The sequence below is a fragment of the Chromobacterium sp. LK1 genome (assembly GCF_001043555.1).
GTDB classification, from domain to species: Bacteria; Pseudomonadota; Gammaproteobacteria; order Burkholderiales; family Chromobacteriaceae; genus Chromobacterium; species Chromobacterium aquaticum.
In genome coordinates this window covers 56,117-103,270 of record NZ_LDUI01000025.1, presented here as the reverse complement: position 1 = coordinate 103,270, position 47,154 = coordinate 56,117, and the positions used below count along the sequence as shown (strand labels likewise).

General features: G+C 58.7%; 40 protein-coding genes, 2 tRNA genes and 1 pseudogene (1 of these 43 running past the window's edge). 22 read left to right on the top strand and 21 right to left on the bottom strand.

The genetic code is table 11. The features are described from left to right. Nucleotides 1-210 precede the first annotated feature (210 nt). Nucleotides 211-1,551, bottom strand: a complete 1,341-nt coding sequence (pssA, locus tag VI26_RS11790; RefSeq protein ID WP_048409939.1) for a CDP-diacylglycerol--serine O-phosphatidyltransferase — start codon at nucleotides 1,549-1,551, stop codon at nucleotides 211-213. 199 nt (nucleotides 1,552-1,750) lie between these two features. Here pssA and VI26_RS11785 point away from each other — a divergent pair, with 199 nt between their 5' ends. Together VI26_RS11785 and parE are read left to right on the top strand one after the other, a co-directional pair. Further along, nucleotides 1,751-2,278, top strand: a complete 528-nt coding sequence (locus tag VI26_RS11785; RefSeq protein ID WP_048409938.1) for an RNA pyrophosphohydrolase — start codon at nucleotides 1,751-1,753, stop codon at nucleotides 2,276-2,278. A 128-nt stretch (nucleotides 2,279-2,406) separates the two neighbouring features. After that, nucleotides 2,407-4,371 (top strand): DNA topoisomerase IV subunit B, encoded by a 1,965-nt coding sequence (gene parE / locus VI26_RS11780; RefSeq protein ID WP_048409937.1) that lies wholly within the window; start codon nucleotides 2,407-2,409, stop codon nucleotides 4,369-4,371. A 96-nt stretch (nucleotides 4,372-4,467) separates the two neighbouring features. On the opposite strand, the gene VI26_RS11775 is transcribed toward parE, so the two are convergent. Continuing rightward, on the bottom strand, nucleotides 4,468-5,067 hold the full coding sequence (locus VI26_RS11775; RefSeq protein WP_048409936.1) for a short chain dehydrogenase: 600 nt from the start codon (nucleotides 5,065-5,067) through the stop codon (nucleotides 4,468-4,470). Nucleotides 5,068-5,191: 124 nt separating this feature from the next. On the opposite strand from VI26_RS11775, the gene VI26_RS11770 reads away from it, so the two are divergent. The 4 genes from VI26_RS11770 (at nucleotide 5,192) to VI26_RS11755 (ending at nucleotide 8,106) form a co-directional block, all read left to right on the top strand. Then, nucleotides 5,192-6,052, top strand: a complete 861-nt coding sequence (locus VI26_RS11770; RefSeq protein ID WP_231581008.1) for a LysR family transcriptional regulator — start codon at nucleotides 5,192-5,194, stop codon at nucleotides 6,050-6,052. Nucleotides 6,053-6,149: 97 nt separating this feature from the next. Beyond that, nucleotides 6,150-6,707: a chromate transporter gene (locus tag VI26_RS11765; protein ID WP_048409935.1), complete on the top strand. Its 558-nt coding sequence runs from the start codon at nucleotides 6,150-6,152 to the stop codon at nucleotides 6,705-6,707. Further along, entirely contained in the window at nucleotides 6,704-7,219 is a 516-nt protein-coding gene (locus VI26_RS11760) for a chromate transporter (RefSeq protein ID WP_048409934.1), read from the top strand. The genes VI26_RS11765 and VI26_RS11760 overlap by 4 nt, the downstream gene beginning before the upstream one ends. Nucleotides 7,220-7,260: 41 nt before the next feature. Continuing rightward, nucleotides 7,261-8,106: a hypothetical protein gene (locus VI26_RS11755; protein ID WP_053074375.1), complete on the top strand. Its 846-nt coding sequence runs from the start codon at nucleotides 7,261-7,263 to the stop codon at nucleotides 8,104-8,106. On the opposite strand, the gene VI26_RS11750 is transcribed toward VI26_RS11755, so the two are convergent. Continuing rightward, nucleotides 8,094-8,774, bottom strand: coding sequence for an ATP-binding domain-containing protein (locus tag VI26_RS11750; protein WP_048409932.1), 681 nt, complete (start codon nucleotides 8,772-8,774; stop codon nucleotides 8,094-8,096). The genes VI26_RS11755 and VI26_RS11750 overlap by 13 nt on opposite strands. A gap of 108 nt (nucleotides 8,775-8,882) precedes the next feature. Here VI26_RS11750 and hemE point away from each other — a divergent pair, with 108 nt between their 5' ends. From hemE to VI26_RS11715, 7 genes are all read left to right on the top strand, one after another. Beyond that, nucleotides 8,883-9,950 (top strand): uroporphyrinogen decarboxylase, encoded by a 1,068-nt coding sequence (gene hemE, locus VI26_RS11745; protein WP_048409931.1) that lies wholly within the window; start codon nucleotides 8,883-8,885, stop codon nucleotides 9,948-9,950. A 562-nt stretch (nucleotides 9,951-10,512) separates the two neighbouring features. Next, the gene (locus tag VI26_RS11740; protein ID WP_048409930.1) at nucleotides 10,513-12,687 is read left to right on the top strand and encodes a primosomal protein N'; all 2,175 of its coding nucleotides are present in this window, start codon (nucleotides 10,513-10,515) and stop codon (nucleotides 12,685-12,687) included. Nucleotides 12,688-12,694: 7 nt separating this feature from the next. Further along, nucleotides 12,695-14,086 carry a D-alanyl-D-alanine carboxypeptidase/D-alanyl-D-alanine-endopeptidase gene (gene dacB, locus VI26_RS11735; protein WP_048409929.1) on the top strand — a complete coding sequence of 464 codons (1,392 nt, stop codon included), beginning with the start codon at nucleotides 12,695-12,697 and terminating at the stop codon, nucleotides 14,084-14,086. Nucleotides 14,087-14,182: 96 nt separating this feature from the next. Beyond that, nucleotides 14,183-14,440 carry a glutaredoxin 3 gene (gene grxC, locus VI26_RS11730; RefSeq protein WP_048409928.1) on the top strand — a complete coding sequence of 86 codons (258 nt, stop codon included), beginning with the start codon at nucleotides 14,183-14,185 and terminating at the stop codon, nucleotides 14,438-14,440. A gap of 130 nt (nucleotides 14,441-14,570) precedes the next feature. Next, on the top strand, nucleotides 14,571-15,023 hold the full coding sequence (gene secB, locus VI26_RS11725; protein ID WP_048409927.1) for a protein-export chaperone SecB: 453 nt from the start codon (nucleotides 14,571-14,573) through the stop codon (nucleotides 15,021-15,023). 13 nt (nucleotides 15,024-15,036) lie between these two features. Continuing rightward, nucleotides 15,037-15,480: an SH3 domain-containing protein gene (locus VI26_RS11720; RefSeq protein ID WP_231581007.1), complete on the top strand. Its 444-nt coding sequence runs from the start codon at nucleotides 15,037-15,039 to the stop codon at nucleotides 15,478-15,480. A 9-nt stretch (nucleotides 15,481-15,489) separates the two neighbouring features. Beyond that, nucleotides 15,490-16,494: an NAD(P)H-dependent glycerol-3-phosphate dehydrogenase gene (locus tag VI26_RS11715; protein WP_048409925.1), complete on the top strand. Its 1,005-nt coding sequence runs from the start codon at nucleotides 15,490-15,492 to the stop codon at nucleotides 16,492-16,494. A gap of 577 nt (nucleotides 16,495-17,071) precedes the next feature. On the opposite strand, the gene VI26_RS11710 is transcribed toward VI26_RS11715, so the two are convergent. From VI26_RS11710 to mobV, 4 genes are all read right to left on the bottom strand, one after another. After that, complete coding sequence (locus tag VI26_RS11710; protein ID WP_048409924.1) at nucleotides 17,072-17,980, bottom strand: DMT family transporter; 909 nt, start codon at nucleotides 17,978-17,980, stop codon at nucleotides 17,072-17,074. 97 nt (nucleotides 17,981-18,077) lie between these two features. Continuing rightward, on the bottom strand, nucleotides 18,078-19,178 hold the full coding sequence (locus VI26_RS11705) for an NAD/NADP-dependent octopine/nopaline dehydrogenase family protein (RefSeq protein ID WP_053074373.1): 1,101 nt from the start codon (nucleotides 19,176-19,178) through the stop codon (nucleotides 18,078-18,080). Nucleotides 19,179-19,669: 491 nt separating this feature from the next. After that, the gene (locus VI26_RS24525; protein WP_156183848.1) at nucleotides 19,670-19,993 is read right to left on the bottom strand and encodes a hypothetical protein; all 324 of its coding nucleotides are present in this window, start codon (nucleotides 19,991-19,993) and stop codon (nucleotides 19,670-19,672) included. Between the two features lie 227 nt (nucleotides 19,994-20,220). Continuing rightward, nucleotides 20,221-20,874 carry a MobV family relaxase gene (mobV, locus tag VI26_RS23885; protein ID WP_082151022.1) on the bottom strand — a complete coding sequence of 218 codons (654 nt, stop codon included), beginning with the start codon at nucleotides 20,872-20,874 and terminating at the stop codon, nucleotides 20,221-20,223. A gap of 1,120 nt (nucleotides 20,875-21,994) precedes the next feature. Between mobV and VI26_RS23880 the strand changes: the two genes are divergently transcribed. Beyond that, nucleotides 21,995-23,002 (top strand): replication initiation protein, encoded by a 1,008-nt coding sequence (locus VI26_RS23880; protein WP_082151021.1) that lies wholly within the window; start codon nucleotides 21,995-21,997, stop codon nucleotides 23,000-23,002. A gap of 626 nt (nucleotides 23,003-23,628) precedes the next feature. Here VI26_RS23880 and VI26_RS11700 read toward each other — a convergent pair. From VI26_RS11700 to VI26_RS11650, 10 genes are all read right to left on the bottom strand, one after another. Beyond that, nucleotides 23,629-24,180, bottom strand: a complete 552-nt coding sequence (locus VI26_RS11700) for a hypothetical protein (protein ID WP_048409923.1) — start codon at nucleotides 24,178-24,180, stop codon at nucleotides 23,629-23,631. Between the two features lie 95 nt (nucleotides 24,181-24,275). Then, a complete protein-coding gene (locus tag VI26_RS23875) occupies nucleotides 24,276-25,613 on the bottom strand; it encodes a phage integrase N-terminal SAM-like domain-containing protein (protein ID WP_082151020.1) in 1,338 nt (445 codons plus the stop codon). An 81-nt stretch (nucleotides 25,614-25,694) separates the two neighbouring features. Then, nucleotides 25,695-25,784, bottom strand: a tRNA-Ser gene (locus tag VI26_RS11685). Nucleotides 25,785-25,897: 113 nt separating this feature from the next. Then, complete coding sequence (locus tag VI26_RS11680; RefSeq protein ID WP_048409920.1) at nucleotides 25,898-27,130, bottom strand: dicarboxylate/amino acid:cation symporter; 1,233 nt, start codon at nucleotides 27,128-27,130, stop codon at nucleotides 25,898-25,900. 353 nt (nucleotides 27,131-27,483) lie between these two features. Beyond that, entirely contained in the window at nucleotides 27,484-27,762 is a 279-nt protein-coding gene (locus VI26_RS11675) for a barstar family protein (RefSeq protein ID WP_048409919.1), read from the bottom strand. Further along, nucleotides 27,753-28,205, bottom strand: coding sequence for a ribonuclease domain-containing protein (locus VI26_RS11670; protein ID WP_048409918.1), 453 nt, complete (start codon nucleotides 28,203-28,205; stop codon nucleotides 27,753-27,755). The genes VI26_RS11675 and VI26_RS11670 overlap by 10 nt, the downstream gene beginning before the upstream one ends. A gap of 6 nt (nucleotides 28,206-28,211) precedes the next feature. Beyond that, complete coding sequence (murI, locus tag VI26_RS11665; protein WP_048409917.1) at nucleotides 28,212-28,985, bottom strand: glutamate racemase; 774 nt, start codon at nucleotides 28,983-28,985, stop codon at nucleotides 28,212-28,214. 10 nt (nucleotides 28,986-28,995) lie between these two features. Continuing rightward, a complete protein-coding gene (gene apbC / locus VI26_RS11660; RefSeq protein ID WP_048409916.1) occupies nucleotides 28,996-30,087 on the bottom strand; it encodes an iron-sulfur cluster carrier protein ApbC in 1,092 nt (363 codons plus the stop codon). A gap of 201 nt (nucleotides 30,088-30,288) precedes the next feature. Next, nucleotides 30,289-31,626, bottom strand: a complete 1,338-nt coding sequence (locus VI26_RS11655; RefSeq protein WP_048409915.1) for a CoA-disulfide reductase — start codon at nucleotides 31,624-31,626, stop codon at nucleotides 30,289-30,291. 179 nt (nucleotides 31,627-31,805) lie between these two features. Next, complete coding sequence (locus tag VI26_RS11650) at nucleotides 31,806-33,200, bottom strand: L-cystine transporter (RefSeq protein ID WP_048409914.1); 1,395 nt, start codon at nucleotides 33,198-33,200, stop codon at nucleotides 31,806-31,808. Nucleotides 33,201-33,785: 585 nt separating this feature from the next. On the opposite strand from VI26_RS11650, the gene VI26_RS11645 reads away from it, so the two are divergent. The 5 genes from VI26_RS11645 to VI26_RS11625 all read left to right on the top strand — a co-directional run bounded on the left by VI26_RS11645 (nucleotide 33,786) and on the right by VI26_RS11625 (nucleotide 39,005). Continuing rightward, nucleotides 33,786-35,048, top strand: coding sequence for an MFS transporter (locus VI26_RS11645; RefSeq protein WP_048409913.1), 1,263 nt, complete (start codon nucleotides 33,786-33,788; stop codon nucleotides 35,046-35,048). A 151-nt stretch (nucleotides 35,049-35,199) separates the two neighbouring features. Beyond that, nucleotides 35,200-37,260 carry a methionine--tRNA ligase gene (metG, locus tag VI26_RS11640; RefSeq protein WP_048409912.1) on the top strand — a complete coding sequence of 687 codons (2,061 nt, stop codon included), beginning with the start codon at nucleotides 35,200-35,202 and terminating at the stop codon, nucleotides 37,258-37,260. A 254-nt stretch (nucleotides 37,261-37,514) separates the two neighbouring features. Beyond that, nucleotides 37,515-37,700, top strand: a complete 186-nt coding sequence (locus VI26_RS11635) for a hypothetical protein (RefSeq protein WP_019103612.1) — start codon at nucleotides 37,515-37,517, stop codon at nucleotides 37,698-37,700. 177 nt (nucleotides 37,701-37,877) lie between these two features. Next, complete coding sequence (locus VI26_RS11630) at nucleotides 37,878-38,504, top strand: VC0807 family protein (protein WP_197081445.1); 627 nt, start codon at nucleotides 37,878-37,880, stop codon at nucleotides 38,502-38,504. Between the two features lie 424 nt (nucleotides 38,505-38,928). Next, a tRNA-Met gene (locus VI26_RS11625) sits at nucleotides 38,929-39,005 on the top strand. A 165-nt stretch (nucleotides 39,006-39,170) separates the two neighbouring features. Here VI26_RS11625 and VI26_RS11620 read toward each other — a convergent pair. Then, nucleotides 39,171-39,810: pseudogene (locus tag VI26_RS11620) on the bottom strand (IS5 family transposase); the annotation flags it as partial. A 1,539-nt stretch (nucleotides 39,811-41,349) separates the two neighbouring features. Between VI26_RS11620 and VI26_RS11615 the strand changes: the two are divergent. Continuing rightward, a complete protein-coding gene (locus tag VI26_RS11615; protein WP_048409910.1) occupies nucleotides 41,350-42,345 on the top strand; it encodes a 2-hydroxyacid dehydrogenase in 996 nt (331 codons plus the stop codon). A gap of 7 nt (nucleotides 42,346-42,352) precedes the next feature. Here the strand turns inward: VI26_RS11615 and yaaA are convergent, their stop codons facing one another. Further along, nucleotides 42,353-43,126: a peroxide stress protein YaaA gene (gene yaaA / locus VI26_RS11610; RefSeq protein ID WP_048409909.1), complete on the bottom strand. Its 774-nt coding sequence runs from the start codon at nucleotides 43,124-43,126 to the stop codon at nucleotides 42,353-42,355. A gap of 132 nt (nucleotides 43,127-43,258) precedes the next feature. Here yaaA and dtd point away from each other — a divergent pair, with 132 nt between their 5' ends. Beyond that, nucleotides 43,259-43,711 (top strand): D-aminoacyl-tRNA deacylase, encoded by a 453-nt coding sequence (dtd, locus tag VI26_RS11605; protein ID WP_048409908.1) that lies wholly within the window; start codon nucleotides 43,259-43,261, stop codon nucleotides 43,709-43,711. 6 nt (nucleotides 43,712-43,717) lie between these two features. Further along, nucleotides 43,718-44,797 carry an FUSC family protein gene (locus VI26_RS11600; protein ID WP_082151019.1) on the top strand — a complete coding sequence of 360 codons (1,080 nt, stop codon included), beginning with the start codon at nucleotides 43,718-43,720 and terminating at the stop codon, nucleotides 44,795-44,797. 56 nt (nucleotides 44,798-44,853) lie between these two features. Here VI26_RS11600 and VI26_RS11595 read toward each other — a convergent pair whose 3' ends face one another. Both VI26_RS11595 and gloB read right to left on the bottom strand, forming a co-directional pair. Further along, nucleotides 44,854-46,533, bottom strand: coding sequence for a LysM peptidoglycan-binding domain-containing protein (locus VI26_RS11595; protein ID WP_231581006.1), 1,680 nt, complete (start codon nucleotides 46,531-46,533; stop codon nucleotides 44,854-44,856). 268 nt (nucleotides 46,534-46,801) lie between these two features. Beyond that, nucleotides 46,802-47,154: the final stretch of a hydroxyacylglutathione hydrolase gene (gene gloB / locus VI26_RS11590; RefSeq protein WP_048409906.1), read on the bottom strand. Its footprint extends 412 nt past the window's final position; only the last 353 of its 765 coding nucleotides appear in the window; the start codon falls outside the window, past its right edge; the stop codon is at nucleotides 46,802-46,804.

Sequence of the window (47,154 nt, the reverse complement as noted above, 5' to 3'; positions counted from 1 at the left end):
GGGGAGGCTTTGTTGCGTTTAAACCTGTTCAATGCCTGCCGTGACGCCGTTGCCCCCTTCCAATGCCATTCCACTTTCTCCGTGGCTCTCGCTTTAAAGCCGGTGCGGAGAATGGCTTGAAGCCGCGCAGAAGTGAGGAAGTGACGGGCGAGGAAGTGATGGGCAATAAAAAAGCGCCGCGAGCGGCGCTTGGTCTTGGAACGCTGGAACTTACAACATCAGGTTCAACATGCGATCGATGCGCACGCGGCTCAAGCGCGTCAGCAGCTTCTTGATCTGATCCGGATAGGTGCGCACGTCTTCCAGCTCACGGTAATGCAGCAGTTGCCGGCTGTGGCGCAGGATATTGTCCTGTTCCTGTTGGTTCTGGTGCTTGAGTTCGGCGTGAGGGTCGTTGATCAGCAGCGCGTTTTCCATGTCCAGCCGGAAAGCTCGCGGGTTGAGGTTATTGCCGGTCAACAGCATGTGGCGCTGGTCGCTGAACATGCCTTTCAGGTGGTAAGTGTTGTCGCCGTCTTTCCACAAATGAACGCGCAGCTGATTGGTGCCGATGTAATGGCGCTGGCGCTTGGCGAAGCGGCGCAGATTCATTTCGTAGAGATAGGGCAAGGCACCGATGACCCGAAAGGGCTCGCTGGGCGGGATATAGAAGTCGTTGGCGGTTTTGTCGCCGACGACGATGTCGATCTGCACGCCGCGTCGCAAGGCCTTGTTGATGGCAAGCACCACCGAACGCGGGAAATTGAAATAGGGGGTGCAGATGAACAGCGTGCTCTGGGTGTTGGCGATCAGATCCAGGATCACCCGGTTGAGCGCGTTGCCTTTGCCGATGCCGACAATGGGACTGATGGACAGGCCATCATGCGCGTCGGCATCATGCGGGAAGCGGTACTGGCTATGACTCAGCTTGTCGCGGAAGACGCGGATTTCCTTGCGGATGCTGCGGGTGGCCGGCGCCGGCTTGTCGAGCCGGAACACCGCGGGGTCATTGAAGAACTGCTCGTGCATATAGCCGGCCATCGTATCCGCCAGTGCCTGGCTGCGGATCAGGTGGTAACGGTCGAAGCGGTATTTGTCCAGCTTGTGCAGGTAGACATTGTTGATGCTGGCGCCGCTGTACAGCACCTGCTCGTCAATAATCAGGCCTTTCAGGTGCAGCACGCCGAATAACTCGCGGGTTTGCACCGGGATGCCGTAGATCGGAACATCGACGTTGTGCAACAAAGCTTGGGCGCGGTACCAGGCGGCATTGCAGCTGTCCTGACTTTCGCCGATGCGCCCGCGCTGGGCGCGATGCCAATCCACCATGACTCGGATATCCAGCTGCGGTTGCCGCTGCTTGGCGGCAAACAGCGCATCCAGCACTTCCTGCCCCGCCTCGTCGTGCTCCAGATAGAGCGCGGCGATGTAGATGCGGTGCTGGGCCTGAGCGATGGCGGCCAGCAGGCTAAGGCGGAAGTCTGCGGTCTGATGCAGGGTGGTGATGGCGTCGGCTTGCAGACGCAGCTTGGGCAGCTGAGCGAGCAACGATCTTTTTAGCAGAAATGCCATGTAAGCGTTGGAGTTTGACGTTTAATCGTGGAATCGTAGCATCGTTTTCGCTTCTTGGGGGAGTTGGCGCCCTGGCAATCCTTGCGCCAGCGCAGTTCCGCGCCAAATCGGGTTGGAAAGCGGGATACGACAGAGTCCATGGCAAGGCGGGGAGAAATGTGCAAAAATTCGTTCAACTAGATGAATTGCAGGTTTTCCAATGCTGGACCGGGACGGATACCGCCCCAATGTCGGAATCATCCTCATCAATGGCAAGAATGAGGTGTTCTGGGGCAAGCGAGTGCGTGAGCATTCCTGGCAGTTTCCGCAAGGCGGAATCAAGCCAGGCGAAAGTCCGGAAGCCGCGATGTATCGCGAGCTGCTGGAGGAGGTGGGTTTGCTGCCGCAACATGTGAAAATACTGGGCCGCACTCGCGACTGGATGCGTTATGAAGTGCCGACCAACTGGGTGCGCCGCGAGTGGCGCGGCAGCTATAAGGGGCAGAAGCAGATCTGGTTCCTGCTGAAGCTGGTGGGCCGCGAGTGCGATGTCTGTCTGCGCGCCAGCAGCCACCCTGAATTCGATGGTTGGCGCTGGAATGAATACTGGGCGCCAGTGGACGCTGTGATCGAGTTCAAGCGCGATGTCTATGAGCGCGCGCTGGCCGAGTTAGCGCGTTTTCTGCGCGGGGTGGAGAGCCGAGAAGCGTATTTGACGCGCATTGGCCGCCCTCAGGAGCAGCACTGAGATGTTGGCGGGCGCGTCGTCGGCGCAGCCTGGATGCGATACGGCGGGCCTGGCCCGCTGTCTTTTTTTTCGCCGTGGCAAACTGCCGCGGCGTTTGGCGTAATTTGCTGGGCAACAAGATTTAAGACATGACGCAACAATACGATGAATCGTCGGTACGGGTGCTCAAGGGCTTGGAGCCGGTCAAGGAGCGGCCGGGGATGTATACCCGCACCACCGACCCCACCCATATTTGCCAGGAAGTGATAGACAACGCCGCCGACGAGGCGCTTGGCGGCTATGCGCGCAAGATCGCGGTGACGGTGCATCAGGATGGTTCGCTGTCGGTGGATGACGATGGCCGCGGGATACCGGTGGGCCTGCATCCGCAGGAGGGCGTGCCGGTGGTGGAACTGGTGTTCACCCGGCTGCACGCTGGCGGTAAGTTCAATAAGAAGGATGGCGGCGCCTATGCGTTTTCCGGCGGTCTGCACGGCGTCGGCGTCTCGGTGACCAATGCGCTGTCCACGCGGCTGGAAGTGGAGGTCAAGCGCGAGGGCGGCGTGCACCGCCTGGTGTTCTCCGGCGGCGACGTCATCGAGCCGCTGGCCCGGGTTGGCGATTGCGGCCCGCGCACCAGCGGCACCCGGGTGCGGGTATGGCCGGACGGCAAGTATTTTGAAAGCCCGCGTTATTCGCTGCCGGAACTGGAGCGCCTGCTGCGCGCCAAGGCGGTGTTGCTGCCCGGCGTGGCGGTGACGCTGATAGTGGAGCGTCCCAGCGGCGACGAGGTCAGGGTCTGGCAATATCCGGAAGGGTTGAAGAGCTATCTGGCCGAGCTGTGCAATGGCGATGAGCCGGTGGCGCCTCTGTTCGCCGGTGAGGCTTATATCGGCGATGATCACGAGCAATTCGCCAAGGGCGAGGGCGCGCAGTGGGCAATGGCCTGGTTCGAGGATGGCGCCAGCGGCGAGAGCTACGTCAACCTGATCCCGACCCCGGTGGGTGGCACCCACGAGGCGGGCTTGCGCGCCGGTGTGTTCGACGCGGTGAAAAGCTTCATCGACCACCACAATCTGCTGCCGCGCGGCGTCAAGCTGATGGCCGAGGACGTGTGGAGCCGTGTGCGCTTCGTGCTGTCCGCCCGGGTGCTGGATCCGCAGTTCCAGGGCCAGACCAAGGACAAGCTGACCAGCCGCGACGCCTTGAAACTGATTTCCGGCCTGGCGCGCGATCCGGTGGAGCTGTGGCTGAACCAGAACGTGGAGTCCGGCAAGAAAATCGCCGAACTGGCGATACGTCAGGCGCAATCGCGTCTGAAGTCGGTGAAGAAGGTGGAGAAGAAGAAGGGCTCCGGCGTGGCGGTGCTGCCCGGTAAACTGACTGATTGCGAGAGCGAGGATATCGAGCGCAACGAGCTATTCCTGGTGGAGGGCGACTCCGCTGGCGGCTCGGCCAAGCTGGCGCGCGACAAAGAGTACCAGGCCATCCTGCCTCTGCGCGGCAAGGTGCTCAATAGCTGGGAAACCGACAAGGACCAGCTGTTCTCCAATGCCGAGATCCACGACATCTCGGTGGCCATCGGCGTGGACCCGCATGGGCCCAGCGATCACCCGGACCTGTCCGGCCAGCGCTACGGCAAAATCGCCATCCTGTCCGATGCAGACGTTGACGGCTCCCACATCCAGGTGCTGTTACTGACGCTGTTCTTCCGCCATTTCCCGCGCCTGATCGAAAACGGCAATATCTATGTGGCCCAGCCTCCGCTGTTCCGCGTGGATGTGCCGGGCCAGGGCAAGCACCGTCCGCCACGCAAGCTGTACGCGCTGGACGAAGGCGAGATGACCGCCATTCTGGACCGGTTGCGCAGCGAAGGCGTGCGTGAGAACGCCTGGGGCATTTCCCGCTTCAAAGGCCTGGGCGAGATGAACCCGGAGCAGTTGAAGGACACCACGATGAATCCGGACACCCGTCGCTTGTCGCAGGTGCGCGTGCGCGCCGGCGAGCTGGAGCAGACGCTGTCCACCTTCGTCATGCTGATGGGCAAGGGCGAGGCATCCAGCCGCCGCAGCTGGATGGAGGCCAACGGCAACGCGGTCGAAGCCGATATCTGAGCGACGACACGCGTTCAACGCCCCCGCAAGCCTGGCTTGCGGGGGCGTTGTCATGTCTGCGGTATCGCCGCAGCGCAGCGGATTCCAAACAGGTTCTTACCAGACGCGCAGTGTCTGTCCTGTCTGCACGCCTTCCACGCTGCGCACATAGGCCAGCGCGGCGCGCGCCGCCGGCACCGCCTCGAAGCCTGGGAAGAAGTCCTGGTACTGGTCCCAGGATTCCCGCAGCACATTGGGACTGACCACATTGATGCGGCGGCCGCGGTCCAATTCCACCGCCGCGCCGCGCACAAAGCCCTCTAGCGCCGAATTCACCGCGCTGGCATTGCTGCCGAAGCGGATGGGCTGCTCGCTGACGATGCCGCTGGTCAGCGTGATGGAGCCGCCTTCGTTCAGATAATGCTGACCGATCAGCGTCAGTTCCACCTGGCCCATCAGCTTATCGTTGAGGCCGATGCGGAACTGCTCGGCGCTCATTTCCGCCAATGGACCGAAATGCAGTTTGCCGGTGGCGCTGATGATGGCGTCCACCTTGCCGGTGCGCTCGAACATCGCGTGGACGCTGGCGCCGTCGGTCAGATCCACCAGCACCTCGCCGCGGCGGCTGCCGGCCTTGATCAGTTGATGGTGGGACAGCGCTTGGCTGATGGCCTGGCCCAAGGTGCCGTGGGCACCGACGATGAGGATCTTTTTCATGGGGAATCTCCCGGACAAGTACAAGACCCGATCATTTTGCGCCCGCGCGGTGCACGGATTAATCCGCTAAGATGAACAAGATTGAAAACCATGGGTTATGAATGGCATGGATCGCCTATTGAGCATGGAACTGTTCGTGACCGTGGTGGAGCGCGGCAGCTTCACCGCGGCCGCGGAGGCGCACGGCCTGTCCCAACCCATGGTGGGCAAGCATATCGCCAGCCTGGAGCAGCGGCTGGGCGGCCGCCTGCTGGCGCGCACCACGCGCCGGCAACAACTGACCGAACTGGGCCGGCACTATTTCCAGCGTTGCCAATCCATTCTGGCGGAAATTCGCGCGGCGGAAAGCGGCGCCGAGTTGATGAGCGGCGCGCCGCGCGGCGTGCTGCGGATCAACGCCTCGGTGACCTTCGGTTCGCTGCGCCTGGCCGGCCTGCTGGCCGAGTTCATGCAAGCTTATCCGGATATCACCGTGGACCTGAGCTTGTCCGACGACCTGGTCGACCTGGTGGCCGATGGCTACGATGCCGCTTTCCGCATCGGTCAACTACCGGACTCCGGTCTGGTGGCCCGGCCATTGCAGCCCTACCGGATGATGGTGGCGGCGGCGCCGGCCTATCTGGCGCGCAAAGGCGTGCCGCGGACGCCGGCGGATCTGGCCGCGCATGATTGTCTGGGCTTCTCACTATGGCGCAAGGATGATGGCTGGGAGTTGCTGGGCGCGGGCGAGTGGGGGCGCGCCAGCCGCTTCCACTCCAACCACGGCCAGGCGCTGCGCATGGTGGCGCTGGCCGGCGGCGGCATCGTGCTGCAGGCCGAGGCGCTGCTCGGCGACGACGTGGCGGCCGGACGGCTGGTGGAGCTGCTGCCAGGCTGCCTGCCGCCGCCCAAGCCCATGCACCTGATCTATCTGCCGGACCGCCAGCCTTTGCCCAAGTTGCGGGTGTTCATAGACTTCATTCTGCAACGCCTGGGCGGGTTGTGAGTTTTATTGACAGGGCTTGTCAACGATTTTCGTTTGAGCGCGAGTGCGCATCGGCGTAGCTTGCATACATTAAAGCAATGGCGAGGGAGAGACGGGGATGGAGCCGGATTTGCGGACGCCCAGCCGGCGTGAATTGTTCGCGGGCTTTTTCTCTATCGGCCTGACCGGCTTCGGCGGCGTGCTGCCGCAGGCGCACCGGATGATGGTGTTGCGCCGCCGCTGGCTGAGCGAAGCGGACTTCGCCGTGATGCTGAGCCTGGGTCAAGTGTTGCCGGGGCCGAATATCGTCAATGTCGCGGTGGCGGTGGGCAGTCGTTTTCACGGCGTCGGCGGAGCCGCCGCCGCCATCGCCGGGCTATTGCTGGCGCCCATGGTCATTGTGCTGCTGCTGGCGTCCTTTTATGGCCATTACCGCCAGCTGCCGTTGGTGCAGAACGTGCTGCATGGCCTGGTTTCCGCCGCCGCTGGCCTGATAGCAGCGATGGGTCTGCGCTTGCTGGCGCGCATCGAGCGCAAGCTGTGGTGCGGGCTGGTGGCCGCCTTGACCTTCTGCGCGCTGGGAATATGGCAATTGCCCTTGCTGTGGGCGCTGCTCTTGTTGGCGCCGGTCGCCATAGGCTTGGCCTGGCGCGACCGCCCGAAGGAGGGCGCATGATACTGCTGACGCTGCTGTGGCAGTTTTCCATGCTGTCGCTGGTGGCGGTGGGCGGCGCCAATGTGCTGATACCCGAGCTGCAGCGCTTGGTGGTGGAGCAAGGCTGGATGAACGCGCGCGAATTCGCCGCGTTGTTCGCCATCGCCCAGGCCGCGCCCGGCCCCAATGTGCTGGTGGTCTGTCTGATCGGTTGGCATGTGGCCGGGGTGTCCGGTGCCGTGGTCAGCATGCTGGGCATTTGCGGGCCATCGTCCATCCTGAGTTTTTACGTGGCGCGCTGGTGGCAGCGCTATCGGCAGGCGCCGCTGACGCTGGCGATACAGCGTGGGCTGGCGCCGCTGACCATAGGGCTGGTGGCGGCTAGCGCCCTGTTGTTGAGCCAGGCGGCCAACGCCAGCGTCGGCGCCTGGTTGTTGTGCGGCGCGGTGGCATTGGCGGCTTGGCGCACCGCGCTCAACCCTTTGTGGCTGTTGCTGGCCGGCGCCTTGCTGGGTGGGCTGGGGCTATTATGAAACGTGGCCGGAGGCGGTCCTTGTTCTGGGAACGGAGTGCGATGCGAGTCTTGATCTGGCTGCTATTGTGCTGCTTGGCGCCATGGGCGCAGGGGCAAGGGCTGTCGATCCGCTACGCCTTGGTGTCCGGGGAGCAGGACCCGCATCTGCCCTATATGCAGGCCTTGTTGCAACTGGCCTGCGGCGAGGCCAAACTTAGTTGCGAGCTGAGCAGCGCGCTGGACATGAACCAGGGGCGGGCGCTGGAACAGATGGCGCACGGCGATGCCGGCGTGGATTTGTTCTGGGGCATGAGCAGCCGCGAGCGCGAACAGAAGGCCCTGCCGGTGCGCATCCCGCTCTATAAGGGCTTGATAGGCTGGCGGGTGCCGCTGGTGTCGCAAAAGCGCGCCCGGCTGTTTGAAAAGGTGTTCACGCTGGCGGATCTGAAGGCGCTGAGCGCAGGCCAGGGGCAGGATTGGCCGGATACCCAGATTCTGCGCGGCGCAGGCTTGCCGGTGGTGGCCAGCCCCCTGTACCTGCCGCTGTTCGCCATGCTGCGCCAGGGGCGTTTCGACTATTTCCCGCGCAGCGTGATCGAGGTGGGGCAGGAGCTGGAGTCCGACGCCGCCAAAGGCCTGGCGTTGGATTCTTACGTGGTGCTGCATTACCCGGCGGCGTTTTACTTCTTCGTGTCGCCGCGCCGGCCGGAGCTGGCGCGGGCCTTGACCCAGGGCCTGGAAGTCGCCATCAAGGACGGCAGCTTCGACAAGCTGTTCCTGCGTTTCAACGGTCCGCGCTTGCGCGCCTTGAACCTGGCGCAACGGCGCATCATCGAATTGCCCAACCCTCTGCTGCCCAAGGAAACCCCGTTGCAGCGCAAGGAACTGTGGTTTTATCCGCGCTGAGACTCCTGCGGCAGCAAGTCCGTGAACACAAATCCATCCCGTTCCACTGTTTCGCCCACGGTGTGCGCTACCGGGCGCTGGAACATCGGTCCATCCCAGGCGAAGGAGTGGAATTCCCCGTATTCGCCGCATGGGTCGGCGTCCGGCGGCAAGGCATCCAGCAAAGCCTGGCCAAAGTCGCGGCCAGCCAGCTCGCGCGGCAGCTTGCGCGGGTCCAGGCAGGTCAGCCTGGCTTTCAGGCCGCCGCGCAACATGGTCTGCGCCAGCTCGGCGGTGGGCAGGCCCCACAGCGGAAAGAGCGGCTCAATGCCGCTGCCGGCCAGATTGCGCTCGCGGTAGGCGCGCACATCCTCCAGGAACAGGTCGCCAAACGCCATATGGCTGACGCCGTCGGCGCGGCAGGCGCTGACGAATTCCGCCATCCGGCTGGCGTAATCCTCGTTGCTGCAAGGGTAGGGGATGCTCAGCTGGCGCAGCGGCAAGCCCAGCGCCGCCGCCTGTTCGCACAGCAGTTCGACGCGGACCGCGTGCATGGCCACGCGCTGGAAGGCCTGGTTGACGGTGGTGAACAGCCCGACCACTTCGACATCGGGGTCCTGGCGCAGCACATGCAGCGCCCAGGCGCTGTCCTTGCCGCTGCTCCAGGACAAGAGTACGGTTTTCTTCATGGCGCATAGCTTAGCCGTGCTGAGGCGCGCCGCCAAGCGGGGGGACTGGGCCGGGGGAGTCGGGTATAATGACGCTCTATTTTTTCGTCATTCAGGACTGATTGCCGCATGACCCAGCTCAAGAACGATACCTTCCTGCGCGCGCTGCTTGGCCAGCCCGTCGAATACACCCCGATCTGGATGATGCGCCAGGCGGGCCGCTATTTGCCGGAGTACCGCGCCACTCGCAGCCGGGCCGGCAGTTTCATGGGCCTGTGCACCAGTCCTGACTACGCCACTGAAGTCACCTTGCAGCCGCTGGAGCGCTTCCCGCTGGACGCAGCCATTCTGTTCTCCGACATCCTGACCGTGCCGGACGCCATGGGCCTGGGCTTGTATTTCGCCGAAGGCGAGGGCCCCAAGTTCGAGCGTCCGTTGCGCGACGAAGCCGCGGTTCGCGCGCTGGCGGTGCCGGCGCTGGACAAGCTGAGCTATGTCTTCGACGCCGTGTCCAGCATCCGCAAGGCGCTGGATGGCCGCGTGCCGCTGATCGGCTTCTCCGGCAGCCCGTTCACCCTGGCCTGCTACATGATTGAAGGCGGCGGCTCCGATGACTTCCGCCACGTCAAGGCCATGCTCTACAGCCGTCCGGAACTGCTGCATCACATCTTGGATGTGAACGCCCGCACCGTGATCGACTACCTGAACGCCCAAATCGACGCCGGCGCGCAAGCGGTGCAGATCTTCGACACTTGGGGCGGCGCGCTGACCCAGGCGGCCTACCGTGAGTTCTCGCTGGCCTATATGCGCCAGATCGTCGCCGGCTTGAAACGCGAGGCCGACGGCCGCCGCGTGCCGGTGATCGTGTTCACCAAGGGCGGCGGGCAGTGGCTGGAAGAGATCGCGGCCATCGGCGCCGACTGCGTGGGCCTGGACTGGACCACGGACCTGGGCGCCGCGCGCGCGCGGGTGGGCGGCAAAGTGGCGCTGCAAGGCAATTTCGATCCCAATGCGCTGTTCGCCGAGCCCGCCGCCATCGAGCGCGAAGTGGCGCGCATCCTGGCCAGCTACGGCACCGGCAGCGGTCATGTCTTCAATCTAGGCCACGGCATCTCCCAGCACGTCAAGCCGGAGCACGCCGGCGCGTTGGTTGAAGCGGTGCATCGCTTGTCGCGGCCATATCACGCCGCCGGCTGAAACCGGCGCCAGTTCATTTGCATGTTTTTGCCGACCGGCGCGTTTCCCATGCGCCGCTGCACCAGGCTGGAGCATGGCGGCGGGCATTAAAGCCCGCCTTATCAGACTGTGAAGCCATCGCCAGCTGCTATTAGCGCCGCAAGTGGAAAAGGATTTGTTTTTTCAACAGAAAATTTAACTTTTCCCTCGCCGCCGCTTGGCGCGCGCCGGGGTATCGATGCTTGTCCGGCCGATGGTTCGCCTGTGGCCGGATTGCATTTTTGCACTTGGGTTAATAAGGATATTGACAAGAAGAACGGTAGTTGTTCTCGGAGTTATGCACATCTCCTAGTCAGAGTTCCAGTCCTTGTCAAGCCGATTGCTCATGTTTTTTTCAGCAATTTAAGTCTTTGAAAATAAAGGAAAAAATTATTGATTAATTTTTGTGCAATCTAATGGAAACGCTGTTCTAGCGCCATTTCGGCGGTAGACCGGCATCTTGTTCACAAAGTTATCCACAGCATCTGTGCACAGTGGCCGCAAAGCCTTGTCACAACAGCATTTGTCTTCGGGAGCGCTCCGGATGGGGCAACACAGCATTGTGCAAGTGGCCGTGGATGTGCCGCTGCCAGGTACGTTCAGCTACCTGACCCAGTTGTCTGTCATGATTGGGCAAAGAGTGGCGGTTTCCTTCGGACCGCGCCGGCTTTGTGGCGTGGTTGTCACGGATATACCTCAGCAGGGTATCGAGCCGGCCAAGCTCAAAAGCATAGACGCGGTGCTGAGCGGCCTGCCGCCGTTGCCGGAAGACTTCATGGCCCTGGTTCGCTTCGCCGCCGATTACTACCACCATCCACTGGGCCAGACCCTGTTCACCGCCTTGCCCACCGGCCTGCGCGAGCCACGGGATATCCAATTGCCGGACGAACGGCCCTACGCGTTGACGCCGCTGGGCGAGGCGGAAGCGCCGCCGGCGCGCCAGCGCGCCAGGCTGGCGCTATGGCAGGCGTTGCAGGATGGCCCGCTGACGCTTGCCGCCGCCAAGGCGGTGACGCCGCAGGCCGGCAAAGTGCTGGCGGACTGGCTGGCGGAAGACAAGATCCACCGCGTGGAACCGGAAGCGGCGCCCTTGCGGGTGGCGGACAGCCCCGAACTGAACGAAGAACAACAGGCCGCGCTGGATGCCTTGCGTGGCCAGGCGGGCTATCAACCTTGGCTGCTGCACGGCATTACCGGCAGCGGCAAGACCGAAGTCTATCTACAACTGATCGCGGATCATCTGGCTGCTGGCCGCCAAGTGCTGGTGCTGGTGCCGGAAATCAATCTGACCCCGCAACTGATCACCCGCTTCACCCAGCGCTTTCCCGCCAGCCGCATCGCTGTGCAGCACAGCCACCTGGCCGATGGCGAGCGCCTGAAGGGGTGGCTCGATGGCTGGCAAGGCCGCGCCGATGTGGTGATAGGCACCCGCTTGTCCGTGTTCACTCCGCTGCCGCGCCTGGGGTTGATCGTGGTGGACGAGGAGCACGACGGCTCCTTCAAGCAGCAGGATGGCCTGCGCTACCATGCGCGCGATCTGGCGATCTGGCGCGCGCGCCGGGCCGCTGTGCCCATCCTGCTGGGCTCGGCCACGCCCAGCCTGGAAACCATGGCCAATGTCGAAGCCGGCCGTTATCGCCGGCTCTCCCTGAGCCGGCGCGCGCATGGCGCGGCCAGGCTGCCGGATGTCCGCTTGGTCGACGTGCGGCGGCAAAAACTGGCCGAAGGCCTGTCCGAACCGGTGATCGAAGCATTGCGCCAGCGCCTGGCGCGCGGCGAAATGAGCTTGGTGTTCATCAACCGCCGCGGCTTCGCGCCGGTGGTGGCTTGCACCGATTGCGGCTGGACCAGCGGCTGCCCGCGCTGCTCCGCCAAGCTGGTTGTGCACCTGCTGGAGCGCAAGCTGCGTTGCCACCATTGCGGTTGGGAAGAAGCGGTGCCGCGCGCCTGCCCGGACTGCGGCAATCCCGACATCAAACCGCTGGGCGAGGGCACCCAGCGGCTGGAGTCGGCGCTGACGCGCCTATTCCCCACTGCGCGCATTCTGCGCATAGACCGCGACACCACCAGCCGCAAGGAAGCCTGGGACGATATCTACCGCAAAGTGCACGCCGGCGAGGTCGACATGCTGGTGGGCACCCAGATGCTGGCCAAGGGCCACGACTTCGGCACCCTGTCGCTGGTGGTGGCGCTGGGAGCGGACGGCGGTCTGTACTCCGCGGATTTCCGCGCCTCCGAACGGCTGTTCGCGCAACTGATGCAAGTGGCCGGCCGCGCCGGCCGCGCCGATGCCCCCGGCGAAGTGCTGATCCAGACCCAATGGCCGGATCATGAGCTATACCAGGCCTTGGCGCGCCACGATTTCGACGGCTACGCCAACACCTTGTTGGACGAGCGTCGCATCGCCGGCTTCCCGCCCTGCGCCTATCAGGCCTTGCTGCGCGCCGACAGCCCCAGCCTGGAACAAGCCACCGCCTTCTTGGCCGAGGCGCGCCGGCTGGCCGAGCCCCTGAGTGCGCAAGTGCTGATCTCCGGCCCGGCGCCGGCGCTGATGGTGAGGCTGGCCAATCGCGAGCGCGCCCAGCTGGTGTTGGAAGCGCCGCAGCGGCAAGCGCTGCACGCCTTTTTGAATCAACTGCTGCCACAGCTGGACGCGGTGGCCAAGCGCCATGGCCGCGGCCTGCGCTGGTCGCTGGATGTAGACCCACAAGACATGTGATCGCCGAATGAACGCTACTCCCAAGAAATCCCTATTGGCCGGCTGCCTGCTGCTGACGGCCTGGCCCGCTTTCGCCATGGACCTGCATGGCCTCAAGCCGGAAGAAGTGGCGGTTTGGGCCGCGCCGGTGGAAAGCGGCAAGACGCTGGCCGGCCACCGCGCCGACAATGCGGTCAACCCAGCCTCCACCATGAAGCTGATCACCAGCTGGAGCGCGTTGAACCTGCTCAAGCCCGGCTATCACTGGCATACCGGCCTCTGGTCCGCCGCGCCGCTGCGCGACGGCGCCTTGCAAGGAGATCTTTACTGGCTGGGCGCCGGCGATCCGCGCTTCAACAACGATAGCCTGCTCAAACTGCTGTATGAGCTGCGGCTGCGCGGCGTCAAACAGATAGACGGCCGCCTGCTACTGGACAAGAGCGCGTTCAAGGGCATTTCCAGCGCCCATGACTTCGACGAAGACCTGGGCCGTGCGTTTACCGTGGAGCCGGACAGCCACCTGACCAATCTGAAAGTGGCCTGGCTCAACTTTTATGTCGACGCCGCCGGCGCGCGCGTGGCGCTGGACCCGCCGCTGGCCGGCGTCCGCGTCAATGCCAAGCTGCAGGCCGGCGGCCAGGGCGGCCCGAACGACTGCTCCGATGTGCGCCGCTACGCCACGATCAGCAACGACGCCAATTCCGTCACCGTCAGCGGCACCTTGCCCGCCAGCTGCGACGGCGCCAAGACCTTCGTCAACGTGCTGGACCACGATGCCTTCGCCAGCCAGGACTTCGCCGCGCTGTGGCAAGCGCTGGGCGGAGCCGGGCCCAAGGGCGCCGGACAGGGACGGGTGCCGGCCGGCGCGCGGGAACTGGCGGGGCACGACTCCCAGCCGCTGACCGTGGCGATCAGCGATATCAATAAATACAGCAACAACACCATGGCGCGCACCTTGTTCCTGACCCTGGGCAAGGAGGGCGGCGGTGGCGAGGATACCCGTGCCAACGCCGAACACGCGGTGCGGCGGTTGTTGGCGGCCAACGGCATTTCCGACGAGACGCTGGTGTTGGAGAACGGCTCCGGTCTGTCGCGCCGCGAACGCGTGAGCGCGCGGCTAATGGGGCAGGTGTTGCTCAATGCCGCGCGCGGCCCCTACGCCAGCGAATTCCTGGCCAGCCTGCCCATCGCCGGTGAAGACGGCACCCTGAAAAAACGCTTCGCCGATCAAGGCCCACGGCTGCGGATGAAGACCGGCACCCTCAAGGACGTCAAGGCGCTGGCCGGCTACTGGCTGGGCGCGGATGGCCGCCGGCTGGCGCTGGCGGTGATCGTCAACAGCCCGCGCGCGCCGGAAATGGGCAAGGCGATGGATCAGATCGTCGCCGATCTGATCGATCAGTTCGAAGCCGCCAAATAAGCTGGCGGCGGATTGACGGTTTCGGCGCGCGCGGCGCGCGTATAATATCGGGTTTTGCGCTCCTCGCCGGAGCGCCCGAACCCGCGAGAGCCATTGATGAAACCCGTAACCATGTACACCACCGCGGTCTGCCCCTACTGCATCCGCGCCAAGCAAGTACTGTCCGCCAAGGGCGTGGCCGACATCAAGGAAATCCGCATCGACCTGGACCCGGTCGAGCGCGACAAAATGATGGATCTGACCGGCCGCCGCACCGTGCCGCAGATCTTCATCGGCGACACCCACGTCGGCGGCTGTGACGACCTGATCGCGCTGAACCAGGCCGGCAAGCTGGACCTGCTGCTGGCCGATTGAGCCCGCTTGCCCGCGATCAAGCCCCGGCTTGCGGGCGGTTGGCCCTGAACCGCTTTCGTGCGATGATGCAGGCCTGTTTACACCATTCCAAAACCGGCCGCTTGCGAGCGGCCTCCGTGTGAGAAAAGACATGAGCGAACAACAAGAGCTGCAACCGGCGTTCTCTATCGAGAAGATCTATGTGAAGGACATGTCCCTGGAAGTGCCGAACGCGCCGCAGGTGTTCCTGGAGCAAGAACAGCCGGAAATCGACATGCAGCTGGCCAGCGAAGGCAAGCAGCTGGACGATGGCTACTACGAAGTCACCCTGACCGTGACCGTGACCGCCAAGCTGCCGGAAAAAACCATGTTCCTGTGCGAAGTGGGCCAGTCCGGCATCTTCCAGATCCGCAACGTGCCGACCGAAGACATCGACCCGATCCTGGGCGTGGCTTGCCCCAACATCCTGTTCCCCTACGCGCGCGAAGCCGTGTCCAGCGTAGTGAACCGCGCGGGCTTCCCGCCGGTGCTGCTGTCGCCGATCAACTTCGAAGCCCTGTACATGCAGCAGCGTGCGCAACTGGCCGAAGCCGGCAACGCCTGAGGCGAAACCAGTGATGAAACGCCTCGTATACCCGCTGGCGCTGAGCCTGGGCCTGCTGGCCCACAGCGCGGCCGCTCTTGAGTTTCGCTCGGTCAAGGAAACCGGCGTGGCGCTGTACGAGGCGCCGGCGCTCACCTCGAAGAAACTGTTCGTGGTGAGCCGCTACTATCCGGTGGAAGTGCTGAGCAGCCAGAAGGAATGGTCGCGCGTGCGCGACGCCACCGGCGGCATCGCCTGGATTCCGGCGGCCGCGCTATCCAAACAGCGTTGGCTGCTGATCACGGTCGACAAGGCCGAAGTGCGCGCCACTCCGGCCAACGACGGCCCGCTGGCCTATACCGTGCCCAAGGATGGCGTGGTGGAATTGCAAGACCCGCCCAAGGGCGGCTGGGTCAAAGTGCGCCACCGCGACGGCAGCATCGGCTATGCTCGTATTACCGACCTCTGGGGCTTGTAAGGGCTACGCATGAAACTGGCCATCCTGGGCGCTGGCGCATGGGGCACCGCCCTGGCCATCGCCTTTGCCCGTCATCACCAAGTGACGCTGTGGGCGCGCGACGCCAACCAAGTGGCCGAACTGGCCGCCAACCGCGTCAATCGGCGCTATCTGCCCGACTGCCCGTTCCCGGATGCGCTCAAGCTATCCGCGGAACTGCCGCGCGCCATCCACGACGCCGAACTCATCCTCATCGTCACGCCGATGGCCGGGCTGCGTCCCACGCTGCGGGCGCTGACCGCCCTGTCCTCGCAACTGCCGCCGCTGCTATGGGCCTGCAAGGGCTTCGAAGCCGGCTCCAGCCTGCTGCCGCACCAAGTGGTGGCCGAGGAACTGCCGGCCAACCACCGCTGCGGCGTGCTGTCCGGCCCCAGCTTCGCGCGAGAAGTGGCTCAGGGCTTGCCGGCGGCGGCGGCCATCGCCTCCGACGACGAAGCCTTCGCCCGCCAAGTGGCGCGCGATCTGCACAGCCCGCTGCTGCGCCTGTACGCCAATGCCGACCTGGTGGGGGTGGAAGTGGGCGGCGCGGTCAAGAACGTGATGGCCATCGCCACCGGCGTGGCCGACGGCCTGGAATACGGCATGAACGCCCGCGCCGCGTTGATCACTCGCGGCCTGGCCGAAATCACCCGCCTGGCCACCGCGCTGGGCGCGAGCCAGCACACCATGATGGGCCTGGCCGGCATGGGCGACTTGATCCTCACCTGCACCGGCGCGCTGTCGCGCAACCGCCAGGTGGGTCTGAAACTGGCCGAAGGCAAGCCGCTGGCGCAAGTGCTGCAGGAACTGGGCCATGTCGCCGAAGGCGTGGCCACCGCCCGCGAAGTGCTGACCATGGCGGAGCGGCTGGAAGTGGACATGCCCATCACCGCCGCGGTCTGCGGCCTGCTCTACCAGGGTCATGACCCGCAGCAAGTGGTGCAGGGCTTGCTAAGCCGATCCCCCAAATCCGAGGATGGCGATCTGCTGCAGTGAGCCAGGCGCCGGCGCCATCGGCTGGATGCGAAAACGGACCGTTGCCCCAGGGCTTCGGTCCGTTTTTCATTGCCGGCGTGGTGTAGCGGGAGGTAACACCGCCCCTGCCTGTGTCAGCCACCACTATCCGCTGCAGGAATGGCTCCGGCAATATGCGCAGTGACTTGCCGGCGAAGTGCTGCCCTCATGGCACAGCGGCGCGGTACCGGTACGATGTCAGGCTCCTTGGCGGGCTTCTGGCGCCGTGGTTTGACAACGGCATTCAGGGGGGGCGGAGAGCGCTGGCGCATGCGGATCAGGGAAAAGCGGGTTTTGTGCCAGCCCGTCGTACTGCCAAATGGGTGCGGCAGGCGAATGACAGGGCTGACAGACCGGATACAGGCAACCGGTAGGTGCATAGCACCTCCCCGCCATCCGCCTGCCCTGTCGGGCTGGCAGAGACTCGTTGGTATTGGGCCGTCACCCCAATAGACGGTGGATGAGCTGACTCGCGGAGATTGTTACGGGTTGAGGCGGGAGGGTCAAGGCAGCACATCGGATCATGCCGAAGTTATGCCTTGACCAGGAGGCGGAGAAGCTATCGCGGCAGGGTGGCGGTTTGTTCCGGGGCTTTCAGTTTGGCCAGCAAGCTGACGGAGAGCACGATCACCGCGGCGCCAACCCAGAAACGGCCGCTGGGAGCATTGCTCCAGACCAGCCAGTCGGATAGCGCGGACAGAATGACGCCAGTGAAGATGAAGGGCGTGATCTCGCTGATATCGGACAGCTTGAAGGCCTTGGTGATGAAGATCTGAAAGGCCAGGCCGAAAATCCCCACCATCAGCAAGGACAGCGTATCTGTCCAGGAGGGCCATACCCAGCCGTAGGCGGTGAATAGCGGAATGGCGATGCTGCTGCTGGCATAGAAATAGAAAATGATTTCTAGTGCGGAATGGTCCTTGCTCAGTTGCTTGATGCCGATATAGGCCAGCGCGGCAAAGGCGGCGCTCAATACTCCTATCGACAGATACAGGCTGTTGATTTCGGCTTGCGGCGTGTAAAAGATGATGCAAATGCCGGCAAAGCCCAGCACCGTGCACAAGATGGTGGACCAGGAGGTTCTGTTCTTGAAGATGAGCAGCATGAACAGCGGCACGAACAGCGTCGAGGTATTGGTCAGCAGGATGGCGGTGGACACCGGCAGGTATTTCAGGCTGTAGAACATGAGCAGCATACTGAGTAGTCCGGCCGCGTTTCTCAGTAGGCTGTATTTGAAGTTGTGCATCTTGAAATTGAACTGGGAGCTGTTGAACACGAAGGGCAAGATAAATAGCAGGCCGATGAAAAACCGGAAAAACAAAATTTGGCTGGGAGGAATATTGCTGGAGGAGACTTTGACGAACACTCCCATGATGACAATGCTGGCGTAGGCGATCAGCATGAATAAAATGGCTTTATGGAAGTGCTTGATTTTACCGAGAAAAGGGCGCTGGGACGGGGTGTGCATGAGCAACAAGCCTGTGTGTGATGGCCCCGACACTTGCCGTGGCGGGGCCGATAGGTGTGGCGGGATGGCAGTCGGGTTGGTTTGGCCTGTTACGACATCAGGCGGCGAGGGGTAGTCTGCCGTTGCTTAAGTAATGCTTGATGTCGATTAGGTCCATTCCGTCGAAGAAGTCGCTGGCAATCGCCCGTCCTTGCGAAAAATAGCAAGTATCGTTCAATACCGAAGAGAAGTAGATCAATGACTTCATTACGTTGGATTCATATCCGGCATGCAGACCCAAGCTATACCAAGGCAGCATCACATAGGGAATGTCTTGAGAAAGATAGCGCTCTTGCATTGAGACTGGGCAAAGCTTGAGCGTGTTGTGAGCCGGGGATTGGGTGAAAAAATCGTAATAAGATGTATAGCTGTAAGCATAAAACCGATTCATCAGCTCCAGGTAACTGGGCATCCTGAAGCCATAAATCTCACCTATTTTCATCCGGTCAGCGTCCAGGGTAGCAATGATATTGGCGATGTCGCGGCTGATGCCCTCCTTGTAAAAATAGAAATCAGCTCCGCCTTTGCCTATCCGGCCGGCATTGGTCACCATTAGGGTAGGGTGGCTGATGGCACTCGTGATATTGAGCCCCATTTCCAGTATGTTGGTGCTGGCTTGCAATTGCGAAGGAAAGTGTCCAGCTATCTTATTTTTAATGTATGAAGTATTGCATGCGGGCATGGCGGCGATATCAATTTTTTGCTTGATATCGATAATGTTGACCTCGCCGCCCTCTTGGGCGCGGCAGGCGTAAGGCAGTGAGGCGATGTCGGCAAGGTGGATGTCACGCTCCTTGCCGGCTTTGACCAACTCTTGATGAAAATAAAGTGAGCTGAAGTTACCGGCCAAGGTAATGACGATCTGTCCTTTTTTCAGGAAAGGCAGCATTTTCCTGAATTGAGGCAGGTGAGCATGGGTGGGGAGCGATAAGTAGATCACCTCGGCGCCCAGTAAAGCCAGCTCGATATCGGTGGTCAGTAGTTCTAACCTGGCACTGGCTTTTAGCTTGCCTTGTAGAGTGATGGTGTTATTGCGGATAGTGTGCAGATGCCCAGGATGGCTTTCATCCGCATGGAGCGTAACGGTATTGCCGAGCAAGGTCAGTTGGGCTGCAAGCGCTTGTCCACCGTGGCCACAACCAAGAATAGTTATGTTCATGTTGACTCTCCTTTAGCTGATCAATTACTAACCATGGAAGTAAATGCCTGTCGGCAGCTGATGTTTGACTTGCTTAAACCAACTTGCAGCAGGCTGTTTTATTGAAAACCCTACACCTGCTAAAGGGTCAATTATTGTTTTGTAAATATGTGGTAAACATTTTTGATTGTTTATTGCATTCTCGATTGGGTCTCGGCTTGTATGTGTTGACTGTTTTTAATGTGAATATATTTATTATATTGAAATTGGCTTGCACCCTTGGTGAGTCTTGGAACGGTCCGGATAAGCCTGTTCCAGTGTGCTGTGAGTGTTCTGTCGGCTTGCATGTTGGCGAAGGCGGGCTGAGGTGGGGTGCGGGCTGTTGCCGCTATGGGGGTCTGTTTGGACTGGCTTGGCCGTAGCGGCAATGAATGAGTGGGGCGCTTGCCGGCGCGGTGATGGCGCCTGGATGGGGAGAATGCTGGTGTGAAGGGTGGTTGGGCTGGCGGCGTTCAGGATGCGAAGTAGCGCCGCCAATAGGCTTCCCGGCATGCACTGTTGAAGCTGACTTGAGTGGGATGGATGGGAGCGCCAGGAGCTTGGCGCGTCACTTCGTAGCGGATCCAACATTCGGTGCAGGCGGCCTCGCTCGGGAAATCGTCCTGTTCCGTCATTCGCGTGACGATGGCTCCATCGTCAAAAACATAGGCCTGCTGTTCCGAGACAACCGTGTGACCCTGGTCGGTCCAACTGTTCCGGCTGGAGCTTTGCAGTCGAGCGCGACGTGGAGAAGGCGATCCCTGGATGGCGTTGACGTAGTTGACCAGATGGCTCATGCGGGCGCGGCTTGGGTTAGGTGTGGAAGGTAATGGTAGGCGCAAAAGGGGAAGGGGTGAAGCGTAAGGACAAAACAAAAAAGCCCTGATTGCTCAGGGCTTCAATGTCTGGTTCTGGCGGAGAGGGAGGGACAATTTGAGAACCTACCTAAACGTCAATACAATCAATGACTTGTAGCAGTAGAGAGTTAAAAAATTGCTACCACTTCTGCTACCATAGCACGAAATTAGCACTTTGGGCTTGGTTTTGCGTGCTTTTTGAGTTCATACAGAGCATTGCTTTGCTCTTCTATCTTCTGTTCTAATTCTTCTAGGTGATTTAATTTATTGTAGTATTTTGCTATCGTTTCGTGCTTTGCTTTTGAACCTGCTACGCCTCGTTGCAGACCAAAACAAGACATTGCGTCAGCGTAGTCTGTTTGTAGTTTTGTCAGTCGTTCTTTCGAGCCTACGAAGTAGCTACAATTTAACTTTCCCTTGTTATCTATCGGTTTTACCATTGCCGAGATATGAGGCGTTTTTTCGTCTAATTGTAAATTAGCGAAAACAATGTTTTCCTCTCCGTATTCTTTCTTCAAAAAATTAACATTCTCTTTAACCCAGGCCAAGAGTTTACTTTTGTTTTCGGCGAAAAATTCAGGGCTTGCTGTCAATAGTATTTCTAATCCTAGCACTGCGTTTTTTCTTATCTTCTTCGTTTTAGAATACTCTTCGTAATGATTTTTCATCACGGCTGTAAAATCATTAGAGCCTAAAAGTAGTTTTATGCTTTTGCTCTTGTCTGCGTTTGATACTTCTACTTTACGACATTGATGATTTTCACAGCGTTTGATACTGCCGAAGTTTTTATGCTTCTTTGTTCTTATGATTGCGTAAGCCATTTTTTATTCTCCGTTTTTAACATAGCTTCGCAGAACGTATAAAGAAGTCAACTAGAACAAATAGTTTTAGATTGATAGACGTAACGCCTTTGGCGTAACTCACTACGGAATTTTTTTCGCTTCGCTTCAAAATTCCAGTGAGCCAAGGGAAGGTTTCACCTTCCCTTGGAACCCTACCAAAACCATACGCTACGCTTTTGGGGGATGGATGGAAAATAAAAGAGAAAAAGTCAATGTTTCTTGTGGCAAAACGTTTTTAGATTTAGAAATATCTTGAAAACCTTACCTGCCAACGGTTTGGCGGGCCTTTCGCTCCCATAGGGGCATGAGCTGTGTAACTTCAGAGGGTTTTGATTTTTTATAATGTCAACACTTGACTACTGAAAATATCACATAGATTTTAACATCACTTGTCAAATTTATTGCCATCCTCCTTAAAAGGTTATGGTTTAAGTTGTTATGCTATGCCAGTCTATTTTGTTTTAAGCCATATTACTTTACTATCTATTTATAGCTTAAGGCATATCTTGATTACTACATAACACATCCAATTTCTTGGATAACGAAAAATTTACAGTTTAATTGAAAATTTTTTGCTTTAAGCATAATGAAAACGCCAAACGGTTATAGTTTAAGTATGTTAGCTTTGCCATTTTGGTTATGGGATAAGCATTATAGAAATACACGCCGAAAAGTAAAAAGTTATGGGATAAGCGAAAAGTATTGCTTTAAGAGCTGATTGTGGTTTTTCCGTTATGTAAGAGCAATTGGATTGTGTGATGGGTGCGAAAGCAAAAAGGAAATGAAATTTCCAAGAGCGGAGCGAGCGGGGTTTTTGAGGGGACGGGTAAGACTTTAATATCACTTTGGCTTTTTTGTTTAATGCTTGCCATTGAATAAAAAAGACAAAGCACCAGGTTGAAGGACAGTATGTCCTTTTGAGAAACAAATAAAAAAAGCCAGTAAGGTCATTGACTTCTCTGGCTTTTCTGTTATCTGTTTAGTTGTCCAAAAGAAACAGGTAAAGTTATTAAAGCAAAAAATTGTATAAAGTCAATAGTGTTGTGTAAATAATTTGGCTGTTTCTTCTTGAGAGAAATAACAAGAAGAGGAAACAATTATGTTAATCACAACATCAAGAAATTCAATAGAAGCATTCAATCAATCACTTCCAGCCAAAGTCAAAGCGTCTAATGATTTACAAGAAACAGGTTGTAAATTCTATAAGCGTGATACGGCTTTACAGTTCGATTATATTTCTCCAAACAATCTAGTTCAAAGTCATCTTTGTTTTGATATGGATGTCAATCAAGCATTGTTTGTTCTTGAAGACAATGTTGTTCCTATGCCTACACTCATCATCGAAAACAAAGACACAAAGAAGCGTGCTCATTTTCTTTATGAATTGAATACACCGATCCTGATGTTTGATAAAGCAAGCGATAAACCTAAAAGGTTTGCTTATGACGTTGAGCGAGGTCTTACGAAGTTGCTAAAAGCAGATGAGAACTTCAACGGGGTATTTATAAAAAATCCGAACAGCAGTAATTATACGGTTTATGATACAGGTTTGACTTACGACTTACACGACTTGAATGAGTATGTGCCTTTTCATCTTCTTAAAAAACAAAAACCTAAGTATGTGTCAAACCTGGGTAGAAACTGTCAATTGTTCGATTTATCAAGACATTGGGCTTACGCTAATGTTTTCGATTTCACAAACCTAAAAGATTTCCACTTTGCCGTTTTGGAAAAGCTTACACAATACAATATGGGCTTGGCTGTTGTTTTGGGTTTAAAAGAAATAGGCTACATAGCAAAAAGCGTCAGCACTTGGACGTGGAAGAACAAAGCGAATATCGTCACGAATGGCAAAGCAAGAGGCTCTGTAAGCGATTTCTTCGATGGGGAATGGGATAGCCTAACTCAACAGGAAAAACAGTCGCTAGGGGCTTCATACACGAACAGCAATAGGCAACATGATACAGAGCAGAAGATTGTAAGAGCAATTGATGAGTTGAAAAGACAGGGTAAGAAGATAACACAGCAATCTATCGCAACGGTTTCTGGTATGTCTGTTCTATCTGTAAAAAGAAAATGGAAGCAATTTCGAAACTACGGGCAATAAGCACTTCTGACTTAGTAGCAAATTGTTAAAATGGTATCATACGGTGTCATCAGGATAATTACCCTGTCTTATAGGGTGTTATGAAATGGGCAGGGCTTGATGAAACATAGAATAAAGGTGGCTTACAGATTGAATGAACAAAGGGGGCTTACAGAAAGAAAAGAAAGAAGAACTTAAAGAATTCTAAAGGAACTTGGAAAGAAAAATTTCGCGGAAATTTCGGAAATGATGTTGGGCGAAAAGAAAAAAGCAATATAACCTTATTGGTTTTCAAGTAAAACCATTGTTTTGATGATTTTGAAGTTATTGTAAACCTTGTGAAATAAGACTTCTGTGCGAAGCAGGAAAGCACTAGCAGTGCGTGATGCCTGATAAAAATTTGTGAAACAAATTAGGTGTGTTTTGAAGTTATAAAGAAAGACCAAACAAGATACGAAATTAAAAATAATTCAATTTAATTAAAAGTAATTAAATACGATTAGCAATAATTGACTTTAATTAAGATAAATTAACATTGACTAATAATAATTGAGATTGATTAAAAATAATTTGATTTAATTGAATTTTCTGTTGACTTTGTGGAAGTTCGATGAATAGCAATAAAACAAAAAACTAACAAAGCCCCTTCATCGGGGCTTTTTCAATTCTTCAAGCCTTTTTGCGTATTGCTTGTTTATCTTCGCTCTTAGCTTCTTCAACTCGTCAAAATAAACTTTTTCAGGGTCTTCAAACAGAAGGCCATCAAATGAAGATTGAATAACGAAATGCTTATGCAGATTATTTGATATTTTATCTCTTATGCTTTTAATCTTCTCCAGTGCTTCATAGTCGTAATAGATGCCGAACGCTTCAGCGTAATCTCTTGATAACTTACTATGAGAAACATCGAAAAGCATTTTTTCTGGTTCGTGCCCAATGTTATTTCTAACATTGACTAACTTCTTTATTTCTTTAGCCTCTTCCTCTGTAATTATTTTTTTACTTACAAGCAAGCCCCAAGCGTAATTATACGCCTGCCCCTTCTTCTGCTTTGACATATCACATTCAGGATATTTTGCTATAAGAAACGTTGCTTTGATCGAACCCATTACAAGCTTTTTTAAGTTCTCAACATAGAAGACTATCAAAGCCATTTCGTAAGTCCTGAACTTAATAATGTTTTTCTCTAAAGCTTTCATAACTACCCCATGACTGAATTTTTGTCATTTATAGCGCGCACGACAATAGCATGGCCAATTTAATTTACAAGGTTGATGTAAGGTTACAATACACTTCAGACCTTGTTTGCTTTGCTCTTTATGTCAATTTCAATCAACATCTTATCAATTATGGGAAAAGCTAACTCTGCTAATTTATCTACGTTAAACTTATTGCTGTAAGTTGATACGTTGACGTTATCTAATTCGTGTCCGAGAAGTTGGCAGCGTGGCTCAATCGGCATGCCGTTGCTCATCAAGTAATCATTCAAGAATTTACGCAATGAATGAAAAACCAACCTGTCACGATTTACATCATAACGTTCCATATGCCGTTTCCAAAACTTACTGACTCGTGAGCCATTGCCTCGTCCTTCAATCTCTATAAGATACGGAAACAGTCCGTTTTTCTTGTCTTTGATGAAATCCTGAAAGCCTAGTTCAAACAAAAACGGATGGAGGGGAATTTCTCGAACACCTGCTATCGTTTTGCTGTCTTTGATTTTGATATAATTTGTACCTGATGACGTTTTCTTGATGTCATCAAGACTTAATTTGCAAATCTCGCCAACCCTTGCTCCAGTCAAAAGACCAAGCAACGGCACCCAAAATTCGTGCGATTGCTTATACTTTCGCAACTCTTCCAGTTTAAACAATGCTTTGATTTCGTCGAGTTCGTAAATTTCATAGCCTGATTTGATTTTATCGGTCTTGCTGACTAACTGACGGCCTGACGCTGGGTTGCTGTCAAAGTAATAACCGTGTTTGATGGCAAAATTGAACAAGGCTCGAACGGTAGCAATCTTGTTTTCAATCGTTCGGGGTGTGTTCTTTGATTTGGCGAGATGTTCTAGAAATAACGTGACATCGCCTTTTCCAATTAAATGAACTTGACGATTTTTGACGAAGCGGGAAAATTCTTCGATATGCGTCTGATACGACTTTAACGTGGCTGACGAACGGGTTTTGTTGAGTAGTTTGTATTTGTCGAGCAATTCAAGCAATTTAAGGCTTGTAGAGCCGTTTTTGTCTGCTTGATGGGGATTGGGTACATCGTGGGGCGTAAAATCGCTTGTAGGGGCGTTTACGGGCAAGGAAAGGCTATTGACGAGATTCAGCAGGCTTTGAACATCGTGGGGATTGTTCGGATCGACCTTGACGCCCTGCAGTTGAGCACCGGAGGGGAACGTAATCCGTTCGACTTCAAGTTTGTTGAAGGTGCCGGACTTGAAGCCAGCCAGCAGGTCATCGAGGGAGGGGGCTTTTCGATTCATCATCAAGTTCGGATACAGAGCCAATGCTCGGAGCATAGCAGTATCCTTGTCGCGTGTCCGCAGACTGACCTTGATCTGACGCCCGTTGAGGCGGGTGTGAAGATAGTAAACACCACAACGCAAATAGACCGGTAGTTTCATCGGTAATTGCTACCAAATCTGCTACCAGTCTATTGTGCCAAGTTGACGATTTTACCAATAAAATCAACAACTTATCGTATTTGGCGGAGAGGGAGGGATTCGAACCCTCGGTACGCTCGCACGTACGCCTGATTTCGAGTCAGGTACATTCGACCACTCTGCCACCTCTCCGACTCAGAGTGGGGCATTCTATTGGGAGCGGGTTTGCCTGTCAATAGCCTTGTCGCAGCTAGCCATAAAAAACGCCGCCCGGAGGGCGGCGCATGGAACGGAACAGGCTTTGCTCAGTGCTTTTTCAGCTCGCCTTCCCACTTGGCCACCACCGCGGTGGCGATGGAGTTGCCCACTACATTGGTGGCGGAGCGGCCCATGTCCAGGAAGTGGTCGATGCCCAGCAACAGCAGCAGGCCGGCTTCCGGAATGTTGAACTGGGCCAGGGTGGCGGCGATCACCACCAGCGAGGCGCGCGGCACGCCGGCCATGCCCTTGGAGGTGAGCATCAGGATCAGCAGCATGGAGATTTCCTGGGCCAGCGTCAGGTCGATGCCGTAAGCCTGGGCGATGAAGATGACCGCGAAGGTGCAGTACATCATCGAGCCGTCCAGGTTGAAGGAGTAGCCCATAGGCAGTACGAAGCTGGCGATCTTGTTGGAGCAGCCGAAGCGCTCCAGCTGTTCCAGGGTCTTCGGGTAGGCGGCTTCGGAGCTGGCGGTAGTGAAGGACAGCAGCAGCGGTTCGCGCATCATGCCCATCAGCTTGAGTACGCGCGTGCCGATGAACAGGCCGCCAGCCAGGATCAGCAGGCCCCACAGGATGCCAATGGACAAGTAGAACTCGGCCATGAACTTGCCGTAGGTGGCGAGGATGCTCAGGCCTTCCTTGGCCACGGTGGCGGCGATGGCGCCGAATACCGCCAGCGGCGCGAACAGCATCACGTAGCTGGTCACTTTCAGCATCACGTGGGCCACCACGTCTATGGTGTCGATCAGCAGCTTGGCGCGGTCGCCCAAAGCAGCCATCGCGCAGCCGAAGAACACCGAGAACACCACGATCTGCAGAATCTCGTTGGTGGCCATCGCTTCAAACACGCTCTTGGGGATGGCGTGGGTGACGAAGTCCTTCACCGACAGCGCGCCGGCCTGGATGCCGCTGGTGGCGTGGCTGTCCGGCAGCGGCAGATTGAGCGCCATGCCCGGCTTGAGCAGGTTGACCATGATCAGGCCCAAGGTCAGGGACATCAAGGATGCGCTGATGAACCACAACATGGTTTTGCCGCCGATGCGACCCACGGTCTTGGCGTCGCCCATCTTGGCGATACCCACGATCAGGGTGGACACCACCAAGGGCGCGATGATCATCTTGATCAGGCGCAGGAAGATGTCGGTCAGGATGGAGATGTTGCTGGCGAAGGCCTTGATATCGGCTTCGCTGGCGGCGTTCTCGCGGTAGAGGTAGCCGGTGATGATGCCCAGCACCAGGCCGATCAGGATCAGCCCTGTGAGTTTTTTCGACTGCATTGAGAAGTTCCTACCTTTATTTAAGCGCGTTTTGATAACAACAAGACATGTTCGGAATGAAACAATGCCGGGGCCGGCCCGGGGGTGGAGGGCAGCCGCTTTGTGTGTCAAGCTTGCCGATGTAGTGATTAGCCTACATTCTTGTTTATTGATTTTATTGGCGTTACTGCCAGTTGTAGGACAGTTGTTGACCTATTTAGGGGTGGGATTATAGTGAATTAGCGAACGCTTGTCTTTGTCGTATTTCGAGTATTGAAATTCGTAGACGAGTGTGTATCGCGACGGGTGATGCCAATGCGCTTGCCGTCGGAATGCGAACCGCCGGCAGGGAGCCGGCGGCGATGGAATGGTGCTTAGTGGTGGATGTCCAGCGTGACGTCGCCGCGCTCCTCGGCCACGGTCTCCAGTATCTCCAGGATGGTGGCGTAGAGGTCCACGCCCAGCGCCTTGCGCGCTTCCTCGGTTTCGCGCCAGACGATTTCGTAAGCGCCTTGCACGTCATTGGCCAGGCAGTCGTACAGCGCGTCCAAATTGCGGCCGAAGTGGGCCGGCAGCCTGAGCTGGCGGATCAGCTCATCGAACAATTGATCCAGGCTCTTGATGTGGTGCAATTCGCAAACTCTCACTGACATGACGGCACCTCGATGAAGCGGTTGTAGTGGTCCACGCTGACGAAACGCTGGCCGCCGCGGGCGTAAACGATGCGGTAGGCGCCACGCTTGCCTCCTTTATAGTTCAGGTCGGCTTCCTGCCATTGGCCTTTGGGCAGGCGTTTCTCGTAATTGCCGAAGCGGTCGCCACCTATCGATTTGCCATTGAGGCCCGGCACGCTCCACAGACTGCGGCCGGGTTGCCAGCCGGCGTTCTTGGCCTGGCGCTTGGTGATGAACTGCGGCGGCAGTTGGCCGGTCTTGCCAAGCTGGCTCAATACGGTGCTCAGTTCGTTCTGATTCAGCCGATTGCCGGCCTGCTGATTGACCTGGGCGGCCACCAGCGAGCATTGCGGCAGCGCCCAGGCGGCGGGCGCGGTGATCAGACAGGCCAGCGCCAACAGGCGCGAGAGACGTGGAAGCATAGAGTTTCACTCCAGGGGCAGGGATTCAACCGGGTAATCAGCGCCGATCAGCAAGGGCAGGATGCGGCGCATGCCGCTGGCGTCGGCGTCGGTGGTGATGAAGCGATAGGCCGGCGTGGCGGCGGGGGGCGTGCCCGGCAGCAGCGATACCACGCGCCGGGCGATGGCTTCGGCTGGGTCGTACAGCGCGATGCCGTCGCCGGTCAGTTCGCGGATCAGCGGTTCCAGGAAGGGATAATGGGTACAGCCCAGCGCGATGTGGTCGATGTTCTCTTCCAGCAGCGGGCGCACGACCGCGGCCACCCGTTCGCGGGTGCGCGGGCTGTCCAGCTCTCCTGCTTCCACTTGTTCCACCCAGCCTTCACCAACGCGGCGCAGCACTTCAACATGGCCGGCGTGAGTATCCAGCAGCTTGCGCACCCGCTCGCTTTGCAGCGTGGCCTGGGTGGCCAGCACCGCGATGCGGCCGGTGCGGCTCATGGCCGCCGCCGGCTTGATCGCCGGTTCTATGCCCACCACGGGAATGCTGAGTTCGCGGCGCATGGCGGCGATGCCGGCGGTGGTGGCGGTGTTGCAGGCCACCACCAGCAAGGTGGCGCCCTGTTCTTGCAGGTAGCGGCCCATTCTGACGCTGCGCGCGGCGATGTCGCTGTGGCTGCGTTGGCCGTAGGGGCAGTAGGCCTGATCGGCCAGATAGGTGATGCCCCAGCCGGGCAGCGCGGCGCGGACGGCCTTCCATACCGAAAGGCCGCCGAGGCCGGAGTCGAACATCGCGATCATGATGCGTGGGTCAGTTGTTCTGGATGACGATCTTGGGAAATTTGCCGGAGAAGTCCTGGGCCTTTTCGCCCACCTTCACCGCCACTTTACGGGCGATGGCCTTGTACAGGTCCGCCACTTGGCCGTCGGGGTCGGCCGCCACCGTGGGCGTGCCGCTGTCCGCCGCCAGGCGGATGCCCATGTCCAGCGGCAGCGAGCCCAGCACTTCGACGCCGAAGTCCGCCGCCATCCGAGCCGCGCCGCCTTCCCCGAAGATGTGTTCGGCGTGGCCGCAGTTGGAGCAGATGTGGATGGCCATGTTTTCCACCATGCCCAGGATGGGAATGCCCACTTTCTGGAACATGGTGACGCCCTTGCGCGCGTCCAGCAGCGCGATGTCCTGCGGCGTGGTGACGATGACGGCGCCGGTGACCGGCACTTTTTGCGACAGCGTCAGCTGGATGTCGCCGGTGCCCGGCGGCATGTCGATCACCAGGTAATCCAGATTATCCCAGCGGGTGTCGTTGAGCAGCTGTTGCAGCGCCTGGCTGACCATGGGGCCGCGCCAGACCATGGCCTGGTCCGCGTCCACCAGATAACCGATGGACATGGTCTGCACGCCGTGGCTTTCCAGCGGCTTCAGGCTTTTGCCGTCCGGGGTTTCCGGGCGCTGACCCTGCAAGCCCATCATCAGCGGCTGCGATGGGCCATAGATGTCGGCGTCCAAAATGCCGACGCGCGCGCCTTCCGCTGACAGCGCCAGCGCCAGGTTGGCCGCGGTGGTGGATTTGCCGACGCCGCCCTTGCCGGAGGCAACGGCGATCACGTTCTTGACGCCGGAAAGCAGCGGCACGCCGCGTTGGGCGGAGTGGCTGGTGATCAGGCTGCCCACGCGCACGCTAAGCTTGCGTTGCTCGGCCAGCGGCGCCAGCGCGGCCTCGAAGCGCTGGCGGACGGATTCGTGCTGGCTGTTGGCCGGATAGGCCAACACCACGTCCAGCGACAGTTCTGCATCGCTGATCTTGATGTTTTTCACCGCCTTGGCGGCGACGAAGGGTTTGCCGGTGTTGTCGTCGATCAGGCTGGACACGGCTTCCAGCACTTGCGCATCGCTGAGTGACATACTGTTTTCGGTTCCCGTTGAAGACTGGAAAAGGCGGGTGAGTTTGGAGAGCATGGGGAGGACATCCGTTGAATCTTTGGCTGTCCGGCAGTTTACCCCAACTTGCCCGCGCTGGCATCGGCGCGGGCGGGGAGGGCAGGCGTGGTCGGGAGGGAAAAACGCTCGAGACCAACAGGTTTCGAGCATTTTTGCCGGTAGCGTTTATTTGACCACGTTGCCGGCGACGTTGAGCACGTCCCAGGTGCGGGCGAACGGCGGCGCGTAGCAGAAGTCCATCATGCCCAGCTCGCGCGCGCTGACGCCCTTGGCGATGGCCACCGCCAGCGCGTCCAGCCTATGCACCACATCGCCGTTGCGGCCTATCATCTGCGCGCCCAGCAAGCGCTGGCTGCCGGTTTCGTAGCAGAGCTTGACGTGGACTTCCGCTTGGCCCGGCACGTAGTTGGTGTGGTTCTTGTCCTTGACCAGCACGCTCTGGCAATCGAAGCCAGCGGCGCGCGCCTGCGCTTCGGACAGGCCGGTGCGCGCGGCGTCCAGGGACAGGACGCGCACCGCGGCGGAGCCCAGGGTGCCGGGATAGGCCTGGCGGCCGCCGGCCAGGTTCTCGCCCACCAGCCGGCCCAGCTTGTTGGCTCCGGTGGCCAGCGCCACATAGACCGGCTCGCCGGTCAACTGATGCGGCGCGGCGGCGCAGTCGCCGGCGGCGTAGATGTCCGGCAGGCTGGTTTCGCCATAGGCATTGACCACGATGGCGCCGTTGCCCAGCCGCTGCAGGCCGGCGTCGGCGGCGAAGGCGGTGTTGGGGCGGATGCCTATGCTCAGCACCACCAGATCGGCCGGGTATTCGCCGCGCTCGGTGAGCACGCTTTGCACCGCGCCGTCGCCGCGCAGCGCGGTGACGGCCTCGGACAGGTGCAAGGCCACGCCGTGTTCGCGCAGCTCTTGCTCCATCAGGCTGGTGATTTCGGCGTCGAAGGCGTCCGGCATCACCCGTTCCGCCAACTGGATCAGCCGCACGCGCTTGCCCAGGTGGACCATGGCTTCGGCCAATTCCAGGCCGATGAAGCCGGCGCCGATGATGGCGACCTCGCGTACCTCGTCGCGGGCCGCGGCCGCGCGCAGCGCCAGGCCGTCCTCCATCACCCGCAGCGTGTGCACGCCCGGCAAATCCAGGCCCGGCAGCGGCGGGCGGATTTCGCTGGCGCCGGTGGCGATCATCAGTTTGTCGTAAGTGGCGTCGAAGGCTTCGCCGTCCACCAGCCGACGCACGCGCACCCGCTTGGCCGCGGTATCTATGCTCAGTGCCTGATGTCCGGTGTGCACGCGGATATTGCGCTTGGCGAAGTCTTCAACGCTGAGTTCGGCCATATGGCCGGGATCGTCGAACTCGCCGCCGACGAAGTAGGGCAGGCCGCAAGCGCCGAAGGAAATAACCTCCGACATCTCGTAGACGTCGATTTCGGCTTGGGGCGCGCTGCGGCGCGCCTTGGCCGCCGCGCTCATGCCGGCGGCTTCGCCGCCGATGATGACGATTTTCATAGTGTGTTCCCGTCCGGTTTGTTGCTGTGCCGTATTGTATTGACTCGCCATGTGGCGGGTTCCGCCCGCATTGTGGGGTGGTTGGCGGCTTTAATGGAAAAACCGCCTAGTATGCTTGATTTACAGGCTGTAAATAGGCATTTCCAGGCGGTTTTCAAGGCGAAGTCTCGCGCAGCTGGTTAAGCCATCTCTTCGTCCAGGTTGATTTCGCGGTCGCTATTGAACACCTGCATATCGGTCTGGCCCAGCAGGCGGCTGGTCACGGTGCCGGCGGTGATGGAGCCGCTGACATTGAGCGCGGTGCGGCCCATGTCGATCAAGGGCTCGATCGAGATCAGCAGGCCGGCCAGCGCCACCGGGAAGTCCAGCGCGGACAGCACGATCAGCGCGGCGAAGGTGGCGCCGCCGCCAACGCCGGCCACGCCGAAGGAACTGATGGTGATGATGGCGATTAACGGCACGATGAAGTGCAGGTCCATTGGATTGACGCCCACGGTGGGGGCGATCATCACCGCCAGCATGGCCGGGTAGATGCCGGCGCAGCCGTTCTGGCCGATGGTGGCGCCAAAGGAGGCCGCGAAGTTGGCGATGCCGTCCGGAATGCCCAGCAGCTTGTTCTGCGTGGCCACGTTCATTGGAATAGAACCGGCGCTGGTGCGCGAGGTGAAGGCGAAGGTCAGCACCGGAATCACCTTTTTAGTCCAGCGCAGCGGGTTGACGCCGGCCAGGCCCACCAGCAGCAGGTGCACGGCGAACATCAGCAGCATCGCGCCATAGGAAGCCAGCACAAAGTTGATCAGGTTGACGATGTCGGCCCAGCTGGAACCGGACACCACCTTGGTCATCAGCGCGAACACGCCATAGGGTGTCAGGCGCAGCACCAGGGTCACCATGCGCATCACGATGGCCTGGGCCACGGCGATGAAGTGGCTGAAGCTGGCGAACAGCTCGGGCTTTTTGCGGGCGATGCCGGTGGCGGACAGGCCGATCAGCACCGAGAAGATCACCACCGCGATGGTGGAAGTCTTGCGCGCGCCGGTCATGTCCAGGAAGGGGTTGGCCGGCAGGAAGTCCAGCACCAGCTTGCTAAAGGACAAGTCCTCCACCGTGCTCAGATTCTTCACCAGCGATTCGCCGCGCGCCATTTCGGCGGCGCCGGCGGTCAGGCCCTCGGCGCTGAGGCCGAACAGATTGGCCATCAGAATGCCGGCGCCAGCGGCGAGCATGGTGGTGAACAGCAGCACGCCCAGCGTGGCGGCGCTGATTTTGCCCAGCGAGGAGCCGCCTTCCAGCTTCAGTAGCGCGGCGATGATGGACACCATGATCAGCGGGATCACGATCATCTGCAGCAGCTTCACATAGCCGGAGCCGATGATTTCGCACAGCTCCAGGCAGGCGGCCAGCGCCGGCGAGCCGGGTTGGGCCAGCCATTGCAGCGCTGCGCCGAAGGCGACGCCCAGCGCCAGGCCGGTGAAGACCCGCTTGGTGAAGGAAACGTGAGTGCGTTGCTGCTGCCACAGCAGCGCCAACAAGGCCAGCGTGACGGCTAGCGTGGCGATGACGGTCAAGGTCATGGATAACCCCTTAATCTATTTGGTTTTGTCGTCAGGTTTCACTGGCCGCCCGGGCCGGCTTGGCATCAAAGCTGAGGAACGGGTTTGGGGGAGGGGCGGCGAGCTGGGCTCAGCGTAGCGACGGCATGGCGCCGGCAGTTTGAGCGAGGTCAGACGAGCTTGGAATCCTGATAAAAAAAGCTTCACCCAGGCCGGGCGATGCTCTTGGGGTTCAAGCGCGACCAAGCTGGGGAATACGGCGAAAAGCGGCGATTTTACCGAGATTCCCTGATCTTTACTCATATTAATAAGAATAAGCTTATTGATTGTTTTTCTATCAGCCGCGCCTGCTTCAGGCTGGGGCTGCTTGGCGGAAGGGCGCATTGAGGTGACGCGCGTCTGCGCCGCCCGGCAGGCCTTGTCGGATGAATTGAAGTGATTGGCTTGCAAATCGCTGTTTTTATTGCGTTTGTGGCAAAAATTGCTTTGCGTGCCCGGCGTTCTGCGGGTACAATTGCGCCCCTTTTCGCTTTATTTGGCCCTTGTCCGTCCGGCCGCATGGGCAAGCGCGCCGCTTGCCGGTCTCAGAAAGGCTGCATCTCCCTAATGTCCGCTCCACACGTAAAACTTAGCCGTTCCAATCTATTGTTTCCGCTGGCCCTGGTCTTGTTCGAATTCGCCGTCTACATCTGCAACGACATGGTGCAGCCGGCGATGCTGGCGGTGACCCAGGAATTCATGGTCGACGCCTCCTGGGTGCCGGCATCGATGACCGCCTTCCTGCTGGGCGGCGCGCTGCTGTCCTGGCTGACCGGACCCCTGTCCGACCGCATCGGCCGCCGGCCGGTGCTGTTGTTTGGCGTCGCTTACTTCACCGTGTCCTGCCTGGCCACCTACCTGGTCAGCTCCATCGAGGCCTTCATCGCGTTGCGCCTGCTGCAGGGCATAGGCTTGTGCTTCATCAATGCCGTCGGCTACGCCGCGGTGCAGGAAGCGTTTGAAGAAAAAGCCGCGGTCAAGGTTACCGCGCTGATGGCCAATGTGGCGCTGATCGCGCCGCTGGCCGGCCCGCTGGCCGGCGCCGCGCTGATGGAGCTGGCTCCGTGGCGCACCAGCTTCCTGCTGATCGCCGTGCTGTCCTTCCTGGCGCTGTTGGGCCTGCTGTGGAAAATGCCGGAAACCACCCAGCCCAGTCACGAGAAGCTGCCGCTGGCGCGGATGGGCCGCGATTATCTGAAAGTGTTCGGCAACGGCCGCTTTGTGCTGTCCGCGTTGTGCATCCCGTTGCTGGCGTTGCCGCTGATGGGCTGGATCGCCATGTCGCCGGTCTTGCTGGTGCATGATCTGCACATGAGCGCGCTGGAGTATGGCCTGATGCAGCTGCCGGTATTCGGCGGCCTGATCGCCGGCAATCTGGCGCTGGTGCTGGTGGCGGGGCGCTGGCCGCTGGGCCGTTCCGCGCTGATCGGCATGTGGCCCATCGTGCTTGGCCTGAGTCTGATGCTGTCCGGCGTGCTGTGGTCCGCGCACCCGCAGTACTTCATGGTGGCCGGCATGACGCTGATGGCTTTCGGCGAAGGCCTGGCCTTCGGCGTGCTGTACCGCTTCGCGCTGATGTCCTGCGACTCCGCCGGCAAGGGCACGGTATCGGCCAGCATGAGCATGTTGTCCATGGCCGGTTACGCGCTGGGCGTGGAGATGTTCCGCATCGCTTACCAGCAGGCTGGCATGCTCGGTTTCGCCTGCCTGTCGCTGGCCTTCTCCCTGGCCTATGTGCAAGTGGCGCGCCGCACCGTGCGCTGGGCGATGCTGGAGCGCGCGCAGCAGGCAGAAACCAAGCAAGCGGAGCTGGCCGGCCAGGGTTCTTGATCCCGGAGCCCGCTGCGCGGACAAAGCCCGGCCCGCGGATGCGGCCGGGCTTTGTCATGATGGTCGTGGTTTCCCGGATATCCGCCGTGACCGCCGGGGGCGACTGCCTCTATAATCGATCGTTTCAGATCGCACCTTTGGAACAATCCTAATGAGCAAACGCAAGATTCTGGTGACCAGCGCACTGCCTTACGCCAACGCGGGGCTGCATCTGGGTCACATGCTGGAACAGATTCAGACCGATATCTGGGTGCGCTTCCAGAAGATGCGCGGCCACGAATGCTATTACGTCTGCGCCGACGACACCCACGGCGCCCCCATCATGCTGGCGGCGGAAAAACAGGGCATCACCCCGGAACAGCTGGTGGACAGCGTGCGCGAACTGCACCTGGCGGATTCCCAGGGCTTCCTGATCGGCCACGACAACTACTACAGCACCAACAGCCCGGAAAACAAGGCGCTGGCGGAGCAGGTGTATCTGGCACTGAAAGCCGACGACAAGATTGCCTGCCGCACCATCGAGCAGCTGTTTGACCCGGAAAAGCAGATGTTCCTGCCGGACCGCTTCGTCAAGGGCGAATGCCCCAAGTGCAGCGCCAAGGATCAATACGGCGACAACTGTGAAGTCTGTGGTGCCACTTACAACCCCACCGAACTGAAGAACCCGTACTCGGCGGTGTCCGGCGCCAAGCCGGTACTGAAAACCTCCGAGCACTATTTCTTCCGCCTGGGCGAATGCGCCGACTTCCTCAAGCAGTGGACCGGCGGCAGCAGCGTGCGCGCCGATGGCGTGACCCAGCCGCACTTGCAGCCGGAATCGCTGAACAAGATGAACGAATGGATCTCCGGCGGCCTGCAGGACTGGGATATCAGCCGCGACGCGCCGTACTTCGGTTTCGAGATTCCGGGCGCGCCGGGCAAGTATTTCTATGTGTGGCTGGATGCGCCCATCGGCTACATGGCCAGCTTCAAGAACCTGTGCGAGCGCAGCGGCCTGAATTTCGACGAGTGGTTCGGCAAGGGTAGCCAGGCCGAGATGTACCACTTCATCGGCAAGGACATCCTGTACTTCCACGCATTGTTCTGGCCGGCGATGCTGAACTACTCCGGTCTGCGCGCGCCCACCGGCGTGTTCGCCCACGGCTTCCTCACCGTGGATGGACAGAAGATGTCCAAGTCGCGCGGCACCTTCATCCAGGCCAAGAGCTATCTGGATTGCGGCCTGAATCCGGAATGGATGCGCTATTACATCGCCGCCAAGCTCAACGGCCGCATCGAAGACATCGACCTCAACCTGAACGACTTCGTTGCACGGGTGAATTCCGACCTGGTGGGCAAGTTCGTCAACATCGCCAGCCGCTCCGCCGGCTTCATCGCCAAGCGTTTTGACGGCATGCTGGCCAGCCAGGTCAGCGACGGCGACATCCTTGCCAAGCTGCAAGCCGCCGCCGATGAACTGGCCGCCGCCTTCGAGGCGCGTGAATACGCCAAGGCGCTGCGCGACATCATGGCGCTGGCCGACGTGGTCAACGCCTACGTGGATGCCAACAAGCCGTGGGAACTGGCCAAGCAGGAAGGCCAGGACGCGCGTCTGCAGGAAGTCTGCACCGTGTTGATCAACGCCTTCCGCCTGCTCACCATCTACCTGAAGCCGGTGCTGCCCAAGCTGGCCGAGGGCGTGGAAGCCTTCCTCGACGTAACGCCGCTGGGTTGGAGCGATGCCAGCAGCCTGCTGCTGGGCAAGAAGATCAACGCCTACCAGCACTTGATGCAGCGCATCGACCCGGCCCTGATAGACAAACTGATAGAAGCGAACAAACAGAATATGCAAGCCACCGCAGACACTCCGGCCGCGGCTCAATACGAGCCGCTGGCCGAAACCATCAAGATCGACGACTTCGCCAAGCTGGACCTGCGCATCGGCAAGGTGCTGGAGTGCAACTTCGTCGAAGGCTCGGACAAACTGCTGCAGTTCACCGTGGACCTGGGCTTTGAGAAGCGCAACATCTTCTCCGGCATCCGCAAGGCCTACCAAGAGCCGGAAAAACTGGTGGGTCGCAATGTGGTGGTGGTGGCCAATCTGGCCGAGCGCAAGATGCGCTTCGGCGTGTCGCAGGGCATGATTGTTTGCGCCTCTGGCCAGGACGACAGCGAAGGCTTGTTCCTGCTGGACGCGGACCAGGGCGCCAAGCCCGGCATGCGCATAGGTTGAGCCTTAGTTCCTAATCCCGACTGTTCTTTTTGCTAGTTGGGTCCCACGGCCCCTGCTGTCATATTGGCATGCAGGGGCCGCGTCATTTCGCGGCCCCGAAACCTTCACCGGGCTGTCATCTGCGACTGTTACAGTCATCGCAAGTCAAATGCGACACATTCTCGGGCAGCTGGCGGAACTTCTGAAAATATGGTATGTCTCTAGATGAAATGAATTTTAAACAACCCAAAAACAAGAAAAAGGAATGAACCATCATGAAAATTTCTCAACTGAAACCCGGCTACAAAATCCTTGAGCACAAGGACAGTGGTTCCACCATGCATTACGAAGTAGTCAGCATCCGACAGGTGGGCAAGATGTTCGAAGTCACCTTCAAGTCCGCCTTGGGCCTTGCCAGCGCGCTTTATCCGGCCAATGCCTTCATCCAGGCTGCCGCCTGATGCCATCCCCCTGCGTTTGTCCATTCCATTGCGCAGATTACAGATGAAGCCCCGCAAAATGCGGGGCTTTGTTTTTGCGCCCAGCCTCGATTGATCCTTGCAAAAAACTCAAGTCACACCAGTTGACGTTTCAATGCAAATTGTTCATGCTGTTCGCATTTGATGGCGAGAGCAAACGTGCCGCAACGAGCAAAACTGATACTGGAAATCATCATCAATTTCCTGCTGCCCTGGCTATGCTACCGCTATGGCGAGCCGCGCTGGGGTGAAGCCGGCGCGCTGATGTTTTCGGCATTGCCGCCGATATTATGGAGCATGGCCGAGTTGCTGCGCTTCCGGCGCGTGGATGCGCTGAGCCTGCTGGTGTTGCTGGGCATTGCCTTGTCTCTGCTGGCAATGCTGCTAGGCGGCGATGCGCGCTTGCTGCTGCTGCGCGAGTCCTTGGTCACGGGCCTGATAGGCTGCGCTTTCCTCGCGTCTTTGCTGATTGGACGGCCGCTGGTGTTTTATCTGGCGCGCGCGACCCTGGCTCGGGAGTCGGCGCAGGGGCGTGAACGTTTCGAGCGTTTGTGGGGCTTGGATGGCTTCCGCGGAGCCATACGGCAGATGACCTTGTGGTGGGGGCTGGGCCTGAGCCTGGAGGCGGGCGCTCGCGTTTACATGGCCTGGATCTGGAAAGTGGAGCGAGTGCTGTTGGTGGCGCCCTTCATCAGCTATGGCGTGATGGGCGCCTTGTGCTTGATGACCTTGCTGTACCGGCGCCGGATGCGCCGTGCCGCCGAAGCGGCCTTGGCCGCTTCTTGAACTTGTTTGGCTTTGGACAAAAAAAAAGGGGCCGCATAAGCGGCCCGAAGTTCCGTGATGAACACTTAGGAGGAAAGACACGGCTGCTTGGTGTGCGGCTTCGCTGGCAGTCGAAGCCACAGCGGCAATGTCTTCCAAAATGCACAAGATCGCGCCCGCATCGGCAGAGCCTGTTGGCAGACAGGCGGCTGACTTCTCGGGCCGCAGTTGCTCGGGGAGAACAACTGCGCTGACCTTGAGTTCACTTTAGACGGTCTTTGTTGATCAGGTATGTGGCGGCTCGGATCAACTGTTAATAAATATGAATCATCTTTGTTCGAACAGTATTTTCGAGGCAGAGTGGTTTTTTCTAAAACGGCTTGACGGCATGAATCCCACAGGGTATAGTTCGCTCCTCTGCACGAAACACGGCAGACAGATCAGGCGCGGGGTGGAGCAGTCTGGTAGCTCGTCGGGCTCATAACCCGAAGGTCGTAGGTTCAAATCCTGCCCCCGCAACCAGTTATATAGTAGTAAGCAAGTTAGCCACCGGACCGGTGGCTTTTTGCATTTCTGCCCACCGTTTGCCATTTTCGTCTCTGACGATCCACACCGGTCCGAACATGTCATGCAGTATCGTTCGCACCTCTGCTTGCTCTGATACTAGAGCCACCTCTAAGAGCCTGTTTACGATCTCCGGAGCAATAGAGCCAGGAAAGCCAAGTGGATGAACTGCAAGCTGGTATTCAGCTTCCGCTCGCAGTTCTTCCACAGTCTTCTGCTCTTTTCCAACCATGCGAAGCTGCGCTCAACAATCCATCGTTTGGGCATCACCTTGAACGTATGCAACTCGCTTCTCTTGGCAATCTGTACCGTCACATACCCGCCCAGAATCTCCCGCACTCCCTGCGCGAAGGGCTGGCCCACGTAGCCGCTGTCGCACAGCAGGCTTTGCACCCGCTTGAGCCCACTCTGGCAGCGCGCTAGCGCTTTGAGGGCTCCTTTGCGATCAGTCACCTCCGCTGTAGTCACTGCTACCGCGTGCGGTAAGCCCTGGGTATCCACTACGATATGGCGTTTGATGCCTGATATCTTCTTACCCGCGTCGTAGCCTTTTAACCCTGCTGTATCAGTGTTCTTCACGCTCTGCGCGTCCACGATCAAGAGCGTGCTTGAGGCGTTCCGCCCCAGTTTCTCTCGGGCCGCGCCAACCTGATTTTTTTAATGCCAACTCCAACACGCTTACGCCGTGCAAGTCAGGTGCAGTCCATTTTCGCCAATACGCATAGACGTTCTGCCACTTGGGAAAGTCAGGCGGTATGGTTTTTCTTGGCATGGGTGAGATGGCTTCATATTCTTCGTCGTTGTGTGATTCAATCGGCGAAGAAATGAGCCCACCTTCCATTGTCTGAGCCCCCGAATTGTCATCATTGTTTGCATATACGGTAGGGGTACGTATTGCTAAAAAAATGACTATATAGATACTCGCTTTAGTCATGGCTTTTGCCTTTGAATTTAAGTTTGATAAATTAAATTTTAGTTTCGTTTTTAAGTTTTTCAGAACTGAAATACACCTACTCTCGTCTGTTTGCAATGGGGCACTGCATGGATTTTTATGAGAAAAAGAAGTTGTATGTCTATGCATGTGGCACGACCCCTGATAGAGCTGATGAACGCGGGCCGGTCTACGTTCAAAGTGCATGTTTATTAGCATCTAAATTCAAGAGTAAGTTTTTTTCAATTACTTATGTTGTTTTTGACTTCTGCGTGGGTTTTGGAATTGCCCAGAAGAATAAATCTTATCTGCGATTTTTGACTTTACTGCCTGCGCTCAGGGGGTGTGGCTCCGCCTTTTTGATACCGCATTAAAATAAGGGCGACGATAATTTTGATTAATGTTTGAACATTACTGCTGGCCGGTTACGGCTTGTAACTGTCTATTAGTGCAGTTTTTTTGCTGAATCCCGGTGTAAAGTTTTTTGGCTATATATCGACTGAATTTATGTTTTCATTTAATTATTTATTTTTTAATTTATTCTTTTCGCATTTTTTGGTTCGCTGTATATAAATCCCTGCACTTGATTCCTATCCTTTTCTAAGCTGGAATCAATGATTTCCGCCAAGTAAAATCCTATCGTATCCCCTGGGGGTGGCTTGTCTGAGTAGTGATTTTTGTCACTTAAAATGGAAGGCTTAAGCCTGTGTGCGGAGCAATGGTCCAACGACTAAGTCTCTAAATGATAATGGGGTTTTAAGGCTATGCTTAATGCTTCGGGCCTTTCTATGGTGGGGATCAATAACTGGAGCTATTCATCCAGCGGCGAGGCGCTGCTGGTGAAAGGTCAAGGTGAGAGCGGTGGCGGAGACAATGGCAAAAGCGGTGGAAATCGTTTGAAGCGCTGTAGGTAGGGCATTCCATTTGATTTAGCTACGCTTATTTGCAGTTTCCGAAATCGCAAGCTTCAGAAGCGGGGAGGGTAACGGTGGGAATGGTGATCTGAGGTTGGGTCGCGGCAGTGGCGGGGTGAGCTTGGGTTGGAAATGTCATTAGCAAGTTAATTCTTATTTGATAGTATGAACATTTTCATACATTTGTATTTTAGGTCCGGATGATGAAAATCCAGTGACCCGTTTTATGTCTATAGAATAATTTTTCCGATTGCGTTGCTCTGAATTGAGACGCATCAGTTGGTGAAAGTGTGCATTTACCGCTAAACCCGTGGGTTTGCCGCAACATCGAGCAAGGCGATGACTGGCTGAGCTGAGGCCGCCGCCAGGTTTAATGGTCCGGATTGCATGTTCCGCTTCTGGGTCGGTGCGGCGCTGACTTATAGTGGTTTCATCCATCGCATTCAGGAGCCGCAGCATGCGTATTGCCGTTTTTGACACCAAGAATTACGACCGCCACGCGCTTCAGGCCGCCAATGGCAAGCACGGCCATCAGTTGCAGTTTTTCGAGCCGCGCTTGAACCTGGACACCGTGGGTCTGGCCCAGGGGTTCGACGCGGTGTGCCCCTTCGTCAACGACAGATTGGACGCCATGGTGGTGGCGAAGCTGGCTGCTGAGGGTGTGAAGCTGGTGACGCTGCGCTGCGCCGGCTACAACGGTGTGGATCTAGCGGCTTGCCGCCAGCACGGCATCGCGGTGACCCGGGTGCCAGCCTATTCTCCGCACGCGGTGGCTGAACATGCCTTTGCTTTACTGTTGGCGGTGGTGCGCCGTATTCACAAGTCCTACACCCGGGTGCGGGAGATGGATTTTTCTCTGGATGGACTGGTGGGCTTCGATCTTCACGGCAAGACCATGGGGGTGTTGGGCGCCGGCCGCATCGGCCAGGCCACGATGGCCATCGCCCGCGGCTTTGGCATGCGGGTGCTGGCCTATGATCTGTATCCCAATGCCGGGTTGGCGGCGAGCCTGGGCTGCGAGTTCGTGTCCTTGGACGAAATCTGGAGCCAGGCGGACGTGATCAGCCTGCATCTGCCGCTGACGGCGGACAGCCGGCACCTGGTCAATCGCGATACGCTGGCGCGGATGAAACCGGGCGCGGTGTTGATCAATACCAGCCGCGGCGGCCTGGTCGATACCGCGGCGCTGCTGGAGGCCTTGAAGGCTGGTCGCTTGTCCGGCGTGGGCCTGGACGTGTACGAGATGGAAGAGGGCGTGTTTTTCGAGAATCTGTCGGAAAGCGGGCTGCAGGACGATCAGTTGGCGCGGCTGCTGACCTTTCCCAATGTGCTGGTGACTTCGCACCAGGGTTTTCTGACGCGCGAGGCGCTGATGAATATCGCCGACACCACCTTGGGCAATGCCGGCGCTTTTGAGCGGGGAGAGGCGTTGGTCAACGCCATCTCCGCCTAGTTCAAGTTCAGGGCAGATCGCGGCGGAACACCCAGCTGAGCTCGCTGGAGGCCGCCGCATCGAAGGCATAGCCGGCGCTGTCGAAGTGCTTGAGCTGTTCCGGTTGGCTGACCTGATGCAGCGCGGCCCAGCGCGCCATCATGCCGCGCGCGCGCTTGGCGTAGAAGCTGATGATTTTGTACTGGCCGTTCTTGCGGTCCTGGAATACCGGGGTGATCAGGCTGGCGTTGAGCTTGGCCGGCTTCACCGCCTTGAAGTACTCCTCAGAGGCCAGGTTCACCAGCACCGGGTCTTTTCTTTGCTCCAGCACCGCGTTCAGCGCGTGAGTCACGGTGTCGCCCCAGAACTCATACAGGTTTTTGCCGCGGGAAGTGTTCAGCCGGGTGCCCATCTCCAGCCGGTAGGGCTGCATCAGGTCCAGCGGCCGCAGCGTGCCGTAGAGGCCGGACAAGATGCGCAAATGGCTTTGCAAATAGCTCAACTGGCCCGGCTCCAGGCTGGCGGCGTTCAGGCCTTCGTAGACATCGCCCTTGAACGCCAGCACCGCCTGCTTGGCGTTTGCCGGGCTGAACGGCGCTTGCCAGTCATGGTAGCGGCCCACGTTCAACTGCGCCAGCGCGTCGCTGATGCTCATCAGCTTGCCGATTTCCAGCGGGCTCTTGGCGCGCAGCGTCTGGATCAGCTCGGCGCTGTGATCCAGAAAATCCGGTTGAGTGTATTGATCAGTGGCGGCGGGGGTGTCGAAGTCCAGCGTCTTGGCTGGCGAGATGACCATCAGCATGAGGCGAATCCTTATTGAGCAAGCTCCATTGTACTGGACTGAGCCCGGCTTGGCCCGCCTCGTGACCAGCGGCGGGCTTGGCCCTAGAATGCAAGTCTGCATTTGAATTCATTTTTCCGGCAAGGAGACGGCATGAGGGTATTGGTGCAAAGGGTGCGGCAGGCATCGGTCACGGTGGAGGGCGCGGTGCGCGGCGAGATCGGCGCGGGCTTGCTGTTGCTGGTGGGCGTGGAAGAAGCGGACGGGCCGGAGGATATCGTCTGGTTGACGCGCAAGCTCAGCCAACTGCGTATTTTCAATGACGAGGCCGGGGTGATGAACCGTTCGGTGCTGGATTGCGGCGGCGAGGTGCTGGCGGTCAGCCAGTTCACCCTGTTCGCCAGCACCAAGAAGGGGAACCGGCCGTCGTACTCGCGGGCCGCGCGGCCGGAGCAGTCCAAACCGCTGTTCGATCAATTCGTCGCCGCGATGGCGCAAGCCCTGGGCAAGCCAGTGCCAACCGGGGTGTTCGGTGCCGATATGCAGGTGGCGCTGGTCAATGACGGCCCGGTGACAATCTGGCTGGACAGCAAGTCCATGGAGTAGACGCGGATGAATGCGAGTCGGCTGACATCGTGGCGGATATTGCTGACGCCTTATTACCTGAACCTGTACGCGCGGCAGGCGCATGTGCTGCGCGTGGCCGCGGCGTTCTGGGTCGGACTGGCGCTGAACCTGTTGCTCACCATCCCGCACGGCAGCTGGATGCTGGTGACCATTCTGATCGTGCTGGGCAGTGTGCCGCATTGGGGCGGAGTGAGGCGCAAGGCCTTGCAGCGCATGGGCGGCTCCTTGCTGGGCGCGGCCGCGGGCCTGGTGGCGATGGCCCTGTATCGCCATTCGCCGTTGTCCTGCTATGCATGGATGACGGCGCTGGTGATGCTCAGCGCCTGGTTCGCATTGGGCAAGGGCGAATACCTGGCCTTGCTGGTGGGCCTGACCATGGTGATCGTGGCCGGCCTGGGCAATGAACCGGTGGAAGCGGCGCTGTGGCGCGGCTTCAATGTGCTGGCCGGCTCGTTGCTGGGGCTGGCCGCCGCCGGCCTGTTTCCGCTGCGGGCGATAGACAGCTGGCGTTTCCTGCTGGCGGACAATCTGCGCGAAGCGGCGGCGCTGTACAGCAAGATCGCGCGGCGCCGCGAGGTGGACGCCGGCGTGGCGCTGGAACGCTTCAACGGCAGGCTGATACGTATGCGCGCGCTGGTGGCGGCTGCGGTGCAGGAATCCGGCCTGCCGGCCGCGCGTTTCGACGCGATCCAACGGCGCCAGCGCTCCTTGTGCAGCTTGCTGGACCGGATGGGCGAGGTGGCGCAGGCCACGCCGGCGCTCAGCGATGGCGCGGAACAGCGCCGCGCCATCGTTCGGGTCTTGATGCGGGCGGCGCATGGCATGCGCTTCAATCAGCCGGCGCTGCTGGCGGAGCCGCTGGACGCGGCGCTGAGTCCGCTGGCGCTGGACAAGCCATCGTATTGCCATTGGCTGGCGGCGGAGTTCAACCTCGCCAGCGAGCATCTGCGCGCGGATCTGGCGGAACTGCTGCCCCTGCTGATGCAAGTGCCGCCGCCCAGCCGTGGCATTTTGCTGCTGGTTTGGCACTGGCTGAGCAGCGCCAGCCAGGGGCGCAGCCGCTAGCGGCGGACAAGAAAAAAGCCAGGGCTCGCCCTGGCTTTTTCTGTGTGCCGATGCGTTTATAGGCCCTGGATGCGCACTTTCTGCCCCGGTTGCAAGCGGGTCAGTTGGCGGGAGTCGTTCCAGCGCTGGATATCGTTGTGGTTGACGCCGAAGCGGCGGGCGATGCTGAACAGCGTGTCGCCGCGCTGCACCACGTATTCCGCCGGCACGCTGCCGGTGGCGCGCTGACTGGTCTGCAGGCCGCTGACCTTCAGCAAGGCGTCCTGCTGCGCGTTGGCGCGGCTGTTGTCGGCCAGCAGCGTTACGCTGACGCCTTTGTCTATGGGCTTGTTGATGTTGAGCACCTGGCCCACTTTGACGATGTTGGAGTCCATACCGTTGACGGTTTTCAAGTCGTCCAGGCCAATATCGAAGCGGCGGGCGATGCTGTACAGCGTATCGCCGGCGGTCACGGTGTAGTTGCCGTCGGCATCGGCGCTGATTGCGGCCGGGGCCGCGGCCACGGTTTCCGCCGGCTTGATGTCCTGACGCGGCGCGGCGGCCGGAGCCGGGCTGGCCAGGGCCACCTGCACGGGCTTGGCTTCGGCGGGTTGGACGCTGGGCACCGGCATCGCTTTCGGGCTGTCCGCCTGCGCCAGCAGGGTGGCGCCGTTGCCCCTCTCAGGCAGCGAGGTATCGGTGGCGTCCAGCGGGCGGATGTCGCGCTGGTCCTTGCTCATCGCCACCAACACGGGCTGGCCGGCTTTCAGCGAGCCGCTGGACAGATTGTTGGCGGCCAGCAGCTGCCCCGCGCTCATGCCGTGCTCGCTGGCGATCTGGCTGGCGCTGGTGTCGGCCGGCGGGGTGTAAACCTCCCAGGTCAGCAGCGGCTTGTCCCACTTGGCCAGATTGGCCTCGAACTTGTCGGCCTTGGCCGCCGGGATCAGCATCTGCCGGCCGTTCTTGTGCGCGTACACCGGCAGATTGAACGCCGGGTTCAGTTCCTTGAATTCATTGATGGACATGCCGGCCAGTTTGGCGGCGATGTCGATATTCATATGCTTGCCGGTGGATACGGCGACGAAATAGGGCTTGTTGGGGAATTTGTCCAGGCGCACGCCGAACTTGGCCGGATCATTGAGAATATTGCGTACCGCCAGCAACTTGGGCGCGTAGTTTCGCGTCTCGTTGGGCATGCGGATATTCTCGTAAGTCACTTCCTGTCCGCTGGCCTGCAGGCGGGCGATGGCGCGGGAAACATTGCCCTCGCCCCAGTTATAGGCGGCCAGCGCGATATTCCAGTCGCCGAATTGCGCGTACAGGTTTTCCAGATAATCCAGCGCGGCGCGGGTGGCTTCGGTCACATCGCGGCGACCGTCGTACCACCAGGTTTGCTCCAGGCCGTACTGGCGGCCGGTGGCCGGCATGAACTGCCACAGGCCGGCGGCGCCGACATGGGACTTGGCGGTGGGCACGAAGGCGCTTTCCACCAGCGGCAGCAGCGCCAGTTCGGTGGGCATGCCGCGGCGCTCCACCTCGTTCATGATGTGAAACAGATATTTTCTGCTGCGGTCCAGCGTGCGGCGGAAATATTCCGGCTTGCTGGCATAAAAGCGTTCCTGGCGCCGCACGATGTCGGCATTCACTTCCGGCAGTTGGAAACCTTCGCGAGCGCGTTCCCAAACATTATCGCCATTGCGTAGCAGGCTGGAGTTCAGCAGCATCATGTCCAGGCCCGCGGCCAGGCCCTCGTCCACGCCGACGGATTGGCGAAACGCCCCATTCTCCGCATGCGCGGCAGAGGCAAACACAACAGCAAATGACAACGATAGTGCCAATGGGGTGAAGCGATTCATTTGGCGGGCCCGGAATTCTGATTTCGGCTGATGCTAAACAGCCAACATAGGGGTGTCAACCAAAAAGCCAAATTAATTCATGCGCTTTGCTGACATATAGGCCATGCAGACTGTCATGTGCCAGTTATTTTTTACAGTGGCGATCATGATTCAGCTTATTGTCATGGTTTTAAAAGCGGTTTTTCCATTCCCGCAGCGCAGCAAACACCTCGACAACGTCATGCAGCGGCTGCCCGCTCCAATGCGCCGCGGCTTGCCGCACCGCCGGCGCGTCCGCGCGCAGGAACGGGTTGCTGGCGCGTTCCAGGCTCATGGTGGACGGCAGCGTGGGCAGATTCTGCTCGCGCAGTTTCTGGTCCCGGCTCATGCGGATGGCCAGCACCGGGTTGCCGGGGTCCACCGTCAGCGCGAAGTGCAGATTGGACAAGGTGTATTCATGCGCCGGATACACCTTGGTGGCGTCCGGCAGCGCGGCCAGCTTGCTCAGTGAGTCGTGCATCTGCCGCGGCGTGCCTTCGAACA

Coding starts and splice junctions, on each gene's coding strand:
- pssA (WP_048409939.1), bottom strand. CDS start 1,551: ATGGCATTTCTGCTAAAAAGATCGTTGCTCGCTCAGCTGCCCAAGCTG.
- VI26_RS11785 (WP_048409938.1), top strand. CDS start 1,751: ATGCTGGACCGGGACGGATACCGCCCCAATGTCGGAATCATCCTCATC.
- parE (WP_048409937.1), top strand. CDS start 2,407: ATGACGCAACAATACGATGAATCGTCGGTACGGGTGCTCAAGGGCTTG.
- VI26_RS11775 (WP_048409936.1), bottom strand. CDS start 5,067: ATGAAAAAGATCCTCATCGTCGGTGCCCACGGCACCTTGGGCCAGGCC.
- VI26_RS11770 (WP_231581008.1), top strand. CDS start 5,192: ATGGAACTGTTCGTGACCGTGGTGGAGCGCGGCAGCTTCACCGCGGCC.
- VI26_RS11765 (WP_048409935.1), top strand. CDS start 6,150: ATGGAGCCGGATTTGCGGACGCCCAGCCGGCGTGAATTGTTCGCGGGC.
- VI26_RS11760 (WP_048409934.1), top strand. CDS start 6,704: ATGATACTGCTGACGCTGCTGTGGCAGTTTTCCATGCTGTCGCTGGTG.
- VI26_RS11755 (WP_053074375.1), top strand. CDS start 7,261: ATGCGAGTCTTGATCTGGCTGCTATTGTGCTGCTTGGCGCCATGGGCG.
- VI26_RS11750 (WP_048409932.1), bottom strand. CDS start 8,774: ATGAAGAAAACCGTACTCTTGTCCTGGAGCAGCGGCAAGGACAGCGCC.
- hemE (WP_048409931.1), top strand. CDS start 8,883: ATGACCCAGCTCAAGAACGATACCTTCCTGCGCGCGCTGCTTGGCCAG.
- VI26_RS11740 (WP_048409930.1), top strand. CDS start 10,513: ATGGGGCAACACAGCATTGTGCAAGTGGCCGTGGATGTGCCGCTGCCA.
- dacB (WP_048409929.1), top strand. CDS start 12,695: ATGAACGCTACTCCCAAGAAATCCCTATTGGCCGGCTGCCTGCTGCTG.
- grxC (WP_048409928.1), top strand. CDS start 14,183: ATGAAACCCGTAACCATGTACACCACCGCGGTCTGCCCCTACTGCATC.
- secB (WP_048409927.1), top strand. CDS start 14,571: ATGAGCGAACAACAAGAGCTGCAACCGGCGTTCTCTATCGAGAAGATC.
- VI26_RS11720 (WP_231581007.1), top strand. CDS start 15,037: ATGAAACGCCTCGTATACCCGCTGGCGCTGAGCCTGGGCCTGCTGGCC.
- VI26_RS11715 (WP_048409925.1), top strand. CDS start 15,490: ATGAAACTGGCCATCCTGGGCGCTGGCGCATGGGGCACCGCCCTGGCC.
- VI26_RS11710 (WP_048409924.1), bottom strand. CDS start 17,980: ATGCACACCCCGTCCCAGCGCCCTTTTCTCGGTAAAATCAAGCACTTC.
- VI26_RS11705 (WP_053074373.1), bottom strand. CDS start 19,178: ATGAACATAACTATTCTTGGTTGTGGCCACGGTGGACAAGCGCTTGCA.
- VI26_RS24525 (WP_156183848.1), bottom strand. CDS start 19,993: ATGAGCCATCTGGTCAACTACGTCAACGCCATCCAGGGATCGCCTTCT.
- mobV (WP_082151022.1), bottom strand. CDS start 20,874: ATGGCTTACGCAATCATAAGAACAAAGAAGCATAAAAACTTCGGCAGT.
- VI26_RS23880 (WP_082151021.1), top strand. CDS start 21,995: ATGTTAATCACAACATCAAGAAATTCAATAGAAGCATTCAATCAATCA.
- VI26_RS11700 (WP_048409923.1), bottom strand. CDS start 24,180: ATGAAAGCTTTAGAGAAAAACATTATTAAGTTCAGGACTTACGAAATG.
- VI26_RS23875 (WP_082151020.1), bottom strand. CDS start 25,613: ATGAAACTACCGGTCTATTTGCGTTGTGGTGTTTACTATCTTCACACC.
- VI26_RS11680 (WP_048409920.1), bottom strand. CDS start 27,130: ATGCAGTCGAAAAAACTCACAGGGCTGATCCTGATCGGCCTGGTGCTG.
- VI26_RS11675 (WP_048409919.1), bottom strand. CDS start 27,762: ATGTCAGTGAGAGTTTGCGAATTGCACCACATCAAGAGCCTGGATCAA.
- VI26_RS11670 (WP_048409918.1), bottom strand. CDS start 28,205: ATGCTTCCACGTCTCTCGCGCCTGTTGGCGCTGGCCTGTCTGATCACC.
- murI (WP_048409917.1), bottom strand. CDS start 28,985: ATGATCGCGATGTTCGACTCCGGCCTCGGCGGCCTTTCGGTATGGAAG.
- apbC (WP_048409916.1), bottom strand. CDS start 30,087: ATGTCACTCAGCGATGCGCAAGTGCTGGAAGCCGTGTCCAGCCTGATC.
- VI26_RS11655 (WP_048409915.1), bottom strand. CDS start 31,626: ATGAAAATCGTCATCATCGGCGGCGAAGCCGCCGGCATGAGCGCGGCG.
- VI26_RS11650 (WP_048409914.1), bottom strand. CDS start 33,200: ATGACCTTGACCGTCATCGCCACGCTAGCCGTCACGCTGGCCTTGTTG.
- VI26_RS11645 (WP_048409913.1), top strand. CDS start 33,786: ATGTCCGCTCCACACGTAAAACTTAGCCGTTCCAATCTATTGTTTCCG.
- metG (WP_048409912.1), top strand. CDS start 35,200: ATGAGCAAACGCAAGATTCTGGTGACCAGCGCACTGCCTTACGCCAAC.
- VI26_RS11635 (WP_019103612.1), top strand. CDS start 37,515: ATGAAAATTTCTCAACTGAAACCCGGCTACAAAATCCTTGAGCACAAG.
- VI26_RS11615 (WP_048409910.1), top strand. CDS start 41,350: ATGCGTATTGCCGTTTTTGACACCAAGAATTACGACCGCCACGCGCTT.
- yaaA (WP_048409909.1), bottom strand. CDS start 43,126: ATGCTGATGGTCATCTCGCCAGCCAAGACGCTGGACTTCGACACCCCC.
- dtd (WP_048409908.1), top strand. CDS start 43,259: ATGAGGGTATTGGTGCAAAGGGTGCGGCAGGCATCGGTCACGGTGGAG.
- VI26_RS11600 (WP_082151019.1), top strand. CDS start 43,718: ATGAATGCGAGTCGGCTGACATCGTGGCGGATATTGCTGACGCCTTAT.